Annotated in this window: 42 protein-coding genes (1 of these 42 only partly in view); 20 read left to right on the top strand and 22 right to left on the bottom strand. The window is 70.1% G+C overall.

All coding sequences use genetic code 11. From position 1 onward, the window contains the following. Window positions 1-144: 144 nt before the first annotated feature. On the bottom strand, window positions 145-2,976 hold the full coding sequence (gene secA, locus G4D85_RS16330) for a preprotein translocase subunit SecA (RefSeq protein ID WP_164012945.1): 2,832 nt from the start codon (window positions 2,974-2,976) through the stop codon (window positions 145-147). Window positions 2,977-3,446: 470 nt separating this feature from the next. On the opposite strand from secA, the gene rlmM reads away from it, so the two are divergent. Further along, entirely contained in the window at window positions 3,447-4,469 is a 1,023-nt protein-coding gene (gene rlmM, locus G4D85_RS16325) for a 23S rRNA (cytidine(2498)-2'-O)-methyltransferase RlmM (RefSeq protein WP_164013598.1), read from the top strand. Window positions 4,470-4,512: 43 nt separating this feature from the next. Continuing rightward, window positions 4,513-5,217 carry a GGDEF domain-containing protein gene (locus tag G4D85_RS16320; RefSeq protein ID WP_164012943.1) on the top strand — a complete coding sequence of 235 codons (705 nt, stop codon included), beginning with the start codon at window positions 4,513-4,515 and terminating at the stop codon, window positions 5,215-5,217. A gap of 53 nt (window positions 5,218-5,270) precedes the next feature. On the opposite strand, the gene G4D85_RS16315 is transcribed toward G4D85_RS16320, so the two are convergent. The 4 genes from G4D85_RS16315 to G4D85_RS16300 all read right to left on the bottom strand — a co-directional run bounded on the left by G4D85_RS16315 (window position 5,271) and on the right by G4D85_RS16300 (window position 12,392). After that, a complete protein-coding gene (locus G4D85_RS16315; protein WP_164012941.1) occupies window positions 5,271-6,188 on the bottom strand; it encodes a M23 family metallopeptidase in 918 nt (305 codons plus the stop codon). A gap of 223 nt (window positions 6,189-6,411) precedes the next feature. Continuing rightward, entirely contained in the window at window positions 6,412-7,209 is a 798-nt protein-coding gene (locus G4D85_RS16310) for a Stp1/IreP family PP2C-type Ser/Thr phosphatase (RefSeq protein WP_164012939.1), read from the bottom strand. Window positions 7,210-7,276: 67 nt separating this feature from the next. After that, a complete protein-coding gene (recN, locus tag G4D85_RS16305; RefSeq protein WP_164012937.1) occupies window positions 7,277-9,016 on the bottom strand; it encodes a DNA repair protein RecN in 1,740 nt (579 codons plus the stop codon). A 121-nt stretch (window positions 9,017-9,137) separates the two neighbouring features. Further along, on the bottom strand, window positions 9,138-12,392 hold the full coding sequence (locus tag G4D85_RS16300; protein ID WP_164012935.1) for a DEAD/DEAH box helicase: 3,255 nt from the start codon (window positions 12,390-12,392) through the stop codon (window positions 9,138-9,140). Window positions 12,393-12,538: 146 nt separating this feature from the next. Here G4D85_RS16300 and G4D85_RS16295 point away from each other — a divergent pair, with 146 nt between their 5' ends. From G4D85_RS16295 to G4D85_RS16265, 7 genes are all read left to right on the top strand, one after another. Continuing rightward, window positions 12,539-13,525: a 2-hydroxyacid dehydrogenase gene (locus tag G4D85_RS16295; RefSeq protein WP_164012934.1), complete on the top strand. Its 987-nt coding sequence runs from the start codon at window positions 12,539-12,541 to the stop codon at window positions 13,523-13,525. Then, window positions 13,522-14,076 (top strand): adenine phosphoribosyltransferase, encoded by a 555-nt coding sequence (locus tag G4D85_RS16290; protein WP_164012932.1) that lies wholly within the window; start codon window positions 13,522-13,524, stop codon window positions 14,074-14,076. Before G4D85_RS16295 ends, G4D85_RS16290 begins: the two co-directional genes overlap by 4 nt. A gap of 98 nt (window positions 14,077-14,174) precedes the next feature. Further along, window positions 14,175-15,020 carry an alpha/beta fold hydrolase gene (locus G4D85_RS16285; protein WP_164012930.1) on the top strand — a complete coding sequence of 282 codons (846 nt, stop codon included), beginning with the start codon at window positions 14,175-14,177 and terminating at the stop codon, window positions 15,018-15,020. Between the two features lie 128 nt (window positions 15,021-15,148). Continuing rightward, window positions 15,149-15,757 carry a TetR/AcrR family transcriptional regulator gene (locus tag G4D85_RS16280; RefSeq protein ID WP_164012928.1) on the top strand — a complete coding sequence of 203 codons (609 nt, stop codon included), beginning with the start codon at window positions 15,149-15,151 and terminating at the stop codon, window positions 15,755-15,757. Beyond that, window positions 15,754-16,968 carry an MFS transporter gene (locus G4D85_RS16275; protein ID WP_164012926.1) on the top strand — a complete coding sequence of 405 codons (1,215 nt, stop codon included), beginning with the start codon at window positions 15,754-15,756 and terminating at the stop codon, window positions 16,966-16,968. The genes G4D85_RS16280 and G4D85_RS16275 overlap by 4 nt, the downstream gene beginning before the upstream one ends. Next, window positions 16,965-17,462, top strand: a complete 498-nt coding sequence (gene coaD / locus G4D85_RS16270) for a pantetheine-phosphate adenylyltransferase (protein WP_164012924.1) — start codon at window positions 16,965-16,967, stop codon at window positions 17,460-17,462. Before G4D85_RS16275 ends, coaD begins: the two co-directional genes overlap by 4 nt. After that, complete coding sequence (locus tag G4D85_RS16265; RefSeq protein WP_164012922.1) at window positions 17,459-18,205, top strand: MBL fold metallo-hydrolase; 747 nt, start codon at window positions 17,459-17,461, stop codon at window positions 18,203-18,205. Before coaD ends, G4D85_RS16265 begins: the two co-directional genes overlap by 4 nt. A gap of 51 nt (window positions 18,206-18,256) precedes the next feature. Here the strand turns inward: G4D85_RS16265 and G4D85_RS16260 are convergent, their stop codons facing one another. Continuing rightward, complete coding sequence (locus G4D85_RS16260; RefSeq protein ID WP_164012920.1) at window positions 18,257-20,179, bottom strand: alpha-amylase family glycosyl hydrolase; 1,923 nt, start codon at window positions 20,177-20,179, stop codon at window positions 18,257-18,259. A gap of 239 nt (window positions 20,180-20,418) precedes the next feature. Here G4D85_RS16260 and G4D85_RS16255 point away from each other — a divergent pair, with 239 nt between their 5' ends. Further along, the gene (locus tag G4D85_RS16255) at window positions 20,419-22,029 is read left to right on the top strand and encodes a bifunctional metallophosphatase/5'-nucleotidase (RefSeq protein WP_164012917.1); all 1,611 of its coding nucleotides are present in this window, start codon (window positions 20,419-20,421) and stop codon (window positions 22,027-22,029) included. A 63-nt stretch (window positions 22,030-22,092) separates the two neighbouring features. On the opposite strand, the gene G4D85_RS16250 is transcribed toward G4D85_RS16255, so the two are convergent. Together G4D85_RS16250 and G4D85_RS16245 are read right to left on the bottom strand one after the other, a co-directional pair. After that, on the bottom strand, window positions 22,093-22,866 hold the full coding sequence (locus G4D85_RS16250) for a YdcF family protein (protein ID WP_164012915.1): 774 nt from the start codon (window positions 22,864-22,866) through the stop codon (window positions 22,093-22,095). Between the two features lie 16 nt (window positions 22,867-22,882). Then, entirely contained in the window at window positions 22,883-23,728 is an 846-nt protein-coding gene (locus G4D85_RS16245; RefSeq protein ID WP_164012913.1) for an NAD(+)/NADH kinase, read from the bottom strand. Window positions 23,729-23,842: 114 nt separating this feature from the next. On the opposite strand from G4D85_RS16245, the gene G4D85_RS16240 reads away from it, so the two are divergent. Then, complete coding sequence (locus tag G4D85_RS16240) at window positions 23,843-25,177, top strand: replication-associated recombination protein A (protein WP_164012911.1); 1,335 nt, start codon at window positions 23,843-23,845, stop codon at window positions 25,175-25,177. A gap of 75 nt (window positions 25,178-25,252) precedes the next feature. Here the strand turns inward: G4D85_RS16240 and G4D85_RS16235 are convergent, their stop codons facing one another. From G4D85_RS16235 to G4D85_RS16225, 3 genes are all read right to left on the bottom strand, one after another. After that, entirely contained in the window at window positions 25,253-26,710 is a 1,458-nt protein-coding gene (locus G4D85_RS16235) for a sigma-54-dependent transcriptional regulator (RefSeq protein ID WP_164012910.1), read from the bottom strand. After that, a complete protein-coding gene (locus tag G4D85_RS16230; protein WP_164012908.1) occupies window positions 26,707-28,287 on the bottom strand; it encodes an ATP-binding protein in 1,581 nt (526 codons plus the stop codon). The genes G4D85_RS16235 and G4D85_RS16230 overlap by 4 nt, the downstream gene beginning before the upstream one ends. 168 nt (window positions 28,288-28,455) lie before the next feature. Further along, a complete protein-coding gene (locus G4D85_RS16225) occupies window positions 28,456-29,403 on the bottom strand; it encodes a GGDEF domain-containing response regulator (protein ID WP_240359314.1) in 948 nt (315 codons plus the stop codon). 133 nt (window positions 29,404-29,536) lie between these two features. On the opposite strand from G4D85_RS16225, the gene G4D85_RS16220 reads away from it, so the two are divergent. Continuing rightward, window positions 29,537-30,331, top strand: a complete 795-nt coding sequence (locus G4D85_RS16220; RefSeq protein ID WP_164012904.1) for a glycosyltransferase family 2 protein — start codon at window positions 29,537-29,539, stop codon at window positions 30,329-30,331. Between the two features lie 8 nt (window positions 30,332-30,339). Continuing rightward, window positions 30,340-31,188 (top strand): ChbG/HpnK family deacetylase, encoded by an 849-nt coding sequence (locus G4D85_RS16215; protein ID WP_205525569.1) that lies wholly within the window; start codon window positions 30,340-30,342, stop codon window positions 31,186-31,188. Window positions 31,189-31,224: 36 nt separating this feature from the next. Here the strand turns inward: G4D85_RS16215 and G4D85_RS16210 are convergent, their stop codons facing one another. Then, window positions 31,225-31,893, bottom strand: coding sequence for a class I SAM-dependent methyltransferase (locus tag G4D85_RS16210; RefSeq protein ID WP_164012900.1), 669 nt, complete (start codon window positions 31,891-31,893; stop codon window positions 31,225-31,227). Continuing rightward, window positions 31,890-33,023 carry a mannosyltransferase family protein gene (locus G4D85_RS16205; RefSeq protein WP_164012898.1) on the bottom strand — a complete coding sequence of 378 codons (1,134 nt, stop codon included), beginning with the start codon at window positions 33,021-33,023 and terminating at the stop codon, window positions 31,890-31,892. The genes G4D85_RS16210 and G4D85_RS16205 overlap by 4 nt, the downstream gene beginning before the upstream one ends. Before the next feature lie 362 nt (window positions 33,024-33,385). Between G4D85_RS16205 and G4D85_RS16200 the strand changes: the two genes are divergently transcribed. Beyond that, complete coding sequence (locus G4D85_RS16200; RefSeq protein ID WP_164012895.1) at window positions 33,386-34,720, top strand: hypothetical protein; 1,335 nt, start codon at window positions 33,386-33,388, stop codon at window positions 34,718-34,720. 49 nt (window positions 34,721-34,769) lie between these two features. On the opposite strand, the gene fadJ is transcribed toward G4D85_RS16200, so the two are convergent. After that, the gene (gene fadJ / locus G4D85_RS16195; RefSeq protein WP_164012893.1) at window positions 34,770-37,013 is read right to left on the bottom strand and encodes a fatty acid oxidation complex subunit alpha FadJ; all 2,244 of its coding nucleotides are present in this window, start codon (window positions 37,011-37,013) and stop codon (window positions 34,770-34,772) included. Beyond that, window positions 37,013-38,314 carry an acetyl-CoA C-acyltransferase FadI gene (gene fadI / locus G4D85_RS16190; protein WP_164012891.1) on the bottom strand — a complete coding sequence of 434 codons (1,302 nt, stop codon included), beginning with the start codon at window positions 38,312-38,314 and terminating at the stop codon, window positions 37,013-37,015. The genes fadJ and fadI overlap by 1 nt, the downstream gene beginning before the upstream one ends. A 153-nt stretch (window positions 38,315-38,467) precedes the next feature. Here fadI and G4D85_RS16185 point away from each other — a divergent pair, with 153 nt between their 5' ends. Next, on the top strand, window positions 38,468-41,230 hold the full coding sequence (locus G4D85_RS16185; RefSeq protein WP_164012889.1) for a LamG-like jellyroll fold domain-containing protein: 2,763 nt from the start codon (window positions 38,468-38,470) through the stop codon (window positions 41,228-41,230). Here G4D85_RS16185 and G4D85_RS16180 read toward each other — a convergent pair. From G4D85_RS16180 to G4D85_RS16170, 3 genes are all read right to left on the bottom strand, one after another. Next, the gene (locus G4D85_RS16180; protein WP_205525568.1) at window positions 41,219-41,794 is read right to left on the bottom strand and encodes a hypothetical protein; all 576 of its coding nucleotides are present in this window, start codon (window positions 41,792-41,794) and stop codon (window positions 41,219-41,221) included. The genes G4D85_RS16185 and G4D85_RS16180 overlap by 12 nt on opposite strands. Continuing rightward, on the bottom strand, window positions 41,794-42,282 hold the full coding sequence (locus G4D85_RS16175) for a restriction endonuclease (RefSeq protein WP_275900295.1): 489 nt from the start codon (window positions 42,280-42,282) through the stop codon (window positions 41,794-41,796). Before G4D85_RS16175 ends, G4D85_RS16180 begins: the two co-directional genes overlap by 1 nt. A 154-nt stretch (window positions 42,283-42,436) precedes the next feature. Next, on the bottom strand, window positions 42,437-43,675 hold the full coding sequence (locus G4D85_RS16170; RefSeq protein ID WP_164012883.1) for a radical SAM/SPASM domain-containing protein: 1,239 nt from the start codon (window positions 43,673-43,675) through the stop codon (window positions 42,437-42,439). Between the two features lie 180 nt (window positions 43,676-43,855). Between G4D85_RS16170 and G4D85_RS16165 the strand changes: the two genes are divergently transcribed. After that, a complete protein-coding gene (locus G4D85_RS16165) occupies window positions 43,856-44,215 on the top strand; it encodes a hypothetical protein (protein WP_205525567.1) in 360 nt (119 codons plus the stop codon). Between the two features lie 71 nt (window positions 44,216-44,286). On the opposite strand, the gene hemE is transcribed toward G4D85_RS16165, so the two are convergent. The 4 genes from hemE to G4D85_RS16145 all read right to left on the bottom strand — a co-directional run bounded on the left by hemE (window position 44,287) and on the right by G4D85_RS16145 (window position 51,727). Further along, on the bottom strand, window positions 44,287-45,333 hold the full coding sequence (hemE, locus tag G4D85_RS16160) for a uroporphyrinogen decarboxylase (RefSeq protein WP_164012878.1): 1,047 nt from the start codon (window positions 45,331-45,333) through the stop codon (window positions 44,287-44,289). Window positions 45,334-45,389: 56 nt separating this feature from the next. Further along, on the bottom strand, window positions 45,390-47,753 hold the full coding sequence (locus G4D85_RS16155) for an alpha-amylase family glycosyl hydrolase (RefSeq protein ID WP_164012876.1): 2,364 nt from the start codon (window positions 47,751-47,753) through the stop codon (window positions 45,390-45,392). Further along, window positions 47,744-49,129, bottom strand: a complete 1,386-nt coding sequence (locus tag G4D85_RS16150; protein ID WP_240359312.1) for a hypothetical protein — start codon at window positions 49,127-49,129, stop codon at window positions 47,744-47,746. The genes G4D85_RS16155 and G4D85_RS16150 overlap by 10 nt, the downstream gene beginning before the upstream one ends. Window positions 49,130-49,282: 153 nt before the next feature. After that, a complete protein-coding gene (locus G4D85_RS16145; RefSeq protein WP_164012872.1) occupies window positions 49,283-51,727 on the bottom strand; it encodes a glycogen debranching protein in 2,445 nt (814 codons plus the stop codon). A 239-nt stretch (window positions 51,728-51,966) separates the two neighbouring features. Here G4D85_RS16145 and G4D85_RS16140 point away from each other — a divergent pair, with 239 nt between their 5' ends. The 4 genes in view from G4D85_RS16140 to G4D85_RS16125 are tightly spaced (at most 6 nt apart) and all read left to right on the top strand, a layout consistent with a single transcriptional unit that may run on beyond the window. Beyond that, window positions 51,967-53,055, top strand: a complete 1,089-nt coding sequence (locus G4D85_RS16140) for an ABC transporter ATP-binding protein (protein WP_164012870.1) — start codon at window positions 51,967-51,969, stop codon at window positions 53,053-53,055. Then, window positions 53,052-55,232 carry an extracellular solute-binding protein gene (locus G4D85_RS16135; RefSeq protein ID WP_164012868.1) on the top strand — a complete coding sequence of 727 codons (2,181 nt, stop codon included), beginning with the start codon at window positions 53,052-53,054 and terminating at the stop codon, window positions 55,230-55,232. Before G4D85_RS16140 ends, G4D85_RS16135 begins: the two co-directional genes overlap by 4 nt. After that, window positions 55,229-56,077 (top strand): sugar ABC transporter permease, encoded by an 849-nt coding sequence (locus G4D85_RS16130; RefSeq protein ID WP_164012866.1) that lies wholly within the window; start codon window positions 55,229-55,231, stop codon window positions 56,075-56,077. Before G4D85_RS16135 ends, G4D85_RS16130 begins: the two co-directional genes overlap by 4 nt. 6 nt (window positions 56,078-56,083) lie before the next feature. Then, window positions 56,084-57,671: the 5' end (the start) of an IPT/TIG domain-containing protein gene (locus G4D85_RS16125; protein ID WP_164012864.1), read on the top strand. The gene runs 2,531 nt beyond the window's last position; the window shows 1,588 of its 4,119 coding nt (coding positions 1-1,588); the start codon lies at window positions 56,084-56,086; its stop codon lies beyond the right edge, outside the window.

Genomic DNA, 57,671 nt, shown 5'->3' with positions numbered 1-57,671 from the left:
CAGGCACGGACGGGCCGTGCCCGCCCGGCTGACGTCCAGGCCCCTGCCCTGCCCCGAAAGGACCACCGGCGCGACCGCCGCCCCCTCGGAGGGAGTGGCGCCGCGCCGGCGTCCTGCCTGCTGGCCGTGTAGGGAAGCGAGCGCCTAGACGCTGGCCTCCGCGGCGCCGTGGCACTTCTTGTACTTCCGGCCGCTGCCGCACGGGCAGGGGTCGTTGCGGCCCACGGCGGGCTTGTCGGACTTCGCGGCCTGAGGCCGGGCCGTGGCGGCGACAGAGGCCTCGTCCAGCTTGCCGTCCGCCGTGCCGCGCCCCTCCACCGCCCGCTTCTGCTGCTGGGCGAGCTGGCGCTGGATGCGGGCGGCCTCCTCCGCGGCGCTCGTCGCGGAGCGGGGCTGCACGTGCATGAGCTGGGTGACGAACTGCGCCTTGATGGCGGAGAGCATCTGGATGAAGCCCTGGTAGCCCTCCTTCTTGTACTCCTGCTTCGGGTCCTTCTGGCCGTAGCCGCGCAGGCCGATGCCCTGGCGCAGGTGGTCCATGGCCAGCAGGTGGTCCTTCCAGAGCCGGTCGATGGTCGCCAGGTAGTTGTACTGGAGGAAGCGCATGAAGTTCTCGCCGAACTCCTCCTCGCGCGCCTGGAAGACCTTCTCCGCCGCCTTGTAGATGTGCTCCTGGAGCTCCTCGCGGCTGCCCACGCCCTCGAAGCCCATCTCCAGGCCGAAGGTCTCCTTCACGCCCTGGGTGAGCGCCGCCATGTCCCAGCCGTCCACGCCCTTGGTGGGCGCGTACGTGTCCGTGAGGGACACGATGACGTCCTCCATGGAGTCCAGGATGAGCTCCTTGAAGTCCGCCCAGCTCACCGTGCGCTCGGAGCGGGACTTCACGCGCGTCTTGGGGTCCTCCGTGTACTCAATCAGGGGGACGCCCGCACCCGCGGCCAGCACCTGCCGGCGCAGCTTGTAGATGGTGCGGCGCTGCTGGTTCATCACGTCGTCGTACTCGAGCAGGTTCTTGCGGATGTCGAAGTTGTGGCCCTCGACGCGCTTCTGGGCGCCCTCGATGGCCCGCGACAGCCACACGTGCTCGATGACCTCGCCCTCCTCCATGCCCAGCCGCTCCATCAGGCCCTGGATGCGCTCGGACCCGAAGATGCGCATCAGGTCGTCCTCGAGCGACAGGAAGAAGCGGCTGGCGCCCGGGTCACCCTGGCGGCCGGCGCGGCCACGCAGCTGGTTGTCCACGCGGCGCGACTCGTGGCGCTCGGTGCCGATGATGAACAGGCCGCCGGCCGCCATCACCTCCTCGCGCTCCTTCTTCGTCTGCTCCTCCAGCTTCACCTTCGCGTCGGCGAGCTGCTTCTCCCAGTCCGCCAGCGCCTGCTGGTAGCCCGTCAAATCCAGGGGCTGCCCGTCCACGGGCGCCTGGGTGGGAGGCTCCGGCGGCGGCCCCATGGACGCCTTGGCGAGCACCTCGGCGTTGCCGCCCAGGAGGATGTCCGTGCCACGGCCGGCCATGTTGGTGGAGATGGTGACGGCGCCCTTGCGGCCCGCCTGCGCGACGATGTCCGCCTCGCGCGAGTGCTGCTTGGCGTTGAGGACGTTGTGGGGGATGCCGCGCTTCTTGAGGAAGTTGCCCACCACCTCGCTCTTCGCGATGGACACCGTGCCCACCAGCACCGGCTGCCCGTTCTTGTGCAGCTCGGCGATCTGCTCCGCCACCGCCTCGAACTTCTCCCGCTCCGTCTTGTAGACCACGTCCTGCAGGTCCTTGCGGACGTTGTTGCGGTTGGTGGGGATGACGCGGACGTCCAGGTTGTAGATCTTCGCGAACTCCTCCGCCTCGGTGTCCGCGGTGCCCGTCATGCCGGACAGCTTGGAGTACATGCGGAAGTAGTTCTGGAACGAGATGGTCGCCAGCGTCTGGTTCTCGTTCTCGATCTTCACGCCCTCCTTGGCCTCAATGGCCTGGTGGAGGCCGTCGGACCAGCGGCGTCCCGGCATCTGCCGGCCGGTGAACTCGTCGACGATGACGACCTCGCCGTCCTTCACGACGTAGTCCTTGTCGCGCTTGTAGAGCGTGTGCGCGCGCAGGGCCTGCTCGACGTGGTGGAGCGTCTCGATTTCGCCCGGGTCGTACAGGTTGCCCACGCTCAGCCGCTTCTGGAGCTTCTCGATGCCGTCGTCCGTGAGGGACACGGCGCGGTGCTTCTCGTCCAGGGTGTAGTCCTGGTCCGGCACCATCCCGGGGATGACCTGGTCCACCCGGTAGTACTTGTCGGTGCTGTCCTCGGTGGGCCCGGAGATGATGAGCGGGGTGCGGGCCTCGTCGATGAGGATGGAGTCCACCTCGTCGACAATCGCGTAGTTCAGCTCGCGCTGGACGTAGTCCTGCAGGCGGAACTTCATGTTGTCGCGCAGGTAGTCGAAGCCGAACTCGTTGTTCTGCCCGTAGGTGATGTCCGAGCGGTACGCCTCCTGCCGCTGCTTGTCCGTCAGCTCATGGAGGACACAGCCGGTGGTCATGCCCAGGAAGCGGTAGACGCGCCCCATCCACTCCGCGTCGCGGCGGGCGAGGTAGTCGTTCACCGTCACCACGTGCACGCCACGGCCGGACAGCGCGTTGAGGTACGTGGGCAGCGTCGCGGTCAGCGTCTTGCCTTCACCGGTGCGCATCTCCGCGATGCAGCCCTGGTGGAGGAACATGCCGCCGATGAGCTGCACGTCGTAGTGGCGCTGGCCGATGACACGGCGCGCCGCCTCGCGGGTGAGGGCGAAGGCCTCGAACAGCAGGTCGTCCAGCGAGCGGCCGTTCTGCACCTCCTGCCGCATCCGGGCCGTCTCCGAGACGAAGTCCTCGTCCTTGAGGGCCCGCATCCGGGTCTCCAGCTCGTTGACCCGGCCTACCTTCCCATGGGCCTTCTTGAGCTCGCGCTCATTCTTGGTCCCGATGAGTTTCTTCAGCGTCCATTCGATCATTCGGTCGACTCTCTCGCCGGAGAATCCTCGAAGGACGGCGGCGAGTGAAGGGAAATCCCAGGAGGTGTAAGGGAGAACCGGTTGAAAACCACGAGCGACCCCCGAAACTTCCACTTGGCCGGTCGCCGTACACGCAGCGGCTCACAGTAAAGCGGAACCGAGCACACGCAATGTCCCCCACACGAAATCAACGCCGCGGAGCGGGCCGCCCCTCCGCGAAGCAACCCTCCCGCCGGCCCGGCCGCTCCGCTCCGCCCAGGGGACGTCAGGGACCTGCCCCCCGGGGCACCCAGGGCACCGCCTCCCGGTCCCCCCAGGGCCCGTCTTCCCGAGGCCCCCAGGGCCCGTCTTCCCGAGGCCCCCAGGGCCCGTCTTCCCGAGGCCCCCAGAGCACCGCCGTGTCGGGTGGCCCGCCTGCACACGCCGCGCCGCCTGCTCCCCGGGTCCCACCCCGGGCCCGCGTCCCACCCATCCCCGCACAGACGCTGGCCGCCCGGCCGGGGCACTGGCTGTGGACCTGCCGTGCGGGCTTCGAGCCCCACCTCTACGAGGAGCTGGAGTGGGCGGGCGCCCATCCCCGCCTGCTGGGCGAAGCGCTGGTGGAGAGCGAGGCCGTTGGCGGCCTGGCTCCCGCCTTCGCCCGGGCGGGCTACCGGGTGGCCGTCTCCCTGACGGCGAGCACGCCTGACGACATCGCCGAGGCCGCGGCCAGGACTGTCCGGGCCCTCGCCGGCCGGGCGCCCTGGGTGGTGCAGGCCTTCACCCCGGACACGCCGCGCGGCAACACGCTGACGGCGCCCGCGGAGGCGCTGGAGGCGGCCGTGCGCGCGCGACTCCCCTCGGAGCGGCTGGTGGACGACGCGCAGCGGGCGCGCGAGGCGGGGGCCGTGCTGGTGGGGCTGTGCGTGGCACCGGACGGGGTGACGGTGGTGGGCACGGTGCCGGCGAGCGAGGCGCTGTCGCTGGCGGCGGGCGGGCGGCGGCGCATGAAGCGCGCGGGCGAGTCTCCCTCGCGCGCGGCCATGAAGCTGGAGGAGGCGCTGGACGGGCTGGCCTTCGAGCCCGGGCGCGGAGACGTCTGCGTGGACCTGGGCGCGGCGCCGGGCGGGTGGACGCAGCGGCTGGTGGCGCGTGGGGCGAGGGTGGTGGCGGTGGACCCGGCGAAGCTCATGCCCGAGCTGGCCGCCAACCGCCGCGTGACGCACGTGCAGGAGAGCGCCTTCGCCTACGCACCCGAGGAGCCGGTGGACTGGCTCTTCTGCGACATGGCGTGGCGCCCGCTGGAGGTGGCGCAGCTGCTGGCGAAGTGGGGCCGCAAGGGCTGGGCCCGGCAGCTGGTGGCCAACATCAAGCTGCCGATGAAGGACAAGAACCCGATGCTGCTGCGCGTGCGCCAGACACTGACGAAGGAGGGAGGCTGGGAGGGCCTCGTCGTCCGGCAGCTCTACCATGACCGGGACGAGGTGACGGTGACGGCCCACCGCATGAAGTGAAGCGCCTGCGCCGGGCCCCGCGACGCGCTACACAAGGGGAAAGATGCCCTACCCGCTCGACGACGCCACCGCCACCGCCCTCATCGCCCTCCACCCGTGGGTGCTGCAGCGCCACCGGGAGGCGCCCGTGCAGGCCGCCGTGGAGGTGCTCCTCCAGGCCGAGCAGGCCCGTCGGGGCCACCCGGACGCGAAGACGGGGGCCCTCCAGGTCCCCGCCCTCACCCAGGGCAGCCTCCTCAAGGAGGAGTACGACTTGTCCACGCACGCCCACCATGACGGGTGGCGCGTGGGCGCCGTCATCGCCGACGTGCAGGGGATGATTCACGTCAACGCCCGCTTCGGCTTCCCCACCGGGGACGCGGTGCTGCGCGCCACGGCCGAGTCCCTGGCCGCGCAGTACCCGGGGGCGAAGGTGCTCCGCCTGCACCCGGACTGCCTCGCCGCGCTGCTGGTGCCCACCTCTCAGCTCACCGTGAGCGAGGACCTGGACGCCTCTACACGCGAGCGGCTGGCCCGCGACGTGCGCCGTGTGCTGCCCGAGGGCACTCCCGACGCGGACGTGCCGACGTGGACGGTGAGCCTGCTGGAGCTGACGGTGGACGCGCCCTCGCACTGGCAGGTGCTGGGGCCGCTGGTGTGGGCCGAGCTGGAGCGCACCCACGTCATGGTGCGCACCGGGCGCGCGAGCGGGCTGCAGCGTCGGCGCCTGCGGCTGGACGGCTTCGTCCCCGGGCCCGGCACGCTGTAGGCGACACACTCCGGCGCGAGCCCGAGGCTCAAGCGCCGGAGCGAAAGCCCTCGCTACTCCTCGAGGATGAACTTGCGCGGGTTCTGCGGGATGCCGTTGACGCGGACCTCATAGTGGAGGTGCGGTCCGGTGGAGCGGCCGGTGTTGCCCACCGCGGCGATGAGCGCTCCACGCTTCACCCGGTCGCCGGCCTTCACCAGCATCTTCGCCAAGTGGCCGTAGCGCGTCTTGATGCCGTAGCCGTGGTCGATGACGAGCACGTTGCCGTAGCCGCCCTCGAGGCCCGCGAAGACCACCGTGCCGTCCGACGGGGAGTAGATTTCCTTCCCGTGCGGCGCAGCGATGTCGATGCCGGCGTGCATGACGCGGTCGGCGGTGTACGGGTCCAGACGCGAGCCGAAGTCACTCGTCACCCAGCCGCGCGCGGGCCAGACGGACGGCGTGGAGGCCAGCAGCGACTTCTGGTCCTGGAAGTACGCCTGCAGCTCCTGGAGGCTCTGCTCCTGGCGGGTGGCCTCGGCGCTCAGCCTGTCCAGCCGCCCCAGGAGCGCCTTGGGCGTCTCCGTGGTGGTGAGCTGAGTGAATTGGGTGTCGGTGGTGGGCGCCGTGGTGCCCGCCTCGGGCTCCGTGGGGCCCATGGCCAGGTTGCGCTGCGGGTCCGACAGCAGGGTGATGGCGCGGAGCTTCTGGTCGAATCGCTCCACCCGGTCCAGCGTGGAGCCAATGTGCTCGATGCGCTCGCGCACCGACTTGAGCTGCGAGCGGAGCGTCAGGTTCTCCTCGCGGAGGATGCGGTTCTCCGACGCGTCGGCGGCCACCTGGAAGTAGTGGATGCTCGCCCCGGCGGACAGTCCCACCACCAACATCAGCCCCATCCCCACCTGCATGAGGAAGGACCGTTGGATGGTGTACCGCTTCACCGGAGCGTCGTGGTCCGGGATCACCATCAGTGTGAAGGACTTTTTCGCCACGGGACCGCTCCCCTGCTTTGCGTGGGACTTCTGGCGCGACAAGCTAAGTCGCTCGCTCTCGCGCTACATCTCCCCCGCCACTCCCCAGCCCACCGACGTCGGCCAGCGGCATTTCGCCGCCGCTGGAAACGTTGGGGCAGATACCATTCTTACTTAAAGAGTATCAAGGACAACAGACCCATGGGGAGGGTCCGAGACCACTTCCCGTCGCAGTGCGGCGTCCTCAGGCTTCCACGCGCACCACGATGACGGTGATGTTGTCGTCCCCGCCCCGCTCGTTGGCCAGGTCGATGAGGTGCTTGGGCACCTCGTCGAGCGTCCGCGACCTGACCACCGCCTCGTGGATTTCGCGGTCCTCGAGCATGTTGGCCAGGCCGTCCGAGCAGAGGAGGAAGACGTCGCCGGGCTCCGACACCAGCCCCATGACGTCCACCTGCACCTCCTCCTCGAAGCCGACGGAGCGGGTGATGATGTTCTTGTAGCGGGAGTGCTTGGCCTCCTCGGGGGTAATCATCCCGGCCTTGATCTGCTCGTTGACCAGCGAGTGGTCCTCGGAGATCTGCTGGATGAGGTCGCCCCGGATGAGGTACGCGCGACTGTCGCCGACGTGGGCGAAGAAGGCGTGCTCGTCCCGGACCACCAGGGAGATGACGGTGGTGCCCATGCCGGACAGGCGCGCGTCCTCCTGCGCGGCGGTGAAGATGGCCAGGCAGGCCTTCTCTACCGCCGTGCGGAGGGACTCGGGGATGGGCGAGTCCTGCAGGTTGGGCACGGAGAGGAAGGGGTTGTCCTTCCCTTCCCGAGCCCGACGCATCTCCTTGTCGATGGTCTCGACGGCAATGCGCGACGCGGTTCCACCACCCGCGTGACCGCCCATTCCGTCCGCCACGACATAGAGCTGCAGCTCGTCATCAATAAGGAAGCTGTCCTCATTGTGATTGCGCTTACGCCCGACGTCGGTCAGGCCAGCGGAGACAATTTTGAGGCGGGAGGCCGCGGTCTGCCCTGCGGTGCTGGACACACCCGGGATGCTATGTGAGGCAAGCGGATGGGGCAAGGACGCGAATGCTCCTGCCCCTCACTTGGTTCTACGCAGTGCGTCGGAGACGACCCCTGGGGGTGCCCTCCGGGCCGGTCTCCCGGCGGGCCCGGGGCGTCGCCAGCGCCCGGTGGGCCGAGCGCACCAGGGCCTCGGCGGCTCCGAGCGCCTCGCGCGTCACCTCCACGCCGGACATCATCCGCGCCAGCTCGCGCGTGCGCTCCGTGCCCGCCTGCAGCACGGCGACCTCGGAGACGGTGCGCTCGCCCTTGAGGCTCTTGCGGATGAGCAGGTGGGCGTCCGCATAGGCCGCCACCTGCGGCAGGTGGGTGATGCAGAGCACCTGACGGTGGCTGCTCACCTCCTTGATCATCCGCCCCACGACGTCGGCGATGGCGCCGCTGACGCCCGCATCGGCCTCGTCGAGGATGTAGGAGCCGCAGCCGTCACTGTCGGCCAGCGCACGCTTGAGGGCCAGCAGCAGGCGGCTCGCCTCACCACCGGAGGCCACCTTGGCCAGCGGACGCGCCGGCTCGCCAGGGTTGGCGCTGAAGAAGAACTCCACCTCGTCCGCGCCGTCCGGCCGCAGCGTCTCGCCCGGCGTCACCCGGACCTCGAAGGCGGCCTTGCCCATGGCGAGGTGCCCCAGGCCCTCGCGCACCAGGGCGGAGAACTCCACCGCGCTCGAGATGCGCTGGCGCGACAGCACCGCCGCGGCCTTGCGCGCCCGCTCCTCCACCCGGCGCCGCTCGGCGGCCAGCTCCTCGAGGATTTCCTTGCGGTTCTCCAGCGTGCCCAGCTCGGCCTCGATTTCGCCGCGCTTCTTCAGCAGGCCATCCAGGAGGGTGCCGTGCTTGCGGCACAGCCGCTTGAGCGCGTCCAGCCGCTCCTCCACGTCCGCCAGCCGCGAGGGGTCCGACTCCAGCCCCTCCACATAGCGGTTGAGGAGGCGCTGCGCCTCCTCCAGCTCCGACAGGGCCGTGCTGAGCGCCTGCGCCACCGGCGCCAGCGTGGCGTCCGTCTTCACCGCGTCGTGCACCAACCCCAGCGCGCGGCCCACCGTCTCCACGGCGGACTGCTCCTCGCCGGAGACGAGCAGCTCGGCCTCGGACGCGTGGCGCTTGAGCTTCTCCGCGCTGCCCAGCCGCTTGCGCTCGGCGTCCAGCCGCGTGTCCTCGCCGGCCTCGGGGTCCAGGCGCGAAATCTCGTCCAGTTGGAAGCGGAGGAACTCGGCGCGCTCGCGCACCTTCGCCTCGTCGCCTCCCAGCGCGTCCATGCGCGCGTCCACCTCGCGCAGCGCGGTGTACTCGCCGAAGTACGTCGCCAGCGCCTCGTCCAGGGCGCCATACCTGTCCAGCAGGACGCGGTGCAGGCCCGAATCGAAGAGGCTGACGTGCTCATGCTGGCCGGCGATGTCCACCGCGCCCCGCGTGAGCTTGCCCAGGACGCCCACCGTCACCAGGCCGCCGTTGACGTACACCTTGCCCCGGCCCGTCCGGCCGAGCACGCGGCGCACCAACACCTCCTCTCCAAGGTCCGGCAGGCCGAGGTCCTCCAGCCGCTGACCCAGGGCAGGGGTGCGTGCGAAGACGCCCTCGACGGACGCCTCCTCACAGCCGGCGCGGATGACGTCCGCGTCGGCCCGCCCGCCCAGCAGCAGGCCCAGTGCATCCACGAGGATGGACTTGCCCGCACCTGTCTCTCCCGTGAGGACGGTGAGGCCGGCTCCGAACGCCACCTCCACCTCCTCGATCACCGCCACGTTCGAAATCCGAAGACCCAGCAGCACGCGCGCCCTCCGTGGTCCGTACGACGGCACTGGTGACTGAACACCCTAGCAGGTCCCCCTGACACTGCACAGGCGTTCGGGTCGTGCGGACGTATGGTGAGCGCCCCAACCTTCCAACCCCCTAGATTTCGGTGAACAGCTCCTGGATGTCCTGCTCGGTGAGTGTGCGTCCCAACTCGTCGGTGTCGTTGCCGAGCACCCCGGCGGCCAGGTCCCGCTTGCGGCGCTGGAGGGCGAGGATCTTCTCCTCCACCGTGCCGCGGGTAATCAGCTTGTAGCTGATGACCGCGCGCGTCTGGCCGATGCGGTGCGTACGGTCCGTGGCCTGGTCTTCCACGGCGGGGTTCCACCACGGGTCGAAGTGGATGACGTAGTCGGCCGCCGTGAGGTTGAGGCCGGTGCCGCCCGCCTTCAGGGAGATGAAGAACAGCGGCGGCCCGTCGGGCTGGTTGTACTCGTCCACCTTGCCCATGCGGTCCTTGGTGCGGCCGTCCAGGTACAGGTAGCGCAGGCCCTTCTTGTCGGCCTCCTGCTTGAGCAGCTCCAGCATCTCCGTGAACTGGCTGAAGACGAGCGCACGGTGGCCCTCGGCCACCAGGTCCTCCACGAGTTGGAGGAAGCGCTCCACCTTGGCGCTGGAGGGCAGCAGCGTGCCGGGCGGCATCTTGAGCAGGCGCGGGTCGCAGCACACCTGCCGCAGGCGCATCAGCGCGGCGAGGATGGACACGCGGCTGCGCTTGAAGCCCATCTTCTCAATCGACTCGCTCACCTTGCGGCGGCTCTCGTCCAGCACCTCGCGGTAGAGGGCGGCCTGGCCGGGCTCCATCTCGCACCAGGCGATGGACTCCGTCTTGGGCGGCAGGTCCTTGGCCACCTCCGTCTTGAGACGGCGGAGGATGAAGGGCTGGATGCGGCGGCGCAGCCGGTCCTTGGCGGTGGCGTCGTTGGCCACCTGGATGGGCTGCTCGTACCTGTCGCTGAAGCCGTCCGCGCTGCCGAGGAAGCCCGGCATGAGGAAGTCGAAGATGCTCCACAGCTCCGACAGGCGGTTCTCCAGCGGCGTACCGGTGAGCGCCAGGCGCGTCTCGCTGGGCAGCGACTTGCACGCCTGCGCGGTGGCGCTGTCCGCGTTCTTGATGTTCTGCGCCTCGTCCAGGACGACGTAGCGGAAGCCCACCGAGGAGAGCTGGTCCAAGTCACGACGGACCAGGGCATAGGAGGTGAGGACCAGGTCCATCCCCTTCAGGTCCTCGGCGCGCTCCTTGCGGTCCTGGCCGTGCCACACCATGACCTTGAGGCCCGGCGTGAAGCGCTCGGCCTCGCGCTCCCAGTTGGCGAGCACGCTGGTGGGGGCCACCACGAGGGACGGCTTGTGCCCCTCGTCGTTGGCCACCTTCTGCATGAGGCTCAGCGACTGGATGGTCTTTCCGAGACCCATGTCGTCCGCGAGGATGCCGGACAGGCCGTGGCGGCGCAGGAACCAGAGCCAGGACAGGCCCGCCTCCTGGTAGTGGCGCAGCGTGGCCTGAAGCCCTTCCGGCACGGCGACCTTCGGCACGCCGGCCGTCTCGCGCAGCTCCAGCATGGCCTGGCGCGCCTTGGCCTCCACCTCGGTGAACTCGCCCAGGTCCGCGAGCAGGTCCAGCGCGACGGCCTGGTGCAGCGGCAGCCGCGTGCGGGAGCGGCCCGGCATGGCGCCGGCCTCTTCCAGCAGGTCGGCCACGCGCTTGATTTCGGCGGGGTCGGCCTCCGCGAAGGAGCCGTCCTTCAGGGGGACGAACTTGCGGCCGGAGTCCAGCCACATGCGCACCGCGCCCAGGTCCACGGCCTGGTCGTCGGTGACGAACTCCGCGTCCAGGTCGAACCACTGCACGCCGCTCATGCCCACGCGGATGCGCGGCTTGAGCTTGGGACGCAGGCGCACCTTGGGGGCCTGCACGCCGAAGCGCTCCCACTCGGCGGGGAGCGAGGCCAGGCCGCGGGCCCAGAACTCCAGCGCGATGTCACCGGTGGCGTCGAAGACGGCGCTCTGCGGCTCGAAGCGCAGGCCCAGGTCCAGCAGCAGCTTGCCGGCGGCGCGCTCCACCTCCTCGCGGCGGCGGTAGAGCTTGCGGCTGTCCGTGCCCACGCCGCTGGCGTAGCCCAGGTGCGTGGCCGTGGGGGACACCGCCACGGTGGTCTGCCCGTAGCGGGCGGCCAGCTGCACCTTCACCTTCTCCGGGCTGCCCTCCAGCGTCAGCATGAAGCGCGGCTCCACCGACTCGTCCACGTCGATGTCGTCCGCCTTCAGCGCCATGCGGAAGCGCGGCAGGTGCGCCGCGAAGAAGGTCAGCACCCGGTCCAGCTGCCCGGCCGGGAAGGACATGCTCGGCTCCAGCAGCCACTTGCGCAGCAGGCGGGGCGGGAAGTCCGGCTCCACGGCGTGGAGGTTCTGCGCCTGGATGACCCAGGTCTTCTTCCCCGAAAGGATGATGACGTCCTTGAGGGAGTAGCTGGCGCTGTCCGGGAAGAGCAGCTCGATGCGCGCGGTGGCGCCGTCCGGACGCGACTCCAGGCGGATCTGCGGGCGTACGGGGGCTTCGGTGTTGATGAGCTGCGTGCCCCGGTAGATGACGCGGCGGAAGCGCATCAGCTCCATCGCCTCGCTCAGGTCCTCGTCGGAGAGGACGATGCGCGAGTCGTAGCGGTGCTCATGACGGGACAGCATCATGAAGACGCGCTCGTCGGCGGGGGCGATGCGGCCCCCCGTCTGGAGCAGGCGCTTGACGTGGATGGGGCCCTTCGTCTGGGCGTCCTGACGGCGCACGTCCACCACCCACTGCCGCCCCCCGTTGCCGGTGCTGGAGGGCGTCAGCCGGTAGAAGAACTCGTAGTCCGGCTGCGAGGACAGGCCGAGCCAGCTCTCCACCTTGGCGAGTGCCGGCAGGTTCACCGGGTCGATGCCGGGGGAGGACACCGGGTCGACGGGAATCTCGTCGTCGACCGGGACTTCCTGGGCCTGGACGTCGGCGGGAGGAGGCACCGGCTCCGGCCGAGGAGGCGGCGGGCCCGGTGGGCGGAAGCGCGCGGCGTAGATGAGCGCGGCGGCGACCACGTGCTTGCAGTGCGGTCCGTAGACATTCCAGGACTGGCAGGTGCAGGTGGACGCGGCTTTGCCGTCCCCCAGCTCCAGGGCCACCTGGTAGCGCCCACCAGACGAGCTGGCGACCTGGGCGCTGATGCGGTTGCCTTCGCGCTGAAGGCCGAAGACGCGGCGTGACTCCGCGACTTCCCGCCCCTTCTTGAAGGTGGTGGGTTGGACTTCAGCCCTCAGGGCCCGCAGCCACACGGTGTCCTGAGGAGGGAGGGCGTCTCGGATGTCGGCGGTGGATTGCACGGCTGGAAAAGGCCCCAGGCTCAAATGGCCGCGGGGAACGCGCTGGACTACCACACCAACGGCGCTCACGCTCACGGGAAAAATCGATGCGTCCGCCAGAGGAACCCGCCCGCTGGCATCTGGCTGTGAGAGCATCAACCCGCGCCATGGCCCGGACCGTCCGCCCCCGCGTCTTCGTCACCCGCCAGCTCCCTGGAGAGGCCCTCGGCCGACTGGGCAGGCACGTGGACCTCCGCCTGTGGGAGGAGGAACTGCCCCCCTCCCGGGACGCGCTGCTGGCCGAGGCGGCGCTCGCCGAGGGGCTTGTCACCCTGCTGACAGACCGGGTGGACGCCGCCCTGCTCGCCGCCGCGCCGGGCCTGCGGGCCGTGAGCAACGTGGCGGTGGGGTACGACAACATCGACGTGCCGGCCTGTACCACGCGCCGGATTCCGGTGGGCAACACTCCGGGCGTGCTGACGGAGACCACCGCGGACTTCGCCTTCGCCCTGTTGATGGGGCTGGCGCGGCGGGTGGCCGAGGCGGATGCCTTCGTCCGCGCGGGGAAGTGGCGGACGTGGAGCCCCACCCTGCTGCTGGGCACGGACGTGCACGGGGCCACGCTGGGCATCGTCGGCCTGGGCGCCATCGGTACGGCGGTGGCGCGGCGGGCGCGGGGTTTCGGCATGCGCGTGCTGTACGTGGGCCGCCAGCCGAGGCCGGAATTGGAGGCCGAGCTCGGCGCGCGGCGCGTGGACAAGGCCACGCTGCTGGCGGAGGCGGACGTGGTGAGCCTGCACGTGCCGCTGTCTCCCGAGACGCGGCACTGGCTGGGGCGCGCGGAGCTGGCGGCGATGAAGCCCGGGGCCCTGCTCGTCAACACCGCGCGCGGAGGCGTGGTGGACCAGGACGCGCTGATTGAAGCGCTGCGCGAGGGGCGGCTGGGCGGCGCCGCGCTGGACGTCATGGACCCGGAGCCGCTCCCCGTGGACAGCCCGCTGATGACGCTGCCCAACGTGCTGCTGGCGCCGCACATCGCCAGCGCCTCGCATGCCACCCGGGGCCGCATGGCCTCCATGGCGGTGGACAACCTGCTGGCCGCGCTGGAGGGACGGCGGCCACCTCATTGCGTCAATCCGGAGCTCTTCCCATGAACTCGCCCGCCCCCAGCCTCACCGACACCACGCTCGTCGCCGATGTGAATGCCCGCCTGCGCGACGTGCCGAACTTCCCCAAGCCGGGCATCGTCTTCAAGGACATCACCCCCGTACTGGCCGACCCGCACCTGTTCGGCCGCGTCATCAACGCCATGTCCGCGCCCTTCCGCGGCCAGCACGTCACCAAGGTGGTGGGCGTGGAGGCCCGCGGCTTCCTCCTGGGCGCCCCCATCGCCCTGGCGCTCCACGCGGGCTTCGTCCCGGCGCGCAAGCCCGGCAAGCTCCCCTACCGCTCCATCGTGGAGCGCTACTCGCTGGAGTACGGCGCGGACGGCCTGGAGATGCACGAGGACGCCATCCAGAAGGGCGAGCGCGTGCTGGTGGTGGACGACGTGCTCGCCACCGGCGGCACGGCGGAGGCCACCGCGAAGCTCGTCCAGAAGCTCGGTGGGGAGCTGGTGGGCTTCAGCTTCCTCATCCACCTGGACTTCCTGGACGGCGTGAAGCGACTGGGCCGCGACAAGGTGACGTCGCTGCTGTCCTTCTGAGCCCCGCGGGCGTCCGCGCCCTCCCCTGCCCGCCTGCTGCCGCCCACGCCCGGCCTGCCCACCTCTGGAGGAGCCATTGCTTCCAGAGGGGGAAGACCATGCCCGAGGTGAACTCCAGCGGCGGCGCCCGCATCCGCTATGACGACGTGGGCCGCGGCGGGCCCGCGCTGCTCTTCATCCCCGGCTGGTGCACCACCCGGGCCGCCTTCCGGCCCCTGCTGCCCCGCTGCGCCGCCCGCCGCCGGGTGCTCTCGGTGGACCTGCGAGGCCATGGCGAGTCCGAGGGCGGAGGCACCGACTTCGACAGCGCCACCGTCCTCGAGGACCTCCTCACCGTGGTGGAGGCCAGCGGCGCGCAGCAGGTGGTGCCCGTGGCCATGTCCCACGCGGGCTGGTGGGCGCTGGAGCTGCGCCGCGAGCTGGGCGCCGAGCGCGTGCCCCGGCTGGTGGTGATGGATTGGATCATCTCCGAGCCACCACTCGCCTTCACCGAGGCCCTGCGGGGGCTGATGTCCGAGCGCTGGGCCGAGGCCCGCGAAGGGCTGTTCCGCATGTGGCTGGAGGGCGTGGAGGACGAGAACCTCATCCGCTTCTTCCGCGAGGAGATGGCCTCTTTCGGCGAGGAGATGTGGGCCAGGGCCGCCCGGGAGATTGCCTCCGCGTACGCACGCGAGGGCTCGCCGCTGCGCGCCCTCTTCGGGCTGAGGCCGCCTACTCCGACGCTGCACCTGTACGCGCAGCCGGAGTCGCATGACTACCTCGCGAACCAGGTGGCCTTCAGCGTCAACAACCCCTGGTTCCACGTGATGAAGCTGCCCGCCATCAGCCACGTCCCCATGATGGAGGTGCCAGACCTCGTCGCCGCCGGCATCGAGGCGTTCGTCTCCGCGCAGCAGACGTACATGAACACCGCCCTCGACACGCCCGGCGCCGCGCCGTCCTGACGCGAATTCCCGGCGTCCCTACCTCGCCGCCTACCTGACCACCCGACGGCCCTCCCCGGCGCCGTCGGGTTGACGTTTCCAGGGGTCCTGTTTATAAGTTGGTCACACAACCAATAAACAAGGCCACCATGCCCCGTCCGTCCAACACCGAGGAGCGCCGCCAGCAGATTGTCGACGGGCTGCTGAAGGTCATGGCCGAGCGCGGCTACGAGCGCGCGTCGGTGGGGGAAATCGCGAAGGCGGCGGGGCTGAGCCCGGGCCTCGTGCACTACCACTTCAGCGACAAGCAGGAGATTCTGCTCACGCTGGTGGAGCAGCTCGCCTCCCGCGTCCGCGCACGGGTGACGACGCGGCTCTCCCGGTTGAAGGGCGACGACGCGCGGGCCCGGGTGGACGCCTTCATCGACGCGTTCCTCGCCACGGGCGCGGACGCGGCCCCGGCGGCCGTCGCGAGCTGGGTCACCATCAGCGCGGAGGCCATCCGCCAGCCCGAGGTGCGCGCCGCCTATGAGAAGGTGGTGCGCGCGGACCTGGAGCAGCTCGAGTCCTTCGTTGCGTCGGTGGTGGGAAAGCGCCGGGCGCGCGCGATTGCCGCGGGCCTCTTCGCCTCGGTGCAGGGCTACTTCGTGCTCTCCGCGAGCGCCCCGGACCTGGTGCCGTCGGGCTCGGCGGCCGGCACGGTGAAGCGCATGGCCGCGGGCCTTCTCGACACGGCGGAAGCGCGGGAGGACGCATGAAGACCTCGACGAAGCTGGCGCTGCTCTCCAGTCTCTACCTGTCGCAGGGCCTGCCGTTCGGCTTCTTCACCCAGGCGCTGCCCGTGCTGCTGCGCAAGCAGGGCCTGTCGCTGCCCGCCATCGGCCTCGCCCACCTGCTGGCCCTGCCCTGGGCGCTCAAGTTCCTCTGGGCCCCCCCCATGGACCGCCACGGCTCGGCGCGCTGGGGCCGGCGGCGCGGCTACATCCTCCCCTTGCAGTGCCTGTCCGCGGGGCTGCTGCTGTCGCTCGCGCTGCCGTCGGGAGACCTGGACACCTCCGTGCTGATGGCGGCGGTGCTGGGCGTCAACCTGCTGGCCGCCACACAGGACGTGGCCACGGACGGGCTCGCGGTGGACCTGCTCGCGCCCGCCGAGCGCGGCTGGGGCAACGGCGTGCAGGTGGCCGCCTACCGCGTGGGGATGATTGTCGGCGGCGGACTGATGCTCGCCGTCTTCGACGCGGTGGGCTGGCGCCCCACGTTCCTCGCGCTGGGCGGCGTGCTGCTCCTCGCGACGGTGCCCGTGGCCCTCTACCGGGAGCCGCCCTCCGAGCCGCCCCCCGCCCAGAGCCTGGGCCTCGCCTGGTGGCTCAAGCGCCCGGGCGCGGCGGCCTGGCTCACGCTGCTCGTCGTCTACAAGGCGGGCGAGGCCCTGGCCACGGGCATGCTGCGGACCTTCCTGTTCGACTCGGGGCTGTCGCTCACCGACATCGCCTGGATGCTCGGAGGCGTGGGATTCACGGCGGGGCTGGTGGGCGCGCTCCTCGGGGGCGGCCTCGTGGTGCGACTGGGCCGGCGCCGCGCGCTGCTCCTCTTCGGCGCCATCCAGGCCGGAGCAGTGCTCCTGTATGCCCTGGCCGCGCGAGGCCCCGCGTCCCTCTCCCTGCTCACCGCCGTCTGCGCCGTGGAGCACGTGGCCAGCGGCATGGCCACCGCCGCCGTCTTCACCGCGATGATGGACGCGTGCCGCCCCGAGCACGCCGCCACGGACTACACCGTGCAGGCCTCGCTGGTGGTGCTGGCCACCGGCGCCGCCGCCGCGGCGAGTGGCTTCAGTGCCTCGGCGCTCGGCTACTCGACGCACTTCGCCCTGTCCGCCGCCCTGTGCGTCGCGGGCACGCTCTACGCCGCCCTCACCTTCCACCCGCCCCGGACGCTGTCGCCCGAGGCGGCTCCCGAGGTGTCACCATGACCATCGCCGTCTATGCCGGCAGCTTCGACCCCGTCACGGCCGGGCACCTGTCCGTCGTCCGCCAGGCCGCGCGCCTCTTCGGCCACGTCGTCGTGGTGGTGGCCGTCAACCCGAACAAGCGCTCCCTGCTCTCCGCCGACGAGCGCGTGGCCCTCGTACGCGAGGCCGTGAAGCTCCACCCCAACATCACCGTGGCCAGCACCGAGGGGCTCATCGTCGACTTCGCCCGGGAGATTGGCGCCAGCGTCCTGCTACGCGGGGTGCGGGGCGCCACCGACGCACAGTTCGAGACGGAGCTGGCGCAGAACAACCGCGCGCTGGCCCCGGAGCTGTCCACTCTCTTCCTCCCCGCCGAGGCGCACCTGGCCGAGGTGAGCAGCAGCGGACTCAAGGAGCGCGTCGCGCGCGGCGAGGACGTTTCGGCCTTCTGCCCACCGGCCGTCGCGGCGAAGCTGAGAGAGCGACTCGCACCCTCCATCCGGAGCCAGCCATGAGCCTGTCCTTCATCACCCTCGGCGTCGGTGATGCCTTCTCCGCCCTGCGCTACTCCTCGTGCCTCGCCGTGGAGGCCGAAGGGCAGGTGCTGCTCGTGGACTGCCCGCACCCCATCCGGAAGATGATGCGCGAGGCCTCCGAGTCCTCCGGCGTGCCCCTGGACGCGGACCGCGTCAGCGCCGTGGCCCTCACCCACCTGCACGCGGACCACGCGTCGGGCCTGGAGAGCCTGGGCTACTTCTCCTTCTTCGTGCTCAAGCGGAAGCTGGAGGTGCTCGCCCACCCCGCCGTGGCGGACCGCCTGTGGGAGGGCCACCTCGCCGCCGGCATGGAGTGCCTCATCGAGCGCCACGGTGCGACCCCGAACGAGAAGCACTTCGACGACTACTTCGACCACACGCCGCTCTCCACGGAGTCCACCGTGCGGCACGGGCCATTCCTGATTGAGAGCCGCCTCACGTACCACCACGTGCCCACCACCGCGCTGCGCATCCACGCGGGGGGCCGGTGCCTGGGGTACAGCGCGGACACCGCCTTCGACGAGGGACTCATCGACTGGCTCTCGGAGGCGGACCTGGTGATTCACGAGACGAACTACGGCGTGCACACGCCCTACGAGAAGCTCGCGGCGCTGCCCGCGGAGCTGCGCGCCCGGATGCGGCTCATCCACTACCCGGACGACTTCGACCTTGGCGCGAGCGTCATCGAACCGCTCGCCCAGGGCCGCCGCTACACGGTGTGAGCGCGAGGCGCCCTGCTCCACATGGGCAGGGCGCCCCGAGCCCGTCAGCCGCTACTGCGAGAAGATGACAATCGAGTAGGGCCCGAGCTTGATGTTGCCGCTGTTGGGCAGGCCGTCCTTGGCGCCGCCGTTGGCGTTGGTGTCCAGCGTCGCCGTGTTGCCGAAGTTGGACGAGTACCCGTTCCAGTCGCTGTTGAAGCGCGCGTACCAGAGGCCACTGCGCGGGAAGGCGACGTTGTAGCTGTCGAAGTACGTCCCGCTGAAGTTGGCGACGATGACCACGTCATCGCCCGGGCCACCGTTCTCCCAGCGGTGGTAGGCAATCACCTTGTTGGTGTGGTTGGTGTGGTAGACGTTGACGTGTTTGCCACGCAGACCGCGGGTGTTGTTGAACCAGTTGCGGCGCAGGCGGATGAGGTCGCGGTAAAGCGTGCGGATGCCCGAATAGGTGACGTCGTTCTTGTACCAGTCGAGCGGGTCCGTATCCTGGAAGTAGCCGTCCTCGAGGAACTCCTGGCCCTGGAAGATCATCGGGATGCCGGGCGAGGTCATGACGATGCCCGCCGCCAGCGTGGAGCGCTTCTTGGCCGCCCAGCTGCCCGCCTGTCCGGGCCAGATTTCCTCCGGCACGCGGGCGTGGCCGTTGGCCACCTCGTCGTGGCTCTCCGAGTAGATGATGCGCGCAGTGTGCCGCCCGCTGAAGCTCTGGGTGATGGCATTCTTCACGGCGTTCATGTCCCGGGCCGAGTCGTTCCCCGCGATGACCGCCGAGCGGATGGGGTGGACGAACTCACCCGCCCACTGCGCGTCGAAGCCGCCGCCGCCGTCGAGATCGGACGTGGCGTCGTTGGTGATGGCGTCACCCGCGCCGAAGTCCTCGGCGATGCTGATCTTCCACGCCTGGTTTTGGTTGATCTCCCGGTTGACGGACCGGAATACCCGCCAGGCGTCCGGGATGTCGGTGCTGCTGCTGCCGTTCACCGTGCGCATGTACTTGGTGGCGTCCCAGCGCAGGCCGTCCCCGTGGTAGGCGTGCAGCAGGCTCATCATCGAGTCGCGGATGTAGGCACGGACCTCGGGGCGGCCGTAGTCAGGGCGCGTGTCGCCCCACGGCGTGCTCTTGCGCCCGTCGGTGTAGAAGTACTGCCCGTTGGCATTCATGCAGTCGCCGTTGAAGCACGTGTGGGGCAGGTCCATCGGCCCGTAGTGGTTGTGCACCACGTCGAAGATGACGCCGATGCCGTTCTGGTGCGCCTTGTCCACGAACTCCTTCATGTAGTTCGGGTGCCCGTAGACGCTCTCCGGCGCGAACGGGAAGGAGGGGTTGTAGCCCCAGGAGAAGTCACCCGGGAACTCCATCACCGGCATGACCTGGACCATGTTCACGCCCAGTTCCTTCAGGTGGTTCAGCCGCGTCATCGCGCTCTGCCAGTGGCCCGGGTTGCCGCCCGCCGAGTCGACGAACGTGCCGATGTGCATCTCGTAGATGACCATCTCATTGAAGCCCGGCGTGCTGTACCCACTGTCCCGCCACTGGTAGTTGCCGTGGTCGAGAATCTTGCTGTCGCTCGTCGAGTTGGTCTGCCACGCCGACCGCGGGTCCTTGCGGTCCTGGTAGCCGCCCCACTTGTTCTGGATGGTGTAGTAGTAGTCCTGGCCATGTCCGGCGCCGGTCACGTCACCGGAGAAGTTGCCGTTGGACTCGTTGCCCAGCTCGATGCCCCCCCAGTTGAAGGAGCCCTTCACCCAGACCCGCTGAGCTTCCGGGGCCCAGACGCGGAACGTCGTACCGATAGGGGCGCCCCCTGCGTCGCGGTAGACGGTGGCGCCCATACCCGGCCTGCCCGAGGCACTCAGCTTCTGGCTGACCTGCGCTGTCTCCTGAACGGAGCCCTGCTGAGACTCGAGCGCGGCCTCGCCACAGCCGAGCAACCCGGCCAGCACGAGTGCACTCCACCTGATGCCGTTCCGCATGATGACGACCTCCCTTGGTTAAGGGGCGTCCTAGCAACCACGGTGAAGTGCGAGCAAACGGGAGCCGTTGTTTTCATGTAACTTTCCATCATGTCGCAATGCATCAATGCTCACGGTGTCCCTTCCGCCCCGCGTTGAAATCACACGGGGCGTGAAGGCGCGGGTGCTCGCCTTCGACTTCCGAGTGCGCTAGTCCCGGCGGACCGCGCGTGCGAGCGCCCTCCGGAGAACGACCCGAGATGAAGAAGACGACAGCGCCGGCCCGACGCGGGGCCCTGCTCCTGCCACTCGCGCTGGCCTGGGTGCTGACCGCGGTCCCCGCCTCGGGCGCCGCCCCCGCCGCCCCTGCCCCGCTGAAGGTGACGCTGCTCCACCTGGCGGACGTGTACCAGGTGCAGCCGGTGGAGTCGGGACGCCGGGGCGGGCTCGCGCGGGTGGCCACGCTGCGCAAGCAGGTGCTCAAGGAGTCGCCCAACGTGGTGACGGTGCTGGGCGGCGACACGCTGTCCCCGTCCGTGGAGTCGCTGCTGGAGGTGGAGGGCAAGGCGCTCAAGGGCCGGCAGATGGTGGACGCGTGGAACGCGCTCGGCCTGGACTACGCGGTGCTGGGCAACCACGAGTTCGACTTCGGTGACGATGCGCTGCGCGAGCGCGTGAGCGAGTCGCGCTTCACCTGGCTGGGCGCCAACGTGGAGGACACGAAGGCGGGCGGCCTCTTCGCGGGCGTGAAGGCGTACGACGTGCGCGACGTGGGCGGCGTGAAGCTGGGCCTGTTCGGCGTGGTGCTGCCGGAGACGAAGGCTACCTCCAAGGCCGGCGCGGACACCCAGTTCACCGACTTCTGCGAGGCCTCCAAGGCGGCGGTGGCGAAGCTGCGCGAGGCGGGCGCGAGCGTGGTGGTGGGCCTGACGCACCTGACGCTGGAGCAGGACCGCTCACTCGCGAAGTGCGTGAAGGTGGACGCCATCCTCGGCGGGCATGACCACGTGGGCGTGGAGGACCGCTCCACCGGGACGCCCATCTTCAAGGTGCACGCGGACGCGGTGGAACTGGGCCGGCTCACCCTGGACGTGGACGCGACGACGGGCGCGCTGCGCAAGGCCACCTGGAAGCGGCTGCCCGTCACGCGCAAGGTGCCGGAGGACGCGGAGTTCAACGCGGCGATGAAGGCCTATGAGCCGCTGTTCGCCCGGCTCTCCGAGCGCGTGGGCCGCACGCCGGTGGCGCTGGAGGCGCGCGCCTCGGAGGTTCGCACGCGCGAGACGAACCTGGGCTCGTTCGTCGCGGATTCCTTCCGCGCGGCGTCGGGCGCGGATGTGGCCCTGGTGAATGGGGGCGCGCTGCGCGCGGACATGGTGCTGCCGGCGGGGGTGCTGACGCGCCGCGAGCTGCACGCCATCCTCCCGTACGAGGACGCACTGGTGGTGGTGGAGGTGAAGGGGGCCACGCTGCGCGCGGTGCTGGAGAACGGCGTCAGCCTCAGCCGCGAGGACGCGAAGCCCGGCCGCTTCCCCCAGGTGTCCGGCCTGCGCTTCGCGTATGACCCGTCCCGCCCCGTGGGCGACCGCGTGGTGGACGTAAAGGTGGGCGGCAAGCCGCTGGACGCGGAGGCCACGTACCGGCTGGCCACGCTCAGCTTCCTCGCCAGCGGCAAGGACGGCTACGAGATGCTGAAGGGCCAGCCCACCACGCCCGCGCTGAAGGACGGGCGCACGCCGCTGGACGTGCTGGCGGAGGCGTTCCGCTCCGGCAAGCCGGCGCCGCGCGCGAAGGGGGACGGACGGATTGCACGGCGCGGCACCAGCACGCTGTCCAAGGACGCGCGCCGGCCTCCCGCACCGCTCAAGTAGTACGCCCGGCACCGACCCGCCGCTCGCAGACCACGCGCCCCGGCGCGGGCCGCTCAAGTGCGCTCACGGCACCGCCCAGCCTCGCCGCTCGTAGACCACGCGCCCCGCCAGTTCGCGCAGGGCGTCCGTGCTCTGGCTGAGGTTTCCCGCGCGCGGCAGCCAGCTCATCCGCCGCAGCGGCGTGGACGAGGTGCGCACGTCCACCGGCAGCGTGTCCGGCCGCAGCCCCACCGCCGCGAAGCAGCCGGCGGCACGCGGCATGTGCGCGGCGCTCGTCACCAGCAGCAGCGTCTTCCAGCCGTGCTCTCGGACAATGCGCTCGGACTCCACCGCGTTCTCCCGCGTGTTGCGGCTGCGCCCCTCGGTGAAGATGCGCTCCGCCGGAATGCCCCACGCCTGGAGCTGCCGCGACAGCACGTCCGCCTCCACCACCGCCTGGGGCCTCGGATCCAACGAGCCGCCGGAGATGAGCACCCGCTGCGCCCGGCCCTCGCGCAGCAGCTCGAAGCCGCGCAGCACCCGCTCGGCGGCGGCGTTGTACTCGGGCCGGCCGGAGCGCTCGGTGGCGGCCGGGTCCAACCCTCCGCCCAACACGATGACGGCGTCGTACGTCACGTCCGGCCGGAAGGTGCTCACCGCCCCCGCCTCCGTCGCACGCATCAGCGCCGACGACACGGCTTCCGTGGAGAAGGCGTAGAGCACGGCCAGCCCCAGCCCACTCAGGAGCCGCGCCCGCCCCACCCGCTTGCGCAGCAGCGCCCCGGCCACCAGGAACAGCAGCGCCCAGGTCAGCGGCGCCAGGAAGAGGTCGAGCACCTTCGACAGGAAGAGGAACACGGCGCCCCGGGGCCCGTCAGCGCTCGCCCCAGTGGAGCTTCTGCCGGAGGATGGAGAAGTAGGCCACCTTCGGGTTGCGCACCAGGTTCACCCGGTTGGGCGAGCGCACCACTTCGATGCAGTCGCCGCCTTGCAGCCCGTGGCCCGTCTGCCCATCCAGCGTGAGGTACGTGTCCGCCGTCTCGCTGCGCAGCGTGATTCGGATGACCCGGTCCGCCGGCACGACGATGGAGCGCTGGGTGAGCGCGTGCGAGCAGATGGGCGACAGCACCGTGCAGTCCACCGACGGGTGGACGATGGGCCCGCCCGCGGACAGCGAGTACGCCGTGGAGCCGGTGGGCGTTGCGAGGATGACGCCGTCCGCCTTGTACGTCGTAATCGGAATCCCATCGATGGACGTCTCGTGGTCGGCGATGCGCGCCAGCGCGCCCTTGTTGATGACCACGTCGTTGAGGATTTCGTCCTCGATGAGGGTGCGCCCTCCACGGATGAGCCGGCAGGTGAGCTTCATCCGCGAGTCCACCTGGAAGCGCCCCGCCAGCACCCCGTCCAGGGTGGTGAAGAGCTCCTCCACTGGCACCTCGGTCATGAAGCCGAGGCTGCCCAGGTTGACGCCGAGGATGGGCACCCCGCGGCCGCCCAGCATCCGGGCCGCGTAGATGAGGGTGCCGTCACCGCCCAGCACCACCACCAGGTCCGCCCGGGCCGCCAGCTCCCGGTCCTCTACCCGAGGCCAGTTGAGCGTATGCGCCAGCGCGCGGTCCCCGAGGATGGTCAGGTGCGGGTAGCGCTCACGAAGCTGCGCCGCCAGCGCCGCCGCCTCGGGCTTGTCCTTCTTCGCGACGATTGCCAGGGTCTGCACGCGGCAATGTTCTAGTCCAGGCGACCGTCCGGGCGCTCCCCTGAAATGCCGAGGTGCCCGCCCGTCGACACAGGACCCGGCACGTAGGCTCTCCCGGCGCTATTTTTGGCCCTCATGGACCTCTTCGAACATGCCGGCCAGAAGGAGCAGGCCAGCCAGGCGCCCATGGCGGAGCGCATGCGCCCCCGCTCGCTCTCCGAGTTCGTGGGCCAGGAGCACGTCACCGGTGAGGGCCGCTTCCTGCGCCGGGCGATTGAGAGCGACCAGGTGCCCAGCCTCATCCTCTGGGGCCCGCCCGGCACCGGCAAGACGACGCTGGCGCAAATCGTCGCCCGCTCCACAGGCGCCGCCTTCGAGTCGGTGTCCGCCGTCCTCTCCGGCGTGAAGGACATCCGCGAGACGGTGGCCCGCGCGCAGGACCGCTGGAAGCTGCACCGCAAGCGCACCTTCCTCTTCGTGGACGAAATCCACCGCTTCAACAAGGCCCAGCAGGACGCGCTGCTGCCCCACGTGGAGAAGGGCACGCTGACCCTCATCGGCGCCACCACGGAGAACCCCTCCTTCGAGGTCAACGCCGCCCTCCTCTCCCGCTGCCGCGTCGTCACCCTGCGCGGGCTGGAGGAGGACGAATTGGTGCCCCTGCTGCGCCGGGCGGTGGCGGACGAGCGAGGCCTGGGCGGGCGCGTGGAGGTGGACGAGGACGCGCTGCTGTTCCTCGCCAGCACCGCCGGGGGCGACGCGCGCAAGGCCCTCACCGCGCTGGAGGTGGCCGCGGCCCACGGAGGCACCCGGGTGGACCGGCGCTCCGCGGAGGAGGCCCTGCAGCAGAAGATGCTCCTCTACGACAAGGGCGGCGAGGAGCACTACAACGTCATCAGCGCCTTCATCAAATCCATGCGCGGCAGCGACGTGGACGCGGCGGTTTATTGGATGGTGCGCATGCTGGAGGCGGGCGAGGACCCCGTCTTCATCCTCCGGCGCATGGTGATTTTCGCCTCGGAGGACATCGGCAACGCGGACCCGCGCGCGCTGGGCGTGGCGGTGGATGCGCTGCACGCCTTCCAGCTCATGGGCCTGCCCGAGGGCACGCTGCCGATGACCCAGGCCGTCACCTACCTGGCGCTGGCGCCCAAGGCGAACACGGTGATTACCGCGTACATGGCCGCGCGCGAGGCCGTGAAGGCAGAAGGCGCGCTGCCGGTGCCCCTGCACCTGCGCAACGCGCCCACGAAGCTGATGAAGTCACTGGGGTACGGGGGCGGCTACAAGTACCCCCACAACTTCGAGGGGAACTACGTCCCCGAGGACTACCTGCCGGAGGCCCTGCGCGCCCGGCGCTTCTACACCCCCTCCCGGAACGGGGAGGAGGCGGAGCTGTCCGAGCGCTACGAGGCGATTCAGCGCCAGCTCGCGGAGCGCAAGCCCCGCGAGCCGGGCGAGGAGGGCTGACGGCGCCCACCTCGAGCCGCGGAGGGCTGCGACGCCCTCCGCCAGACGAGGAGGGCCGGGGCCCTCCTCAGCGCATCAGGACGCGGCCTCCATGACCTCGCCCTCGTCAGCCTTGGGCTGGCGCGGCTTCATGGAGCGACCGGCCACCTCGTACTGCTTCAGCAGACGGCGGAAGTTGGAGCGGTCCACGCCCGCCGCGCGCGCCGCGCTGGAGACGTTCTGGTTGTTCTTCTCCAGCAGCGCGGAGAGGTAGCGGCGCTCGAAGGCGCGCATCGCCAGGCGCTTGGCCTGCGCATACGGCAGGTGGGCGAGGCTGAACACCTCCACCGTCGAGTCGGCCTGGGGCGCGGCCTGGAAGCCGGGCGGCAGGTCCTCCACGTCGATGATGTCGTTGGACGTCAGCACCACCGCGCGCTCGATGACGTTCTCCAGCTCGCGCACGTTGCCCGTCCACCGGTTGCAGGTGAGGGCCTCCATGGCGCGCGGGGAGATGCCGCTGACCTTCTTGTCCGCCTTGCCCGAGTACACCTTGAGGAAGTGGTGCGCGAGCAGCGGCACGTCCTCGGGGCGATCTCGCAGGGGCGGCAGGTCAATCGTAATCACGTTGAGGCGGTAGAAGAGGTCCTCGCGGAACTTGCCCTGCTCCTTGGCGCGGGACAGGTCCACGTGGGTGGCGGCGATGACGCGCACGTCCACCTTGACGGGCTCGTTGGCGCCCACGCGCTTCACCTCGCCCTCCTGGAGGACGCGCAGCAGGCGCACCTGGGTGGCCGGGGGCACGTCGCCAATCTCGTCCAGGAAGATGGTGCCGCCGTCGGCCGCCTCGAAGAGGCCCTTCTTGTTGCCGGTGGCGCCGGTGAAGCTGCCCTTCACGTGGCCGAAGAGCTCGCTCTCCAGCAGCGTCTCCGTCAGCGCCGAGCAGTTGACGGCGACGAAGGGCTTGTCCTTGCGCGAGCTGCGGTAGTGGATGGCGCGCGCCACCAGCTCCTTGCCCGTGCCGCTCTCGCCCTGGATGAGCACGGTGGCCGTGGAGTGGCTCACCGTCTCCACCAGCTTGAACACCGAGCGCATCTGCGTGGACTGGCCGATGAGGTCCTCGAACTGGCTGCGCGCGGTGAGGGCCTCCTCCAGCGCGCGGGTGCGGTCCTTGAGCGCCTTGCGCTCGGCCGCCTTGGCCACCGTGAGGCTCACCTCGTCGATGTTCTCGAAGGGCTTGGTGAGGTAGTCGTACGCGCCCGCCTTCACCGCCTCCACCGCCGTCTCCACGGTGGCGAAGGCCGTCATCATGATGACCTCCACGTCCGGGCGGTCCGCCTTGATGCCGCGGAGCAGGTCCATGCCGGACAGGTTGGGCATCTTGATGTCGAGGACGACCACGTCGATGGACGGGTCCTTGGCCGCCGTCAGGCCCTCCACCGCGTCGTCAATGGCCACCACCGGGTGGCCCTCGCGCTGGAGAATCTGCGTCACGGCCTTGAGGACGACCGAGTCATCATCCACGACGAGGACTTTGGCGCGCTTGACTGGAATCACGGCAACCTCTCGAGCTGCAGGGGAATGGGCAGGAAGACGGTGAAGCGGGAGCCCGCACCCACCTCGGTGTCCACGTGGAAGCTGCCCCCGTGGTCCTGGACGATGCGGTAGGCGATGGACAGCCCCAGGCCGGTGCCTTCACCGGGGGCCTTGGTGGTGAACGAGGGCTCGAAGATGCGCGGCAGGTGGCGCTCTTCGATTCCAGAGCCGGTGTCGGCCACGGCGAAGTAGCAGCGGTCCCCCTCGCGGCCCGTCACCAGCGACAGGCGGCCCTCGGGGGAGGACAGCGCCTGGAGGCCGTTCTGCAGCAGGTTGAGCACCACCTGCGCGAGCTGGCCGGGGTCTCCGTACACCTTGGGCAGCCCGTCCGTCAGCCCCAGCGACAGCGACACGCGGGGCGTCGCCTTGAGCTGCGCGCGGAAGAGCACCGCCGCGTCCTCCACGCACTTGGACAAGTCGAACAGCCGCCGGTCCTCCACGCGGCTGTGGCGGCTGAACTTGAGGAGGCTCTCCACAATCCGCTTGCAGCGCAGCGCGCTCTCTTCAATCAGCTTGAGCGACTCGAGGTCCGAGCCGGTGCGGCCCGCGTCGCGGGACATCAGCTGCGCGAAGGCGAGGATGCCGCCCAGCGGGTTGTTGATTTCGTGCGCCACGCCGCCGGCGAGCTGGCCCACCGCGGCCATCTTCTCCGTCTCGATGAGGCGGCGCGTAATCGACTGCTCCTCGGTGACGTCCCGGTAGGTGCACACCACCCGGTCGTCGCCCGCCATGGGATAGGCGGACACCACGTACGTGCGGCCGGACTGCTGCACCTCGCCGCGCGCGCCCTTGCCGCTCTCCACCGCCGCCGGCAGCGGGCAGCCGGTGCACGGCTCGTTGCGGCCGAAGAGGTAGCGGTAGCAGGCGGTGTCGGAGGGAATCTCTTCGATGGAGCGGCCGGCCACGCGGGCATACGCCAGGTTGGCGCGGCGCACGGCGAAGTCGCGCGAGCGCACCACGCACAGCGGCGTCTCCATGCAGTCGAAGGACAGCTCCCACTCGCGCTTGGCCTGGCTGAGCATGCGCGTGCGCTGGGCGACGCGCTCCTCCAGGTCCGCGTTGAGGAGCTTCAATTCCGCGTTCTGCGCCTGCGTCACCCGGTACAGCCGGTCGTTCTCCGTCTGGAGCGCGTACTGCTCGAAGGCGCTCTTCACCGTCAGGACGAGGTGGCTGTCGTTCCAGGGCTTGGAGATGAAGCGGAAGATTTCGGAGCGGTTGATGGCCTCTTCAATCGCCTGCTGGTCCGCCTGGCCCGTCAGCATGATGCGCTGGGCGCGCGGCTCCTGCTGCTTCACCTGGGTGAGGAACTCCACCCCGTTCATCCCCGGCATGCGGAAGTCGGAGATGACGACCTCGGGGTGGAACTGCTCCAGGGTGCGCAGCCCCTGCTCCGCGTCCGTCGCCGTCTCGATGTCCCAGTCCCCCCGGCGGAGGACCCGGCGGATGGACTTGAGGATGTTCTCCTCGTCGTCCACCAGCAGCAGCCGCCCGCGGGGCGCTGCGTCCTGCTTCGAGAGCTGTGCGGCTTGGGGACCCATGGATTCTTTCTGCCTCACGACAATTGCAACGGGCCTGCCAAAAGCCGTTGCAAAGCAAACCCTTGAAATAACGAGAGTTAACTCTCTCGTTGCTCAAGAAGTCGTGAGTCAGCATAGACCCTCCCCCACCAAACGGGTCAATATCAACCCAGGGTCTTTGACCCGGGGTCAGCCGCCCGTCGAGGAAGGGGGCGGGAACGGGGGGACCTGGGTGTGTAGGCAGATGCGGTCTCTCCCCTCGTGCTTGGCCCGGTAGAGGGCCTCGTCGGCGGTGAGCAGGAGCTGCTCGGGCGAGAGGACGGTGCGGTGGGGGAAGCTGGACAGCCCGAGGGAGGCCGTCACCGTCAGGGTACTATCGGACCCCAGGCGCAGGGCCCGCAGCTCGCGGCGCACCCGCTCGGCCACGGTGAGGGCGCCGGCGAGGTGGGTACGAGGCAACAGCACCGCGAACTCCTCTCCTCCGTAGCGGGCCACCAGGTCCGTCTCGCGCACGCCCCGCTGGAGCGCGGCGGCCACCTCGCGCAGCACCCCGTCTCCGGCGGAGTGGCCGTACCTGTCATTCACATCCTTGAAGTGGTCCAAATCCAGGAGGATGAGCGACAGCGCGTCGTCGTAGCGCTGGGCCCGGCGGAACTCCTCCCGCAGCCGCTCCTGGAAGTGCCGGTGGTTGTGCACGCCCGTGAGGCCGTCCGTCGACGACAGCCGCTGGAGCTCGCCCACCTGGGAGGCGAGCGCCTCCAGTCGCGCCTGTCTGGAGAGGCACCGGCGCACCCGGGCGACCAGCTCATCCGGCTCCCATGGGTCGAACATGACCTCGGCATCCCGGTTCAGCGCCGCGAGCCAGGTGCTCCGGGGTTCCTGGGGTGCGAGCACCAGCACCGGGGTGCCCTGGCTTCCGTCCGGGGGGGCCAGCTTGTCCAGGAGGGCCAGCATGCCCGCGGGGTCCTCGCCCGGGCAGAGCACCACCAGGGACACCTCTCGGGCCAGCCTGGACACCTCGGGCCCGTAGGCGGTGAGCCGGAGCGCGAAGTCCTCCGGCCCCAGCGCGCGGGCCAGCCTGGGCAACGTCGACTGCGAGTCGTCCACTACCAGCAGGGTGTAGGGCCTGGAGTTCACAGTGTCCCCGCAAAATGGTGATTTCACGGTAGCACGCGAGTGGGGCAGGGTGCGACCCCCCATCGTTGATTTGGGTGGGCCCCTCTGGTAGCGAGCCCGTTCAATCTTGCACGCTTCACTGCCGAGGTCGCCCGTGGGCAAGTACCCCAGCATCAGCCTCTTCTTTCCCGCCTGGAACGAGGAGGACTACGTCGAAAGGGCGGTGAGTCGTGCCCTGGACGTACTGCCGAAGCTGACGGACGACTTTGAAATCATCATCGTCAACGATGCGTCCACGGACCGCACGCGCGAAATCTGCGAAGCGCTGACGCAGAAGGTGCCACAGCTGCGGGTCATCCACCACCCGGTGAATCTCAAGCTGGGCGGGGCGATGCGCACGGGGCTGGCGGCGTCGACGAAGGACATCGTCGTCTACTCGGATGTGGACCTGCCCTGGGACATGCGGGAGCTGGAGCGCTCGCTGCACCTGATGGAGTACCTGGAGGCGGACATGATCTGCGCCTTCCGGTTCGACCGCACGAGCGAGGGCCCGAAGCGCATCGTCTACTCGTTCGTCTACAACCTGCTCATCCGGTCGCTGTTCGACATTCAAATCAAGGACGTCAACTTCAGCTTCAAGGTGATGCACCGCCGGGTGCTGGAGTCGATGGAGCTGCACAGCCAGGGCTCGTTCATCGACGCCGAGCTGGTGGTGAAGGCCATCCGCAAGGGCTTCCGCGTGTTCCAGATGGGCGTGGACTACTTCCCGCGCACGCGTGGCATCTCCACGCTGGCCTCGCCGTCCGTCATCGTGAAGATGGTGAAGGAGCTGGTGCGGCTGTTCCCGGAGACGCGCACGCCGTCGCCGCCGGTGCAGCCGGTGCGGCTGCCTCCGTCGGTGCAGCAGCTCCACGCGGTGCCGCCCACGGGCCGCACGGCGCGGGGATGAGGCCTGGCGTGGCGCGCCCGCTCACGCGCCTGGTGGTGAACGCGGACGACCTGGGGCTGCACCCGTCCCTGGACGCGGGCATCCTCCGGGCGCACCGCGAAGGCATCGTCACCAGCGCCACCCTGCTGGCCATGGGCCCCACGGCCCCCGAGGCCGCCGAGAGAGCGCGCGCCCAGGGACTGGCGGTGGGGCTGCACCTCGCGCTGTCCACGCGGCTGCCTCCGGCGGCGCCCATGCATGCGGTCCCCTCGGTGGCGCCGGGCGGGAGGCTCAGGGGCAACTGGGCGGAGTTCGCGAAGGCGTGGCTGTCCGGGGCCGTGCGGCGCGAGGAGGTGGAGGTGGAGCTGGCCTCGCAGCTGAAGCGGGCGCGCGCGCTGGGCGTGGCGGTGGACCACCTGGACGGGCACCAGCACCTGCACCTGCTGCCGGGCGTGCGTCCGGTGGTGGAGGCGCTGGCGGCGCGCGAGCGGCTGCCGCTGCGGTGGCCGGATGCGCTGCCGAGGATGAAGTGGCTGCGGGCGCCGGGCCCGGCGGTGAAGGCCGCGGTGCTGGCGGTGCTGGCCCGCGTGCCTCCGTGGAGCGCGCCCGGGGTGCGCCGGGTGAGCGCGGGCGGCGTGTTCGAGGCGGGCCGACTGGACGAGGCCGCGCTGCTGGACGCGCTGGACGCGCTGCCGGCGGGGGACTTCGAGCTGGGCTGCCACCCGGGTGAGGGTGTGCCGCATGTGCCGGAGGACCCGGTGTGGAGCTATGGCTGGCAGGCCGAGCTGGACGCGCTCACGAGCCCGAGGGTGAGGGCCCGGCTGCGCGAACGGGGCATCGAGCTGCACACCTACGGCAGCCTCGCTTCGGCGGCGTAGCGCGGCATCCCGCTCCGCAGAGCGGCCTCCCCTCCCCTACGGCCGCTTCGCCTCCGCCACGTAGAGCACATGGGGCGTGGTGTAGCCGCGGCCCAGGTCCACCACCTCGCCCACGGCGAAGCCCGCGTCCTCCAGCAACCGCGTCATCTCCGCGCGCGGCTTGAGCGCCATGCCGCCGCTCGCCTTCGTGCGGCCCAGCAGCGACACCATCACCCACTCCTGCGCCAGCGCCTTCCGGTGCTTCCAGGAGCCGTCCCCCTCCACCTCCTTCAGCAGGAAGCGCCCACCGGGCTTGAGCAGGCTGTGCACGGTGCGCAGGAAGGCGGGCCACTTCGCCTCGGGCAGCAGGTAGAGCACGTCACACACCACCGCCCCGTCGAAGGTGCCGGGGGCCTCCGTGGCGAGCGTCTCCTCCACGGTGCCCTCCGCGAGCTGCACGTTGGGCAGCCCCGCGAGCGCCTGTCTCGCCCACGCCACCTTGCGCGGGTCCGGGTCCACGCCCCGCACCGTGCGGCGCGGGTCGGCCACGGCCAGCAGCGCGGACAGGAGGCCATGTCCACAGCCGATGTCCGCCACCGTGCCGCCGGGCGTGCGCGAGGCCACCGCCAGCAGCGGCGCGGACGAGGCGCGCGCGTGGACGTGGAAGCGCTCGGCGGCCGGCAGCACCGAGTACAGGGAGAGGGCCTGCTCGAGGAGCGCGCTCATGAGATGTAGTAGTCCGCGCCGAAGGCCCAGGAGAGGACAATCACGGAGATGGCGCCCACGGCCAGCGCCCCTCGCAGCAGCAGCGGCCGTTGCCGCAACAGCAGCGCGGCGGTGAGGAAGACGGGGAACGAGGACAGCAGGTAGCGCCCCATGCCCATGAAGTCCTTCGTGGACCACGCGGGCAGGCCGACAATGGCCAGCACGTAGACGGCGTAGCCCCACCCCAGCAGCTTCCGCGTGGGCCACACCAGCGCCAGCGCCAGCACCGTGAAGAAGGCATGCGCCGCGAGACGGAACGCCTCGCGCTTGTCCGTGGGCGAGAGGATGACGCGCTCGAACCAGCTCACCTTCAGCCACGTGTGCCAGCCGGGGTTCTGGTCCCACCCCGCGGCGCCCTGCACCTTCACGAAGGCGAAGGGGTCCCCGAACTTGTGCCAGAGGAAGAGCATGTAGCAGCCGAAGCCCAGCCCCGCGAGCAGCGGGAGGAAGTCCACCGCAGTCCACTTCTCACCGCGCGCGTGCTTCCACTCCAGCCGGCGCACCAGCAGACCCACCACCACCGCGGGTGCCACCGGCCGCGCCGCCGTGGCGACCGCCGCCACCAGCACCGCCGGCAGCAGCAGCCCGCGCTCCAGCAGCAGGAAGGCGGACACCACCAGCAGGACGAACAGCGCGTCCGAGTACATGGCGCCGTAGAAATAGAAGGTGAACGGGTAGAAGGCCATCAGCAGCCCGGCCTTCAGCGCGGTGTCGTTGTCCGTGAGGTTCCGCGCCCAGTTGGTGAAGGTGATGATGGCCAGCGGGCCGCACAGCAGGGTGATGAGGACACCGGCCTGGTACACGTTGGGGCCCAGCGTCTCCACCGCGCGGATGAGCAGCGGGTAGAGCGGGAAGAAGGCCACCGAGCTCTGCTCGCCCGGGGTGAACTGGTAGCCCTCCTGGGCAATCCGCATGTACCAGCTCGAGTCCCACGCCACCCAGCCCATGGTGACGTACTCGTCCAGGCGGACGACGGGGTTCTGCGGGTTCTTGTGGAAGTAGCGCCAGGCCCCGGCCGCGGCGGCGGCGCTGCACGCCACGACGGCGGCCAGGGTGACGAGGGCGATGCTGCGGGACGCGGAGCGGGCCATTCGGCCGGCAGGCTTTGTCCAGAACGCCGCCCCGGTCAAGCAGCGTACAGCCAGTGCTCGCCGAGCATGACGTGGCGTGCCCCGCGCAGGCGTTGGGTGTCAGCCCCGTGAGGGGGCGGTTCCAACACCTGGCCAGCCCTTTTCCGAAGGGCCTCCCACTGGCATTTCTCCCCTCCCGTCCTCGCCTGGCCGGGGTGGCAGAGACCTGCGGAATGAGCGTTCCTTCCGCGTCACGGCTCGCCGTCCCCCGTCGTGGCGGGTGCTGCCTGACGTGAGCCCGGTTCCAGCCGCTTCTCCACCAGGACCTTCTCCTGGCACGGCTTTTCCCGCGCCCGTGCCACCCTTAAGGTGCTCTTCACGCAATGACCGAGCGCAGCCGGACCCGCATCGCCGCACGGGAAGGGCCCTCGCCCGAGGACGTCCGCCGCCGCCTGGAGGGTGGCGCGGAGGTGCTCGACGCCGCCCGTGCGCGCCATGCAGCGCTGGAGGTGGTGCTGCGCAGCCGCCGGTGGATGCGCCGCCTGCGCGCGAGCCCGGAGCTGGTGCCCGAGTGGCGCAAGCACGAGCCGGTGGTGGCCGAGGCGCTGGAGCGCGCGAAGCGGCGCGCGCTTGCGGAAGACTGGCCGGAGGACACACCGGTGCGGAGGACCCTCCGCGAACTGGAGGAGTGCAGGACCCGGCTCGAAGCCCTGGTGCGGCGGCGGCTGAAGGCCCTCGCGCCCGTGCCCGAGGCACCCTCCCTGGAGGCCGGCCTCGCGCGCCTGGATGCCCTGGCGCGGCGGAAGGTGTCACGCACCCTGGCTCCCGGTGAGGTGGTCGTCCTCAAGGGCTGGCAGAACGGGCGGGCCTTCTCCCGGGACTCGGACTCGCGGCCGTGGATGCTCCTCCTCTTCCTCCTGGCCTACCTTCTGTATCTCTTCTTGATGTTTCAGCTCAGTCACGTGCTTGGGAAATGGGCGCTGCTGGGGATTCCGGCATTCGTGTTCCTCCCCATGCTCTGGGGAGCGCTCCGCTCCCTGTCGAGGCTCGGACGCTTCTGGCTGACGCGTGAACGGCTGTTGTGGAAGCCCGTGCTCGGCGCGGCTGAGTCGGTGCCCCTGAGCAGCATTCCCCCGGGAGGCGTCCACCTGGAGCTGGCCACCGACAGCGTCCGCGTGGACGGGGAGGTGCGGGTCCACATGCCAGAGCTGAGCAATGCGACCCATCTGGCGGTGCTCCTCGAGCTGCACCGTCAGCTACCGCTGCCCGGGGCCGCGCGGGCCGCGCGCCCGGGGCCGCCCCTCATCCTCCCGGGGTCTCTGCAAGGCACGGGTCAATCGTGGGGGAGCGGACAGGCAATCCTGCGCCCGGAGGGGATTGCCTTCATCCCTGGTAGCAGCGGTGCCGCGGCGCTCCAGGCCCTCACGGGGCAGCGCGTGGACCTGCCCGTGAAGCTGGAGCAGGTGCTGGAGCATCTGCGAGCGCTGCCGGAGGCGGAGTTCGACGCCCGCGTGGCACGCCTCGTGGGTGCCCTGGACGGAGTGCACTGGCCAGCAACGGAGGCGTCTCCCCGGGACGTGAGGTGGGATTGGGAGAAGCTCCACGTCACCCGTGACGGGCGCTCGCTGGTGGTCTCCGTGGACCTGTCCCTGCAGACCACCGTGGAACGCGTGCTGCGCGCCTGGGGCCGCTTCCCCGGAGCGGGGACGGGCCACTGATGGGTTCGCCATCCAGATGGCACGTCTCCCGCCCTCCTCTTCCAAACGCTTAGCGCGGGTAGAACGTCTTGCCCGCCTTCACCAGCTCCACCAGGTGCGGCGCGGGGGTGAAGCGCTCCCCGAGCTTGTCCTGGTAGTGCTCCAGCTTGCGCAGCACCTCGGCGGGGCCCCGGCTGTCCACGTAGCGCAGCGGGCCGCCCAGGAACGGCGGGAAGCCCAGGCCGAAGATGGCGCCCACGTCGCCGTCCCGCGCGCTGCGGAGGATGCCCTCACCCATGCAGCGCACGGCCTCGTTCACCATCTGCAGCACCAGCCGCTCCGCCATCTCCTCGCGGTCGAAGGACTTGCGCTCCTTGCCGTGCGGCAGCAGCGCGTAGACGGAGGAGTCCACCTCCTTCTTCTTCCCGTTCTCGTACAGGTAGAAGCCCTTCTGCGTCTTGCGGCCCAGCCGGCCGTCGGTGATGACGTTGTCCAGTGCCTTGGGCGCCGCCATGCGCTTGCCGAACGCGGCCTCCATGATGGGGCCCACCTTCTGCGCCACGTCGATGCCCACCTCGTCCAGGAGGGTAATCGGCCCCACCGGGAAGCCGAAGTCCACCAGCGCCTTGTCCAGCTCGGCGATGTCCGCGCCCTCCGCCAGGAGGTACGCCGCCTCGTTCATGTACGGCGCGAGGATGCGCGAGGTGTAGAAGCCCGGCCCGTCGTTGACGACAATGACTGTCTTGCCCTGCTTGCGACCCACCTCGACACAGGTGGCCGTCACCCACTCGGCGGTGCCCGGGTGGGTGATGATCTCCAGCAGCGGCATCTTGTTCACCGGGCTGAAGTAGTGCATCCCGACAACCTGGGCAGGCCGCCGGCTCCCCTTCGCCAGATCCGTAATCGGAATGCTGGAGGTGTTGGAGGCGAAGATGCACGAGTCGCCCGTGACGGCCTCCACCTCGGCGATGATGCGGTGCTTGAGCTTCAGGTCCTCGAACACCGCCTCGATGACGAGGTCCGCCGACTTGAAGCCGCTGTAGTCCGTGCCCGCGGTGACGAGCGCCATCTTCGCCGCCGCCTCGCGGGGCGTCAGCGAGCGCTTCTTCGTGCGCTCATCCAGGATGGATTGCACCTGCTTGAGCGCGCGGCCCACGCCCGCGTCGTCCTTGTCCTTCACGCGCACCGGCACGCCCTGGAGCGTGCTGGCCACGTAGGCGATGCCGCCGCCCATGAGGCCGCCGCCCAGCACCGCCACCTTCTTCACCTCGCGCGGCTTCACGCTGGGGTTGGAGGTGCCGTTCTCCTTCTTCAGCGCCGTCGTCGCGAAGAAGATTTCCACCAGCCGCTTGGAGACGTCCGACACCACCAGCTCGCCGAACGCCTTCGCCTCGGCCTCCTGGCCCGCCTTGTGCCCGGACTCCAGGCCCGTGCGAATCACCTGGAGCGCCTTCTCCGGCGCCGGGTAGCGGCCGCGCGTCTTCTTGAGGAGCTGCTTGCGCGCCTCGTCGAAGACGAGCTTGCGGCCCAGCGGGTTGTCCTCCAGTGCCACCTCGGCCCACAGCTCCTTGTTGGCCAGTCCCTGGAAGAAGCCCGCGAGCCCCTTCGTCTTGCCGCCGGACACCACGCCCTTGAAGCCCTGGCCGTGCTTGCGCTCCACCTTCAGCGTGCCCTCGGCCAGCTCCCTCGCGCGCTGCACGGCGAGCTTGCGTAGGAGCGGCACCGGCACCACCTCGTCCACCACGCCCAGCTTCTTCGCCTTGGCGGGCTTGAGGCTCTTGCCGGTGAGGATGAGGTCCAGCGCCGCCTGCACGCCGATGAGCGCGGGCAGCCGCTGGGTGCCGCCAGCGCCCGGAATCAGGCCCAGTTGGACTTCGGGCAGGCCGAGCGACGTCTTCGGGCTGTCCGTGGCGATGCGGTAGTCACACGCCAGGGCCCACTCCAGCCCACCGCCCAGGCACGCGCCGTGGATGGCGGCGACGACGGGCTTGGGGAAGGCGTCCAGCCGGTCGAAGCCCTCCTGGCCGTTGCGGCTGATGGCGGTGGCCTCCTCCGCCGTCTTGATGGTCTGCAGGAAGTCGATTTTCGCCCCGGCGACGAAGCTGTCCTTCTTGCCGGAGATGAAGACCACGGACTTCACCTCGGGCTCGCGCTCCGCGCGCGTCATCAGGCGCGTGAAGGCCTCGCCCGTCTCCGGCGACAGCGTGTTCACCGGCGAGTCCGGCAGGTCGTACGTGATGACGGCGACGCCGCCGTCCTCCACCGCGTAGGAGAAGCCCTGCTTCGCCTCGAGCTCTTCAAGCTTGATGGCCATCACGCACGCTCCAGGACCACCGCGGCCCCCAGGCCGCCGGCAGCGCAGACGGTGCACAGCACCGTGTTCTTGTTCCGACGCTTCAGCTCGTTGAGGGCCTGGGTGACGATGCGCGCCCCCGTGGCGCCAAAGGGGTGGCCGATGGCGATGGAGCCGCCCGTCACGTTCAGCCGCTCGCGGTCCACCTCGCCCACCGGCGCGCTCCAGCCGGCCTTCTTCGCGAACTCCTTCGACGCCAGCGCCTGGAGGTTGCTCGCCACCTGCGCGGCGAAGGCCTCGTGCATCTCCACCAGGTCGATGTCCGCCAGCGTCAGGCCCGCGCGCTTGAGCGCGGTGGGCACCGCGTACACGGGGCCCTGGAGGAGCTGGTCCCCCGGGTCCGTCGCGGCGTAGGCGTGCGCGCGCAGGTAGCCCAGCGGCTCATAGCCCAGCGCCTTCGCGCGCTCCTCGCTCATCAGGAGCAGCGCCGCGGCGCCGTCGGTGAGCGGAGAGGCGTTGCCGGCCGTAATCGTGCCGTACTTCCTGTCGAACACCGGCTTGAGCTGGCCCAGGGCCTCCAGGCTGGTGTCCTCGCGGACGATGTTGTCCTTCGCCGCGGTCTGCTCGTACTTGGGCGGCACGGAGACGTGCATCACCTCGTCGTCGAACAGGCCGTCCTTCCACGCGCGCGCGGCGTTGCGGTGCGAGTTGTAGGCGATGCGGTCCTGCTCCTCGCGGGAGATGCCGTTCTCCCGGGCCATCTTCTCCGCGCTCTCGCCCATCGTCATGCCCGTGGAGTACTCGGCGATGGCGGGGGGCACCGGCAGCAGGTCCTTGCCCTTGAGCTTCTGGAAGGGCTTGAGCTTCTCCGGCAGCGAGCGCCCCTTGGACGCGGCCACCAGCGCCTGGGCCAGCGGCCGGCTGGTGAAGATGGGCGCGTCCGACATGCACTCGGTGCCGCCGGCGATGATGACCTCGGCCTCGCCCACCGCAATGGCGTTGGCGGCCGTCGTCATGGCCTGGATGGACGTGGCACAGGCGCGCGCCACCGTGAAGGCCTCAATCTTGCGCGGCAGCCCCGCGGCGATGACCACCTCGCGGGCGATGGACGGCGCCGTCAGCGTGGGAATCACCTGGCCGAACACCACCTGGTCGATGACGCCCGGGTCCAGGTCCGTCCGCTGCACCAGCTCCTGGACCACCATGCGGCCGAGGTCCAGCGCGGTGAGCCCGGCGAAGACGGAGCCCGCCTTCACGAACGGGGTCCGCAAGCCGCGGACGATGGCCACCCTCGGGTGGCCCTTACGCTTCTCGCTTGCCATGTGTGCCTCGCCTTCCTGGTACGTCGAATGACGCGCATCTAACGGGCGACGATGCGGCGCGTCAATCCAGGATTGACTCAAGAGTCAACCGCTGGTCGGAAGGCCCCCTGGCTTGCCCGCTCCCGGACGGAGCGGACAGGATGGCGGTCCCCCATGTCCCACCTCCCTGCCCCCTCCAGGCGGCGCGCAGTCGCCGTGGCCGCCCTCTGGGCACTGTGGCTGTGCACGCTGCCCGGCGCGGCCCGCGCGCAGGAGCGGCTGACGTTCCAGGACAGGACTGGCGCGGAGTTCCTCCACCCGCAGGCGGTCCACACCAACACCGAGCTCACCGCGACGGTGCCGGCGGTGCTCCAGGTGCGCCAGTGGAGCGCCGCCGAGCGCGCGGCATACCCGGACCTGACGGGCAACACCCTGCGGATGCGCCTGAACGAGGCGGCGGCCACGCCCGGAGACAGGCTCCAGTGCCTGCCGGCGACGGCCGGGCTGACGCCCGAGTTGGACGGCAGCGGGGGCAGTGACGTGCGGAGCGTGGCGGGGGTGCTGGGCAACGCGCTGGACATGCCGACGGAGCGGGACACCCATGTGCGGCTGGTGTCCTCCGGCGTGGACCTGGCCAGCAACGCGAGCGCGGTGACGCTGATGGGGTGGATGCGTCCCCGGGCCTGGCCGGGCACCAGCGCCTTCGCGGACCTCATCAACGTGGGCGGCACCGCGGGCTCCAGGCTGGGCGTCGGGCTCTCGGGCACCCGCGGCCTGCGCGCCTGGGCCGAGGCGCCGGATGACAGCCGGCCGCCGCTGACGGCGACTGTCCAGGTTCCTCCGACGACGGGCGTGTGGCGGATGTTCGCCACGGTGTTCGAGCTGGCCCCGGCGAATCGGGTGAGCGTCTATCTGAACGGGCGGCTGCTGGAAGTCGTGCCCCTGCCCTTCACCTCACCGGTGACGAGCGCCGCGCCGTCGGACCGCGCGGCCCTGGGCAGCGATGAGACCTACAATGACGACTACTTCGACGGGGCCCTGGATGAGCCCTCCATCTGGAAGCGGGCGCTGACGCCGGAGGAGCTGCGCCGCGTCTGGCGCCGGCAGAGCGGCCCCTACGGAGGTGGCGAGCCGTCCATGTTCGTCTCCCGCGTCCTCGACTCGGGCGGGCCGCGCGTGCGCTGGGACACGCTGGGGTGGAAGCCCCGCGCCCCCGCGTGGAAGGGGCTGCCGGACGAGGGCATCGGGGAGACGGGCTACGGCGAGGGCAACGTCTCCATGGCGGACAACGTGCTGCTGCTGCACGCCAATGGCTCGGGAGAACTGGCCGAGGGCGCGACGGTGCCGGACGCGTCGGGGCGAGGCCATGCGGCCACCTTCACCGCGCCGGATGATGTGCCCGGTGGCTACGTGGCCGGCCGGGTCGGCGAGGCGCTGGCGATTCCTCGCGCGGGCTACCTGACGGTGGGGGGCGACGCGGCGCCGGACTTCGCCTTCGGCCAGGGCGACTTCACCTGGGCGGCGTGGGTGAAGACGACGTCCTGCCAGGGCAACAACCTGGTGGTGATGGGCGCGGAGGGTACAGGCGGCAACCCCCATGTCTGGTTCGGCGGCGGCTGCGAGGCCACCCGGTGCTCCGACGGGCGGGGCTGGTGGGTGCTGCGGGACAGCACCGGCGCCACGGCGGAGGTGTGCCACCACATCCGCCTGGATGATGGCGAGTGGCACCACCTGGTGGGCGTGAAGAGCGGCCATGCGCCGGCGACGCTGACGCTGTTCGTGGACGGGGAGCCCGTGTCGGTGACGCACGGCTATGCCGGCGACTTCAGCTTCGACAAGGGGCCGCTGCTCGGACAGTTCCCCGGACTGGGCTACCCCACGGAGGCCACGGTGGACGAGGTGGCCATCTGGCGCCGGGCCCTGTCGCCGCAGGAGGCGCGCGACGTGTGGCGGCGTGGCGGCACCCGGCTGAAGCTCCAGGTGCGAACGTGCGACGAGCCCTCGTGCGCGGGCGTGTCCTTCGTCGGGCCGGATGGCACGGGGGCCACCTATTTCTCCGAGGCCACGCACGGCTCGGATGACCGCCCGCCGTCGCTTGGAGGACTCGGGAAGGCCGGGGCCGTGCCCGCGCGGTACTTCCAATACGCGGCCCTGCTGGAGACGGACAGCTCGCAGGACACACCCGGGCTGATGGAAGTCACGGTGATGGCGACCAACTCCGCCCCCGCCGCCACGCCGGATGCGTATGCGTCCGAGGTGACAGCGGCGCTGAAGGTGATTGCGCCGGGAGTGCTCGCCAACGACACGGATGGCGAGGGAGGCCCGCTGCGCGCGGTGCTCACCCTGGCGCCAACAGGAGGCACGCTGCAGCTCAGTGACGACGGAGCCTTCCTGTACACGCCAGGCGAGGGCTTCAGCGGGACGGACCGCTTCCGCTACCGAGTGAGCGACGGAGCCCTGGAGTCCCCCGAGGTGGAGGTGGTGATGACGGTGGGCGCCGTGGCCGCGCCGGGCTCGCCGCGCATCGAGCGCCCCACCGCGAGCGAGGTACTGTACACGCGCACGCCCGTGCTGGAGGGGACGGCGGACCCAGGCGTCGAGGTGGAGGTGGTGGTGAACGGCACGGTGCTGGGCCGCACCACGGCGGACGCGCAGGGGCGGTGGAGCTACGCGGTGACGTCGGAACAGGCGCTCCCGGTGGGCAGCCACCGCGTGGTGGCCTACGCGGTGGGCGTGACGCAGGCTCGGAGCGAGCCCTCCACCACCGTGGACTTCGGCATCCAGTCGCGTGCGCTCGAAGTCACCGGCTGGGGGTGCGGCAGCACGGGCGCGGGCCGTGAGGCCGTGGGGCCGTGGTGGCTGGCCCTGCTCGCGCTGGTGCTGTTGCCGTCACGGATGAGGCAGACGGCGCACGCGAGCCCTCCATCACGGCGCTGACGGACTGCTGTCCGGCTGCTGCTGTCCCAGGCAGACCTCGAGGAGAAACCGCTCCAGGGGCCTGAGCAGCTCCAACCGCCAGAGCCGCGACAGGTCGGCGTGAGCCAGGCGCTGAATCAATGCCTCTGGAAAGGGCGCCTTCCCTGCCCTGGTGAAGAGCTCAGCCAGAACCTTGAGGGCCTCATAACGCCCACGGACCCTGTCCTCGGTGGTCACCGGGCCGGGCAGGACCGCCTTCACGACGTCCTCGTCGTGGAAGAGCAGCGATTCGACCTCGGGTGGCACCATGAGGACCAGGAACTTCGCCATGGGCACGGCCGCACGGATGAACTCCTCACGCACCTCCACGAAGTTCGCGACCCAACGGGGGTTCACGGTCTGCGGGCTGGAGACCAGGACGACCGGCTTCGTGGAATGGACAAAGTGTGACCTGGCGCGCTCCGCGATGTTTCCTCGGTCCGTTCGCATCCGGATGTCCTGGTCCCTCAGCACGGGGTGGCTCTTCACCAGGCGCTCCATGAGGGCCATCTGCAGCGCAGTCTCAGTCAGGATGAAGGCCACCATCACATCTCCCCTCCCGCGGGACGTTCACGCTTCACGAACCCATGCTCGATGGCGTAGCGCAGCTTGCGCCTCGTGCCCTCGCGGAGGGTTCCATGTTCGATGGCCGAGCAGAGTCCCTCGCCATCCCAGAGCAGGACATCCGGTGGGGGAAGGAACTCAGCCATCTGAATCGCGGCCTCTGTAAACGTACCGGTGATGCAGACGGCCCCCAGCGTCATCCTCGGGCGCCGCAGGAGCCTCGCCTTCAGCTGGGCGATGACCAGGAAATCGAGCGGTTCGCTCCAGTCCCTCGCCTCAATCAGGCACGCCAGCCCATCGAAGTAGACCGCACCGTCAATCTGCTCCAGCAGGACTCCGTCCTTGCGAACCTCGTAGGGCCAGGTCACGTCGGCACCCTCCAACTGGAAGGCTCTCAGGATGAGGTACTCCAGCGCCCTTCCTGGTGGCCACCCTAGCAGATTGTCCCCTGAATGGACAACCTGCCACATCCTATGGACACCCGCTCTGTCGAGTACCAACACCTGCTCGCGGTACACCGCCGCCCGCCCCGCCTCGTCCATCCCGCCCCTCCGCCACGGGCAGGTTGCCCGCGCAGGTCCTACCTACCCGGCGGGTCTGACATGGGTTGAACGAGGCCGTGCCTCAAGCGGGCTTCGGCCAGCGCTTCGTCTTCACGTACTCGCGCTGGAGCTCGGGCCTGGGGTCCGGCGCATCGAAGGGCTCCTCGACGATTTCATACAGGCCGTGGTCGAACGGACGGCCCGGCGCTGGCGCCTTCGGCACGAGCCGCTCCCGCTTCCCTTCCGCCGCGCGCGTCTTCGCGCGGTAGTGACAGTACGGGTTGTTCCCCGGCCGGCCGAACAGCGCATGCGCCGTGAAGCTGCACCCGGCCATGCAGGTCTCGGCAAACGGGCACGTGCGGCAGAAGCCCCACAAGTCCTCCACCGTCCGCGTCCGCGTGAAGGCGAGCTGGGGCGTGTCATTCCAGATGCGCTCCAGCGGCTGCTCGCGCAGGTTTCCCCCCACGTAGTGCGCCGTCTGGAGGGAGGGGCACCCCTTCACCGCGCCATTCGACTCGATGCCCAGCACATACCGGCCCGCCTGACAGCCCCGCCAGTGGTCCCGCCCTCCCGCGTGCACGGAGCGCAGCAGCGCCTCCTCCGGCCCGAAGTAGCCCAGGTTGTTCCCCGGCATCACCGTGATGCGGTCCTCCCTCGCCCGCTCCTTCAACCGCGCAATGCGCGGCATCAACTCCACCAGGTCCCACGGCTGCAACAGCAGGTCCGGGCGGTCCGCCGCGCGCCCGAGCGGCGCGGTGATCTGCACCTGCCACGCGCCGATGCCCTGCGCCTTCAGGTGCGCATAGAGGCCCTCCAGGTCGCCCTGGTTGAGCCGGTTGAGGTTGGTGTTGGCGGCGGTGCGCACTCCGGCGGCCTTCAGGTGCCCCAGGGCCGCGGTGGCGGAGGCGAAGCTGCCCCGGGCCGCGCGCATGATGTCGTGCGTGGGCTCCAGCCCGTCGATGCTCACCGAGGCCGCGTACAGCCCCGCGCGCGCCATCTCCCCGGCCAGCTCCGCGGTGATGCGACGCCCGCCCGTCGTCAGGCCCGGCCGGATGCCGGCGGCCTTCAGTGCCTGGATGATGACGAGGAACCCCGGGTGCAGGTACGCCTCCCCGCCGATGAGCACCACCTCCCGCGCACGCATCGCCGCGAGCTGGGCCACCACCCCGAGCGCCTCCTCCGTCCCCAGCTCTCCCGCGCGCGCCGTACCGGCCCGTGAGCCGCAGTGCGTGCAGGGCTGGTCGCACGCGAGCGTCAGCTCCCACACCACGTAGGCGGGGTGGTAGTCCGTGGGGCCCACGTCGATGCGCCGGTTCACCATGCACGCGGAGCGTACCGGACGTGCCCCGCCTCCCACACTCGTGACACCAATGTCAGGACCGAACGAGGTAGCGGTACGATGAGCCCGGGCCAGCGCTCGGGACTTCCGGCGCTTATCTCCGGCACGAGCCCTGCAAAGTCGCCCCCGGCTTCACGTCCCACTCCGACAAGGATGTCCTCCGTGCCCGAGCTGTCCGGCTGCCCGTCCTGCCAGGGTTTCAACCCGCCCTCCGTCACCGCGTGCCTGCACTGTCGCCACCCGCTCGACGGTGGGCGCGCGCGCCTCGCGCCGTCCTGGGTGGCCTCGCTGTGGACGCTCGCGGGTGCGAGCGCGACGGCCCTCACGTTGATGGCCTGCTACGGAATGCCCCCGTGCGAGGACGGCACGTGGGACTGCCACGAGTTCCCCCCGAACTGCGACCTGACGGATGCCGGCGCGGATGCGGGACTCACGGACGGCGGCGGTGCGAGCTGCATTCGCCTGGACGCTGGCACCACAGGGGATGCCGGCACCCTGGGCGATGCCGGCTCGAAAGGCTGAGCCGCTCGAGCTGAGGCCGGCACCGTGAACGATGCCGACCCGGGCAGCTGAGCCTCGACCCAGCCAGGCCCCTACTTGCCCAGCGTCCCCTGCCGGAGCGCCACGCCATGCTTGTGCACGGCGTCCACGAGGAACTTCGCCGAGTCGGGGTCCGTGGGCGGGAGGATGCCGTGGCCCAGGTTGAAGATGTGCCCCACCGGCCCGGCGCGCTGGAGGATGTCCTTCACGCGCCCGTCCAGCTCCTCGCGCGGGAGGAACAGGTGCAGCGGGTCCAGGTTGCCCTGCACCGCCACGTCCGGGCCCAGCACGCGCCGGCCCTCGTCCATGGGCATCGTCCAGTCCAGCCCCACCACGTCCGCGCCCGTGCTCTTCAGGAGCGGCAGATGCGTGGACATGCCCACGCCGAACACGATGACCGGCACGCCCGTCGCCTTCAGCTCGGACACCATCCGCTTCAGGTAGGGCATGCAGAAGCGCTCGTAGTCCCACGGCGACAGCTCGCCGCCCCACGAGTCGAAAATCTGGACGATGCTCGCGCCCGCCTCCACCTGCATCTTCAGGTACGGAATCAGCGTGTCCGTGAGCTTGCCGAAGAGGCGGTGCGCCAGCTCCGGCTGCTCGAACATCAGCCGCTTGATGAGGATGTAGCTCTTCGAGCCCCCACCCTCCACCATGTACGCGGCCAGCGTGAAGGGCGCGCCCGCGAAGCCGATGACGGGCACCGAGTCGTTCAGCGCCTTGCGCGTGCGGCGGATGGCCTCGGCCACGAAGCCCGTGCCCTCCACCGGGTCCGGCACGCCCAGCTTGTCGATGTCCGCCGCGGTGCGCACCGGGTTGGGGAAGTGCGGCCCCTTGTCGCCCAGCTCCAGCACAATCCCCATCGCCTCCACCGGGATGAGGATGTCCGAGAAGATGATGGCCGCGTCCACGCCCAGGCGCGTCACCGGCTGCACCGTCACCTCGGCCGCGAGGTCCGGGTGCTTGCACAGGTCCAGGAAGGCGATGTTGCCGCGGATGGCCCGGTACTCGGGCAGGTAGCGGCCGGCCTGGCGCATCAGCCACACGGGCGTCGTATCGGTGGGCTGGCGGCGCGCCGCGCGGAGGAGTCGGTCGTTCACTTCAGGCCCTCAAGTTCAGCCCCGCTCGGGACGAGGGGGCAGGTGGAGGATGTGCGTCAGCGCTTTCCCCACGCCAGCTTCAGGCGCAGGGGCTCGCGGCCTTCAGGCACGAACAGCAGGCGGTTGTCGCCGCCCTCCCAGTCGAACTTCCCCGGGGTGCCATCGCGCACGAGCTTGTACTCGAAGACGGCGCCCACGGGCAGCGACAGCTTGAATCCGCCCGATTCCGGACGCAGCGAGCGCTCGGGCTTCCAGCCGCCCAGCTCCGGCCCGCTACCCACCAGCCGCGCCGACGCGTCGTCCACCGTCAGCTCCACCGTGCGCCGCTCGCCCTGCCCCCGCCAGCGCGCCCCGGCCTGCTTCGTCAGCGCGCCAAAGCCACCGGCCGCGCTCGGCTTCAGCCGCAGCAGCGACACCTGGCCGGGGTGCACGATGACGGAGGAGTGCCGCCCCGCGCCCGGAATTTCGACCCCCGTGAGCATCTCGGAGAGGCGCGAGCCCACCAGCCCATCAGGAAGCGCCACGTCCACGGGCGCCTTCCCCGAGTTGACGGCGATGACCACGGCCTCGTCCGGCGTGACGCGGGCGTAGGCAAAGAGGTCCTCCCGGGCGGCGAGCACGAGCGTCTCGCCACCCTGGAGGGCCTCACTGCCCCGCCGCAGCTCCAGCAGCCGGGTAATCCACGCGCGCAGCGGGTGGTCCGGCGTGAAGCGCATGTCCCCGCGGTTCTCCGGCTCCTTCTTCCCCGACAGCCCCTCCTCGGTGCCGTAGGTGAGCGAGGGCACCCCGCGCGCGGTGAGCTGCACCGCCAGCGCGCGCTGCACCCGCTCCACGTCCCCGCCGCACTCGCTCATCACCCTCGGCAGGTCGTGGTTGTCCACCAGCGTCACCAGCGAGCCCGGAGCCGGGTAGAGCCTGTCATTGAAGAGGATGGCCCCCAGGTGCGCGGGCGACCGGCCCCGGCAGAAGACGTCCACCAGCGCGAAGGCCAGCGGGAAGTCGAACATCGTCCCGAAGCGGCCCTCCGCCATGGTGCTCGCCAGCAGCACCGGGTCCCCGTCCAGCATCTCCCCCAGCAGCAGGAAGTCCTTCCCCGCGTGGGCCCGCAAGTCATCGTTGTAGCGGGCCCAGAACTCCAGCGGCATGTGCTTCACCGCGTCCAGCCGGTAGCCCGCGGGCTTCACCGCGTCCACCCAGCGGCGCGAGTGCCCCAGCAGGTGCTGGTACACCTCCTCCTGCTCCACCGCCAGGTCCGGCAGCCCGTGCACGTCGCGCATCGTCAGCTCGCGCGCGTCGCTCCAGTTGTCGATGGGGCCCTGGCCGTGGAACCACCGCGGCTTCTCGCGCACCAGCCGCGTCTCCGGGCCCACGTGGTTGAGCACCACGTCCAGCACCAGCCGCATGTCCCGGCGGCGCAGCTCCTCGGACAGCCGCGCCAGCAGCGCCTCGTCACCGAAGCGCGGCTCCACCCGGCCGAAGTCCTCTACCCAGTAACCGTGGAAGGCGCCGTACCCGTAGAACTTCTCCGTCCGCATCTGGAAGACGGGTGAAAGCCACACCGTGCGAACACCGAGCGCCCGCAGCCCGTCCAGTCGAGAGATGACTCCCTGCAGGTCGCCCCCGTGGAACGCCTGCGCATCCTTCAGGTCCACCTTCCCGTCATTGCGCGGGTCGCCATTGGCGAAGCGGTCCACCATCACGAAGTAGATGGCGTCTCCCGCGGGCGGCACCCACACCGCGCCGCCGTCCAGGCCCCCCGCGCCGCTCGGAGGGCTCGGCTGCTGCCCACCGGCCGGCGCGTCCAGGCCAGGCACCACCACCGGGCCGCCGTCCGTCTCCGGAGCCGGCGCCACCAGCGGCGAGGCGAGGAACGAGTCGAAGAGGCCCGCCGCCTGGCCGGCAATCTGCCGCCCCACCTCCACCTGCGCGTCATTCGCCCCCAGGTGGGAGAACTGGAGCGCGATGCCGTAGTCCTGGTTGGTGGTGCTGGGCTCCAGCTGGGAGCCGGCGCGCCCCGCCGTCGTCCGGGCATAGACCTCCCAGGAGAAGCGCCCGTTCACCTCGCCGAACCGGGAGGCCCGTGTCTCCACCAGCAGGTACAGCTGCGCCTGCGGGGCCAGGGCCGTCAGCATCGCGAAGCGGCGCTGCGAGTCCGTCACCTTGGCGAACTCGGCCGAGTACTGCGCATACGGCACCACCTGCACCTGGAGGTTGCGCTTCGCCAGCACCTCCGTCACGGCCTGCTTCACCGCCTCCGGCACGTCCGCCACGACGCCGCGCTGCTGCGCCTCGTCGCGCACGTAGGCCACCGCCACCACCGTGCCGTTGGGCGCCACCACGGGCGGGGCGGAGCGCTGCAGGCATCCCGCCGCGCCCAGCGCGAGGAAGAGGGCCCAGGCCCACCGCTGTCTCAGAACCATCCTTCGGCCTCGATGGCGACCACCGAGTGCCAGTGGCGCTCGGGGCCGATGTAGACGTTGTACTGGTCCAGGCTCTCCACGAAGGAGTTGCCGAACGCCGCGTGCTGCGAGGAGTACTGGATGCCGTAGAGCAGCCGGAGGCTGGGGCGCGTGTAGATGCCGCGGCCCGTGGGCTGGAGCACCACGCCCACCTTGCCCTGCCACGTGTTGCGCGTGTCGCTGTCACCGAACTCCAGCCCGCGCGCGTCCGGCAAGCCGTCCGTGTTGGTGAACACCGAGTCCACGTGGTTGCGGTAGCTGTTGCCGTTGTTGCTCTTCTCACGCGCGATGCTCGTCTCCGCCAGCAGGTGGACCCGGTCGGTGACGAAGTACTGGAGGCGCAGCACCGTGGAGGCGATGAACCGGTCGTCCTCACCCGGCTTGATGGCGTTGTCTTCGTTGAACGCGTAGCCCACCCAGACGCCCCAGAGCGCCTCCAGCTTGTCAGGGATGATTTTGAGATACGCCTCGTTGCCGAGGTTCGCCTCGTAGCGCTCGTCCGTCTGGTCCGCGCTGTAGACAGTCCAGGGCCGGCCCCGGAAGTTCTCCTGGTACGACTGGTCCGGGTGCTTGCGCTCGAAGGTGAGGTAGAAGTTGTTCCACGCCAGCGGCCCCACGTTGCCGAAGCCCAGGTAGCCGGCGACCATATAGGACAGCGCGCTGCGCGGCTGGAGGTCGGGCACCAGCTCTTCCTGGCCGGGGTTGGCCTCGAAGTAGCGCTGCACCACCTCGCGCCGGACGAAGTCCTCGTAGTTGATGCCGGGCGACGCGTAGAGCGCGTTGCGGTTGCCGCGCACGGACGGCTCGTAGCCCACCTGCGCGCGGATGCCCGTCTCGAGCTGGCCCGGAATCAGCTGGTAGCGGAAGTGCGCGGCGCCGGTGAGCACCGTGTTGTAGTTCTGCGGTCGCAGCGAGTAGCCGCTGTCACCCACGCCCACCAGCACGTCGTAGCGGTCTCCCGTGTACGTGCCGGACAGGCCCACCGTGTTGTAGAGCAGCGTGCCGGGCCGCTGGTCGTAGATGTGCAGGTCGTTCCAGCGGCTCTCGAGCGTGCCCACCTGCCACGTCACGCGGTCCAGCAGGATGTTGCCGGTGCGCACGAAGAGGTAGTCGGCGCGGAAGTTGGTGAAGGAGCCGTTCCCCGGGTCCGCCGAGCGGAACGAGGTGCCGGAGATGCGCGTGTGCACCTCGGCCCAGACGTCGTTCGAGCCCGGCGTGGCCTGGAGCACGTCCAGCCGGAGGTTGAGCTCTCCGTAGGGGCTCTCGTTGAGGAGCCGGCCATAGAGCCAGTAGTAGCCCAGCTGGCCGGAGCCACCCGAGAGGTCCGGGCGGGTCATGATTCGGAAGTAACCCGCGGCCCCGAAGCGATCTCGAGGAGCATCGGCCAGGGCCAGGAGCGGGCTGAGGAGAAGCAGCAGGAATGCGCCGAGGCGCGCGGGCGGGACTCGCATGGGCGAGCCCCGCTTATAGCGCACCTCCGGCTGCCTGCCCTACTCCGCGCGCAGGACGACGATGGCCCGTTCCGGGACGCCGTACGTCGTGCCCGTCACCGGCGACGGCGCGTCCAGCCAGGAGTTGCCCGTGACGCGGGCGCCCAGGCCCGTGGCGGTGAGGTACTCGGGGCTGTCGAAGTAGGCCTGCGTGTCGATGAGCCGCTTCCACTGGCGGCCCTCCACCTGGGGCAGGGTGAACTCCACCGCGCGGGGCTCCATGTTGATGAGCACCACCAGCTCCGGCCCGAAGGACTCGTCGTAGTAGTGGATCATCAGCTGCTTGCTGTCCCAGACGGCCTCGGTGTTCTCGGCGCTCTTCCAGGCCAGCGGCGCGCCCTTGCCGTAGTCCGACGGAGCGAAGGCGTAGGAGTGCTCCTTGCGCAGGCGGATGGCGGCCTTGACGAACTCGTACATCCGGTGCCGCTCGTCACGCGCCAGGTACGCCCCCCACTGGTACCAGTTGAAGGGGTTGTCCGCGCGGGTGGAGTAGGCGTTGTTGTTGCCCAGCTGCGTGCGCATCCACTCGTCGCCGCCCAGAATCATGGGCGTGCCGTGGCTGACCATCATCGACATGAAGGCGTTGCGCATCATCTGCCGGCGCATGCTCTCGCCGCGAGCGTCTCCCACCGCGCCCCAGTTGCGCGAGCGGTTGTGGTCCTCGCCGCTCACCTTGTCGCAGAAGGGGCTGTTGGGCGTGTCGCAGCACACCGGGTTGAGCGGGCCGCAGCGGTTCTGCTTCTCCTCGTACGCGAACAAGTCGTACATGGTGAAGCCGTCGTGCACGGTGATGAAGTTCATCGAGTGGTAGGGACGGCGGCCGTTGCGCTCGTACCACTCCTTGCTGCCGTACATCAGGAAGGCGCCGTCGGACGAGCCGGGGCGGCCACACAGCGAGCCGTCGTTGGAGTTGAGCTTCCAGTCGTCCCGGTTGATGAAGTTGCGCCACCAGTCACGGAAGCGGCCGTTCCACTCGTACCAGCCGGCGCCCGGCTGGGTGAGGGAGTTGGGGAACTCGCCCATGGGCAGGCAGTACCAGCCGCCCGCGCTCCAAGGCTCGGCGATGATGCGGGTGTTGTACTTCTGGAGGACGGGGTCGTCGACAATCTCCTGGAGCACCGTGTTGCGCGGGTCGTCCCAGCGGTTGTAGTCGCCGTCACGCTCGCCAAGGATGGGCGCCAGGTCGAAGCGGAAGCCGTCCACGTGCAGCTCCTCCACGTAGAAGCGGAGGCTGTCGATGGTGAGCTTGCGCATGGGCCGGTGGTTGGGCCGCGTCTGGTTGCCCACGCCGGTGTTGTTCCAGTACGTGCGGCGGTCCGGGTTGAGCGCGTAGTACGCCTGGTTGTCGATGCCGCGGAACGAGTAGAGGCCCGCCGTCTCCGTGGGGTCCAGCGACTCCAGCGGCTCACCGGGCAGGACGTCGTCCGTCTCCAGCTTCTCGCGCCACAGGCCACCCTCGCCGGTGTGGTTGTAGACCACGTCGACGATGACCTCGATGTCGCGCTTGTGCAGCTCCTCCACCATCCACTTGAACTCGTCGATGACCTCGTGCGGCCGCTTCATGGCCGCGTAGGACACCTCGGGGGCGAAGAAGTTGATGGTCTGGTAGCCCCAGTACCCGCCGTCCAGCGGCTTCTCGTGGATGGGCAAGAGCTCCACGGCGGTGATGCCCAGGTCCTTGAAGTAGTCCGCCTTCTCACCCAGGCCCCGGTAGGTGCCCGGGAAGCGCACGCCGCTGGCGGGGTCCGCGGTGAAGCCCTTGGCGTGGACCTCGTAGACGATGAGGTCGTTCCAGGAGTGGCCCTGCCAGTGCTCGTTCTGGCGGTTCTCCCGCCACTGCCCCTCCGCCTCGCCCCACTGGTAGTCGCTCTGGACGATGACGCTCTTGGCCGAGGCCGCGTACGTCACCTCCGTGCGGGCCGGTCCACTGGCGGTGCTGCCCTTGCCCCAGTCGTGATCGCGGTGGAGCGCCTTGGAGTACGGGTCCGTCAGCAGCTTGTTGGGGTTGAAGCGGTTGCCGTAGACGTCCACGTCCGACTTGAAGCCGTGGATGGCGCCGGGGAACCACCTGGAGTCGTACTCCCAGTTGGGACCCCAGGCGCGGAAGCCGTAGTGCTGGCCCAGGCCCACGCCCTCGACGTAGACGCTCCACACGTCCCCATAGCGCGTCATCGTATACGTGCGCGTGGGGCGGTTGACCTCGGGGTCGTCGAAGAGCAGCAGCTCCAGCCGGGTGGCGTTCTCCGAGTAGAGGGCGAAGTTGACGCCCCGGTCCACGAAGGTGGGGCCCATGTGCTTCAGGGACTCCACGTCCTCGACCGAGTAGCTCGGGGCCCGGGCCTCGCTGTGGTAGAGCCGGACATAGTCGCTCTCACTACAGCCGAAGGCGAACAGGGCGCTGGCCAGGGCCGCGCCCATCAGGCGGGTCATACGGGGAGTGCTCATACGGGTAGGCTGCCCTCGACGATCCGGACGTACCTCGGCCCGGGAACGAACCACGCTTCCATAACAAGGCGCTTCCGGGGCTGACAAGGCAGCCCCCTGGAAGCCCTTACGGCCCGCATCCTTGCCTGGATGGGTGCCGTAAGCATGACGCATTGCGGCCGACCCTGGAGGTTTGGGGAAAATGCCGTCGGGAGGGTAAGGTTCGCCGCCGTTCTCCCCACAAAATTTCCGAGCGCGTCTTGTCCGAAGTCGTCCTGAGCGGGATCAAGAAGTCGTTTGGCCAGAACCTCATCGTGAAGGGCGTGGACCTTCAGGTGCGGGAAGGCGAATTCCTCGTCATGGTGGGCCCTTCCGGCTGCGGAAAGACCACCCTGCTGCGCCTCATCGCGGGGCTGGAGCAGGTGGACTCGGGTGAAGTGAAGATTGGCGGCACGCGGGTGAACGAGGTCCCCCCGCGTGATCGCGACGTGGCGATGGTGTTCCAGTCGTACGCGCTCTACCCGCATATGACGGTGCGGGAGAACCTGGCCTTCGGCCTGACGCTGCGGAAGTTCCCCGAGGCGGAGATTGCCTCGCGGGTGCAGGAAGTCGCGGGGATGTTGGAATTGAGTCACCTGCTGGAGCGCAAGCCCAAGGCGCTGTCGGGCGGCCAGCGGCAGCGCGTGGCCATGGGGCGCGCCATCGTCCGGCGGCCCAAGGTGTTCCTCTTCGACGAGCCCCTGTCCAACCTGGACACCGCCCTGCGCGTGCAGATGCGCGGCGAGCTGGCGCGGCTGCACCGCCGGCTGAGCGCGACGATGATCTACGTCACCCACGACCAGGTGGAGGCGATGACGCTGGCCACTCGCGTGGCCGTCTTCAATGGAGGCGTCCTCCAGCAGGTGGGGCCGCCGCTGGAGCTCTACAACCGCCCGGCGAACCGCTTCGTGGCGGGCTTCCTGGGCTCTCCGGCGATGAACTTCCTGGAGGCGCGGCGCGAGGGCTCCGGCTTCACGGGCCGGGGCTTCACCCTGCCCTGCCCGGTGGACGTGCCGGCGGACGCGGGGAAGGTGCTGGTGGGCCTGCGTCCCCAGGATTTGCGCGTGGCGGCCCAGGGCCCGCTGGCGGGCACGGTGGACGCGGTGGAGCGGCTGGGCTTCGACGGGTACGCCTTCCTCAGCACGGAGGCGGGCCCGGTGGCGGCGCGCTTCGAGAAGGGTACGAACGTGGCGGTGGGGGACAAGGTGTCCCTGGCGCCGGTGGCGGACGCGCTGCACGTCTTCTCCGAGGACGGGGCGCGCGCGCTGCGTCACCCGGCGGACCGCGACTCGCTGGAGGTCGCGTCGTGAGAGGGCTGCTGGCGCTGGCGCTCCTCGCCACGGCGTGGAGCGCGCAGGCGGCTGGCGACGAGTCCGCGCCGCTGAAGCTGTGGCACGCGTACCGGGGCGGCGAGGAGACGGCGCTGCTCCAGGTCTCCGAGCAGTTCACCGCGAAGACGGGCGTGAAGGTGGAGTTGCTCGCGGTGCCGTATGACGCCTACGGGGCCAAGCTGACCAACGCGATTCCGCACGGGGCGGGCCCGGACGTCTTCATCTTCAACCACGAGCGGCTGCGCAACTTCCACGCGCAGCACCTGCTGGCGCCCGCCACCACGCTCGCGCGCGGCGACTACTTCGCCAATGCCGTGGAGGCGCTGGAGGTGGATGGCCAGGTGTACGGCTATCCCATGTCGCTGAAGTCCCTGGCGCTCTACGTCAACACGAAGCTGGTGCCGAACCCGCCGGCCACCACGGCGGACCTGCTGGCGATGCTGCCGGCCCTGACGGACGCGGACGCGGGCCGCTTCGGCTTCGCCTACGAGAGCGGCGACTTCTACTTCCACGCCCCCTTCCTCTTCGGCTTCGGGGGCGAGCTGTTCAATGCGGCCGGCCGGGCGACCTTCGACACGGAGGGCATGGCGAAGTCGCTGGCCTTCGTGAAGAAGCTCCAGGACGACCGCTTCATGCCCCAGGAGGTGTCCGGGGCGCTGGTGAAGAGCCTCTTCAATGACGGCCGCGCCGCCATGGTCATCAGCGGCCCCTGGTTCGCGGGCGAGGTGGCGCCCTCCGTGGACTACCGCGTGGTGGCGCTGCCCGTGGTGAGCGAGACGGGCATCCCCATGCGCCCCTTCCTGGGCGTGGAGGCGGCGTTCGTCTCCGCGCAGTCGCAGCGCAAGGAGCAGGCGCAGGCGCTGGCGCGCTTCCTGTCCCTGGGCGAGGCGTCGCTGGTGCGCACCACGGTGGGCCGGCAGATTCCGGCGGACGTGGCCGCGTACGAGCTGCAGGCGGTGAAGGAGGACGTGCTCATCTCCTCCTTCCGCGAGGCGGCGCGCAACGCCACGCCCATGCCCAACACGGTGGAGATGCTCAAGGTGTGGGAGCCCATGAAGCTGGCGCTGCGCGCGGTGCTCCAGGGCGGCACCGAGCCCCAGGACGCGGGCGCGCTGGCGGACCGCCGCTACCGCGCGCTGCACCGCGAGCGCCCCCCCGACGCGAGCCCCCTGCCCTGGCTGGGGCTGGTGGGCGCCATGGCGCTGGGCGGCACGGTGTGGGTGATGCGCCGGCCCGCGCCGACGCTGCCCTTCAAGCGGCGCTACCCCGACGTGGCACAGGCGGCGGCGTACCTGGCGCCCGCGACGGCCGGCATCCTGGTGCTGGTGTTCGTCCCCTTCGTGATTGGCTTGAGCCTGTCGCTCTTCCACTACGAGCCGGGCGAGTACTCGTTCGTGGGCCTGGCCAACTTCATCGACATCCTGGCCAGCCGCGGCTACCGCATCACCGAGCCGCTGTCCTTCTACTTCACGCTGGCGGTGACGCTGGTGTGGGCGCTGGTCAACGTGGTGCTCCACGTGAGCATCGGCCTGTTCCTGGCGATGCTGCTCAAGGACCCGCTGCTGAAGCTGCGCGGCTTCTACCGGGTGCTGCTCATCATTCCGTGGGCGGTGCCCAACTACATCACCGCGCTGATGTGGAAGGGCATGTTCCACCGGCAGTTCGGCGCCATCAACGGCCTGCTGGTGGCGCTGGGGCTGGAGCCGGTGAGCTGGTTCACCAAATTCTCCACCGCCTTCGCGGCCAACGTGGCCACCAACACCTGGCTGGGCTTCCCCTTCATGATGGTGGTGGCGCTGGGCGCGCTCCAGTCCATCCCCCAGGAACTGTACGAGGCGGCGGAGGTGGACGGCGCGAGCAAGTGGACGCAGTTCCGGCGCATCACCCTGCCGCTGCTCCGGCCCGCCATGCTGCCCGCCGTCATCCTGGGCAGCGTGTGGACGTTCAACATGTTCAACATCATCTACCTGGTGTCCGGCGGTGAGCCGGGCGGTGGCACGGACATCCTGGTGTCCGAGGCCTTCCGCTGGGCCTTCCAGCGCAACCAGCAGTACGGCTTCGCCGCGGCCTACTCGGTCCTCATCTTCGTGGTGCTGCTGGCGTGGTCCAGCTTCACCAAGCGGCTGATGCGCGCGTCGTCGGAGGTGATGGGATGAACCGCCCGTCGAAGCTGAAGATGGCCGCCATCCACGCCGGGCTGATGCTGCTGTGCATGGCCACGCTCTACCCGGTGCTGTGGGTGGTGAAGATGGCGCTGTCGCCCACCGACAGCCTGACGCTCACCGTCAACCCGTTCCCGGAGGCCATCACCCTGGAGCACTTCCGCGAGGTGGTCCTGGGCACGGACAGCGCCGGGCGCTGGCTGTTCGGCCGGCAGCTGCTGGCGAGCCTCGTCGTGTCCGGCGCCACCACGGTGGTGGGCCTGGCGCTGGCGGTGTCCGCGGCGTACGCGCTGTCCCGCTTCCGCTTCCCCGGCAAGGAAGGCGGGATGCAGACGCTGCTGATTACGCAGATGTTCCCGGCGACGCTGATGCTGGTGCCCATCTACAGCATCCTCCAGAAGCTGCACCTGCTGGACAGCCTCACCGGGCTCGTCCTGGTGTACGCCACCACCGCCCTGCCCTTCTGCATCTGGAACCTGAAGGGCTACTTCGACACGCTGCCGCGCGAGCTGGAGGAAGCGGCGGTGATGGACGGAGCCTCGCCCACCCAGGTGTTCATCCGGGTGGTGCTGCCGCTGGCCCGCCCCGCGCTGGCCGTGACGGCGCTGTTTTCCTTCATGACGGCGTGGAATGAGTTCATCCTCGCCGCCACGCTGCTCAATGACCCGACCCGCTTCACCCTGCCCGTCGCCCTCCAGCGGTACGTGGGCGAGTACAAGGTGGAGTGGGGCAAGTTCGCCGCCGGCGCGCTCGTGATTTCAGCGCCGGTCATGGCTTTGTTCTTCGCTCTCCAGAAGCACCTCGTCGGCGGTCTCACCGCTGGCGGCGTCAAGGGGTGATGGCCGATGTCGTCTCGTTGTCTCCGGACCCTGCTGCTCGTATTGCCGTTGCTCGCCGTCGCGTGTGGTGACTCCGACGAGGGTCGCCCGCCCGAGCCCACCCCGCCCACCGTGAGGGAAATCCAGCCCACGGGGGGCCCCATCGCGGGCAACACGCTCATCAACGTCTATGGCTCCGGCTTCCAGGACGGCGCGAAGGTCTTCCTGGGGGATTTGGAAGTCCAGCGGACGGTGGTGGTCAACACGTTCCGCATCTACGGCTACACGCCGACGGCCACATCCGCGCAGGTGCACGTGCGGGTGGTGAACCCGGACGGCGGGTACGGCGTGCTGGTGAATGGCTTCACCTACGAAGGCCCGCCAGCGCCCAACATCGCCCAGGCCGAGGTGCTCAACGGCAACACCGACGCGGTGAGCGGCGGGCAGCCGGTGGGCATCACCGTGAGGGGCGCCATCACCGTGGCGGGCCTCACCCGCGGCGTGGGCCAGGGAGGTGGCGTCCGGGCGCAGGTGGGCTTCGCCCCGGGCGACGCGGAGCTGCTCAACCCGGCGAGCTACACCTGGGAGGCGGCCACCTACGAGATGGACTCGGACAGCGGCGAGGCGGATGTCTACAAGGGCAACGTGCTGCTCCAGCCGCCGATTGGTGGTGAGAATCGCGAGTGGGTCGTCACCATCCGCTTCTCCATCGACGGCGGGGCGACGTGGGTGATGGCGGACGGCGATGGCATCGCCAACGGCGTCGCTGCGGCGATGATGCGGCGGGTGTTCATCGCCCGGCCTCGCGTGGACTACTGCAAGCTGGGCCCGGATGGGAGTGGCGCCAACCCGGAGCTCTTCTACCGGCCGGCGGACACGACGCTCATCAAGGTGGCGGGCCAGGTGTACGCGGCGGGCATCACCCAGGGCGCCGGAGCGGGCTCGGGGCTGGTGGCGCAGCTGGGCTACGGCCCGGCGGACTCGGACCCGCGCGACTCCGCGGCGTGGACGTGGGTCAACGCCACGTACAAGGCGGAGCACGGCAACAACGACGAGTGGGAGGCCGACCTGCCCAACCCGGGCACCGAGGGCACCTGGCGCGTCGCCTTCCGCTTCAGCATCAGCGAGAACGCCTGGCGCGTGTGCGACGCGGACGGCGTCAACGACAGCACCGAGGGCCCCCTGACCTTCAACGTGGGCAAGCTGGGCACCCTCACCGTGGGCAACGAGGCGCCGAAGCCGCAGGTGGGCTGGTGCAAGATTGGCGAGGACCAGAAGGCCCCGGAGGCCATCAGCTACCTCACCACGCAGACGACCACGCTGAAGACCGTCTTCGCCCAGGTCTTCATGGCGGGCGTGACGGACAAGGTGGGCGCCGGCCCGGGCCTGGTGGGTCAGATCGGCTGGGGCCCCGCGAATGAGGACCCTCGCACCTCGCCGCTGTGGAACTGGTCCACGGCGCTGGCGTGGAACAAGGACAACTTCACCGTCAACGACGAGTGGAAGGGCACGCTGCCCAACCCCGGCGTCAATGGTGAGTACCGCTACGCGGTGCGCTTCGCCGCCAACGGCGGCCCGATGCGCGTGTGTGACGGCAACGGCGTCGACGACGGCG

This window comes from Pyxidicoccus trucidator, from assembly GCF_010894435.1.
Taxonomy (GTDB): Bacteria; Myxococcota; Myxococcia; order Myxococcales; family Myxococcaceae; genus Myxococcus; species Myxococcus trucidator.
This window is presented reverse-complemented; position numbering and strand designations above follow the sequence as displayed.

Coding starts and splice junctions, on each gene's coding strand:
- secA (WP_164012945.1), bottom strand. CDS start 2,976: ATGATCGAATGGACGCTGAAGAAACTCATCGGGACCAAGAATGAGCGC.
- G4D85_RS16320 (WP_164012943.1), top strand. CDS start 4,513: ATGCCCTACCCGCTCGACGACGCCACCGCCACCGCCCTCATCGCCCTC.
- G4D85_RS16295 (WP_164012934.1), top strand. CDS start 12,539: ATGGCCCGGACCGTCCGCCCCCGCGTCTTCGTCACCCGCCAGCTCCCT.
- G4D85_RS16290 (WP_164012932.1), top strand. CDS start 13,522: ATGAACTCGCCCGCCCCCAGCCTCACCGACACCACGCTCGTCGCCGAT.
- G4D85_RS16285 (WP_164012930.1), top strand. CDS start 14,175: ATGCCCGAGGTGAACTCCAGCGGCGGCGCCCGCATCCGCTATGACGAC.
- G4D85_RS16280 (WP_164012928.1), top strand. CDS start 15,149: ATGCCCCGTCCGTCCAACACCGAGGAGCGCCGCCAGCAGATTGTCGAC.
- G4D85_RS16275 (WP_164012926.1), top strand. CDS start 15,754: ATGAAGACCTCGACGAAGCTGGCGCTGCTCTCCAGTCTCTACCTGTCG.
- coaD (WP_164012924.1), top strand. CDS start 16,965: ATGACCATCGCCGTCTATGCCGGCAGCTTCGACCCCGTCACGGCCGGG.
- G4D85_RS16265 (WP_164012922.1), top strand. CDS start 17,459: ATGAGCCTGTCCTTCATCACCCTCGGCGTCGGTGATGCCTTCTCCGCC.
- G4D85_RS16260 (WP_164012920.1), bottom strand. CDS start 20,179: ATGCGGAACGGCATCAGGTGGAGTGCACTCGTGCTGGCCGGGTTGCTC.
- G4D85_RS16255 (WP_164012917.1), top strand. CDS start 20,419: ATGAAGAAGACGACAGCGCCGGCCCGACGCGGGGCCCTGCTCCTGCCA.
- G4D85_RS16240 (WP_164012911.1), top strand. CDS start 23,843: ATGGACCTCTTCGAACATGCCGGCCAGAAGGAGCAGGCCAGCCAGGCG.
- G4D85_RS16230 (WP_164012908.1), bottom strand. CDS start 28,287: ATGGGTCCCCAAGCCGCACAGCTCTCGAAGCAGGACGCAGCGCCCCGC.
- G4D85_RS16210 (WP_164012900.1), bottom strand. CDS start 31,893: ATGAGCGCGCTCCTCGAGCAGGCCCTCTCCCTGTACTCGGTGCTGCCG.
- G4D85_RS16205 (WP_164012898.1), bottom strand. CDS start 33,023: ATGGCCCGCTCCGCGTCCCGCAGCATCGCCCTCGTCACCCTGGCCGCC.
- G4D85_RS16200 (WP_164012895.1), top strand. CDS start 33,386: ATGACCGAGCGCAGCCGGACCCGCATCGCCGCACGGGAAGGGCCCTCG.
- fadJ (WP_164012893.1), bottom strand. CDS start 37,013: ATGGCCATCAAGCTTGAAGAGCTCGAGGCGAAGCAGGGCTTCTCCTAC.
- fadI (WP_164012891.1), bottom strand. CDS start 38,314: ATGGCAAGCGAGAAGCGTAAGGGCCACCCGAGGGTGGCCATCGTCCGC.
- G4D85_RS16185 (WP_164012889.1), top strand. CDS start 38,468: ATGTCCCACCTCCCTGCCCCCTCCAGGCGGCGCGCAGTCGCCGTGGCC.
- G4D85_RS16180 (WP_205525568.1), bottom strand. CDS start 41,794: ATGGTGGCCTTCATCCTGACTGAGACTGCGCTGCAGATGGCCCTCATG.
- G4D85_RS16175 (WP_275900295.1), bottom strand. CDS start 42,282: ATGTGGCAGGTTGTCCATTCAGGGGACAATCTGCTAGGGTGGCCACCA.
- G4D85_RS16170 (WP_164012883.1), bottom strand. CDS start 43,675: ATGGTGAACCGGCGCATCGACGTGGGCCCCACGGACTACCACCCCGCC.
- G4D85_RS16155 (WP_164012876.1), bottom strand. CDS start 47,753: ATGGTTCTGAGACAGCGGTGGGCCTGGGCCCTCTTCCTCGCGCTGGGC.
- G4D85_RS16150 (WP_240359312.1), bottom strand. CDS start 49,129: ATGACCCGCCCGGACCTCTCGGGTGGCTCCGGCCAGCTGGGCTACTAC.
- G4D85_RS16145 (WP_164012872.1), bottom strand. CDS start 51,727: ATGAGCACTCCCCGTATGACCCGCCTGATGGGCGCGGCCCTGGCCAGC.
- G4D85_RS16130 (WP_164012866.1), top strand. CDS start 55,229: ATGAACCGCCCGTCGAAGCTGAAGATGGCCGCCATCCACGCCGGGCTG.